Source organism: Cupriavidus respiraculi (genome assembly GCF_914271545.1).
In the GTDB taxonomy this organism is placed as follows: Bacteria; Pseudomonadota; Gammaproteobacteria; order Burkholderiales; family Burkholderiaceae; genus Cupriavidus; species Cupriavidus respiraculi.
This window is the reverse complement of sequence record NZ_CAJZAH010000003.1, coordinates 450,599-504,243: the sequence shown is the minus strand read 5'-3', so window position 1 is coordinate 504,243 and position 53,645 is coordinate 450,599. Positions and strand designations below refer to the sequence as shown.

Below are 53,645 nucleotides of genomic sequence, written 5' to 3'. Positions count from 1 at the left end.
CCTAACCCGCCAGCACATCGAGCCGCACCACGGCGCAACCATGAGCCACGACCCGAAAGCCAACGACAGCACGCCCGCCGCCTCCAACTTCCTGCGCAGCATCATCGACCAGGATCTCGCCGCCGGTTCCTACGCCGGCCGCAAGAACGCGCAGGGCCAGCCGCTGCCGCCGGTCATCACCCGTTTCCCGCCGGAGCCCAACGGCTACCTGCATATCGGCCATGCCAAAAGCATCTGCCTGAACTTCGGCCTGGCGCGCGACTACGGCGGCCGCTGCCACCTGCGCTTCGACGACACCAACCCGGTCAAGGAAGACACCGAATACGTCGATTCCATCATCGACGCGGTGCACTGGCTGGGCTTCCGCTGGGAGGACGAAGGCGGCAACCACCTGTACTACGCCAGCGACTACTTCGACCAGCTCTACGCCTTCGCCGAGAAGCTGATCGAGCGCGGCGTTGCCTATGTCGACAGCCAGAGCGCCGAGCAGATCGCCGCCAATCGCGGCAACTTCGCCGAGGTCGGCAAGCCCTCGCCGTTCCGCGACCGCAGCGTCGAGGAGAACCTGCGGCTGTTCCGCGAGATGCGCGACGGCAAGTACGCCGACGGCGAACACGTGCTGCGCGCCAAGATCGACATGAGCGCGCCCAATATCGTGATGCGCGACCCGGTGCTCTATCGCATCCGCCACGCCCACCATCACCGGACCGGCGACAAGTGGTGCATCTATCCGATGTACGACTTCACCCATTGCATCTCGGACGCGCTGGAGAACATCTCGCACTCGCTGTGCACGCTGGAGTTCGAGAACAACCGCCCGCTGTACGACTGGGTGCTGGCCCAGCTGCGCGATTGCGGCGCGCTCTCCGAGCCGCTGCCGCACCAGTACGAATTCGCCCGCCTGAACCTGACCTACGCCATCACCAGCAAGCGCAAGCTGCTGCAACTGGTCAACGAAGGCCGCGTGGACGGCTGGGACGATCCCCGCATGCCCACCATCGTCGGCGTGCGCCGGCGCGGCTATACCCCCGAATCGATCCAGCTGTTCTGCGACCGCGTCGGCGTGGCCAAGTCCGACAGCTGGATCGACATGAGCACGCTCGAGGGCGCGGTGCGCGACGACCTCGATGCCCGCGCGCCGCGCGGCGTGGCGGTGCTCGATCCGCTCAAGCTGATCCTGGACAACTACCCGGAAGGCCAGAGCGAGGAATGCTCGGCCCCCGTGCACCCCAAGCTGCCCGAGCTGGGCAAGCGCGTGTTTCCGCTGTCGCGCGAGCTGTGGATCGAGCGCGAGGACTTCAACGAAACGCCGCCGAAGGGCTATTTCCGCCTGTTCCCCGGCAACAAGGTGCGGCTGCGCTACGGCTACGTGATCGAATGCACGGGCGTGGACAAGGATGCAGACGGCAACGTGGTGGCCGTGCATGCCAACTACCTGCCCGAGACCAAGAGCGGCACGCCGGGCGCGGACAGCGTCAAGGTCAAGGGCAATATCCACTGGGTCAGCGCGCCGCACGCGCTGGAGGCCGAAGTGCGGCTGTATGACCGGCTGTTCAGCGACCCGCATCCCGACGCGGGCGGAAAGAACTTCCTGGACGCGCTCAATGCCGACTCCAAGAAGGTCGTCACCGCCTACCTGGAGCCGGGCCTGCGCGAGGCACAGCCGGAGGACCGCTTCCAGTTCGAGCGCCACGGCTATTTCGTGGCGGACCGCGTCGATTCGAAGCCCGGCAAGCCGGTCTTCAACCGCATCGTCGGCCTCAAGGACAGCTGGGGCAAGTAAGCCGTCGAACCCGCGCCGCCGGCGCCAACCTGTCCGCGAGGAAAAGCAGCATCCATGCAGTCCATTACCTTTCCGCTCAAGGGCGAGCATATCGCCTTGAATGACCTGCTGAAGCTGACCGGCGTCTGTGAAAGCGGCGGCGCCGGCAAGGCGCTGGTCGCCGCTGGCGAGGTCACCGTCGACGGCGCCCCGGAATCGCGCAAGACCGCCAAGATCCGCGCCGGCCAGGTGGTGCGCCTGCCCGGCGTGGCGATCCGCGTGGTCGCCGCCTGACGCGGCCGCCCGGCGCGCGGCCTTCCCGCAACCGGCGAACGCCCTTCGGCGGCGTTCGCCGCGCCGGCCCCGCTTTCCGGCGGGGCCGGCCACAACGAAAGGACCACATCATGCCGATCGCTTTCTGGTGCGTGCTGCTGGCGGGGCTGCTTCCCGTGGCCACGGTCGCCATCGCCAAGGCCGGCGGCAAGAGCTTCGACAATCACGACCCGCGCGCCTGGCTGGACCGCCAGAGCGGACGGGCGCGCCGCGCCGACCTCGCCCACCGGAATCACTTCGAGGCGTTTCCCTTCTTCGCCGCCGCCGTGCTGACGGCCAGCCATCTGCAAGCGCCGCAGGCCCGTATCGATGAACTGGCCATCCTGTTCGTCGTGATGCGCGTGCTTTATACCGCCTGCTATATCGCCGACCGTGCCACCCTGCGCACCCTCTGCTGGACCATCGGCATGCTCTGCACGATCGGCATCTTCCTGCTGCCCGCGCTGACCGGCTGAGGCATCCGCTGCGACGCCGCAACAGTGCGCGCGGCGCTCGCTACAAACCCGAAATCTTCTGTAGAATCAGCGGTTTGCTTGTTTTCGCGGCCGCCTTCGACGGCCGCTTTTTGGTCGGACGGGAAGACATGATCGGGATTGGGGTTGGGGATGTGGTGGCGGCTTCACTGGCTGCCGCCGGCGCGTGCTTGATATGCAGCATTCCGCTGGATTTCATGCAGCATCTGGTGCGCAATTTCCCCGGATGGGTAGTGCGCACCTACGGGCGCAGCGCCCTGCTCATGTCGCTGCTCACGGTGCTGGTGGTCGGCCGGCTCATCGGCCTGGGCCTGGACGGCCAGATCGGCAGCGCCGCCGGGCAGGCCATGGTCGTGGCCGCCGCCTTCCTCGGTCTGCTGTTCGCCTCCGCGCTGGTCCGCTTCTACTTCAACGAATACCGCAAGCCGCGCTGATACGCCGGCACGCCATGGTTGCATCGCCGCCGCCGCGGCGATGCACCGTCCGCCACGCCGGCGAGCGGCGTATGATGCGGCCTTTCCCTGCGGCCCGCCTGCGCGCGAGCCAACCTCCATGGCACTGAAATCCACCATCTACAAGGTCGAGCTGTCGGTATCCGACATGGACCGGCACTACTACGGCAACCACGCGCTGACCATCGCCAAGCACCCGTCCGAGAACGACGCGCGCATGATGATCCGCGTGCTCGCCTTCGCCGCCGAGGCCAGCGAGGCGCTCACCTTTACCCGCGGGCTCGATGAGCCGGACGAGCCTGACCTGTGGGAAAAGACGCTCACCGACGAGATCGCCCACTGGATCGACCTGGGCCAACCGGACGAGACGCGCCTGAAGCGCGCCGCCGCCCGCGCCGGCCGCGTCACGGTATTCACGTACCAGGCGGCGAGCGCCCGTGAATGGTGGAAAGGCATGGCGGGCAAGGCCGGCAAGCTGCGCAACGTCACGGTGTACAACGTGCCCGGCGACGCGGTCGACGCCCTTGCCGGCATGGCGCAGCGCGCCATGCGCCTGTCGGTGACGATCCAGGATGGCGAGATCTGGGTCAGCGACGATGAGCGCAATGTCCAGCTCACGCTGGACGCATGGCAGCGGGGGCAGGCGGGGTCGGGCTACTGACCGGGTCCTCCTTTCTCCCGCCATCGGGCGAAGGGCCGGGGGACGACGGTGACCGCGCGATCGGCGCGATGGACCGTGGGCGATGAAGCCCCCGCACCCTTTTCCAGTACACTGCCGGCTCCGGCCGCGCCCCTCCTGTTTCGCGGCCCGGCTCATCAGCGCAAGGATATTTCCATGAACACCACTCCCTCTGGCCTGCAGTACGAAGACACCGTCACCGGTTCGGGCGACGAAGCCACGGCAGGCAAGCATGTGACCGTGCACTACACCGGCTGGCTGTACGAGAATGGCCAGGCCGGCCGCAAGTTCGACTCGAGCAAGGATCGCAACGACCCGTTCGTGTTCCCGCTCGGCGCCGGCCATGTGATTCGCGGCTGGGACGAAGGCGTGCAGGGCATGAAGGTCGGCGGTACCCGCCGCCTGGTGATTCCGGCGGACCTTGGCTACGGCGCGCGCGGCGCCGGCGGCGTGATTCCGCCGAATGCGACCCTGCTGTTCGAAGTGGAGCTGCTGGGGGTCTGAAGGCAGCTGTCCGGGCCCTGGAAGCCGCGAACGTCCAGGGGCTCTGAACAGGCGCTCACCCTCATCCCCGGCCCTTCTCCCGCTGGCGGGAGAAGGGCGGCACTGCTCCGGGGTACTAGAAGTTGATGGACGCGTTGCCCACGTCGACGCGCACGCGTTCCCGGCCCAGCAGATGGGCGGCATGCCGGGCATACTGACGAGCCCATGCCTCGTCCCCGACGAAGCGCTGTTCTCCCGAGAACTTGGCCACGTTGAGGATCTTGTCGATGACCAGCACCTTGCCCACCGGGCTCGACGCCTGGCAGTCCAGTTCCGCATATTCCCGATCGAACCACGCCCACGCGGCATCGTCGCCGATGTCCGCCAGATCCGCGTCGCCGACGGTATAGGCGTATTCCTTGCCGTTGCCAAAGGCGACCGTGAGGGTGCGAGCCATAGTGTTTTCTCCTGGTTGAGCTCCCATTGTAAGGACATGGCGTTGCCGGCGGCCGACACCCGGCGGCCCGTGATGCGATTTCCCATGCCGGGCGCGCCGGCATCGGCAACGAGCCGACGCCTTTGGATTATCCTTGCGCCATGGCGATCACCCGACAAGACCTCGAATCCGACCGTCTTCGCGCTTCGTTGTGCAGCACGCCGGTGGCTTCCTCGCTGCTTCCCGAAGAAGCGCTCGAACAGTCCATGCGCAGCACGCTGGGCAGCAAGCCCGCGGATGCGGACCTGGGCGGCGATGTCTGGCTGTTCGGCTACGGCTCGCTGATCTGGAACCCGATGGTGGTCCACACCGACCGCCAGCTGGCCACCGTGCACGGCTATCACCGGGGCTTCTACCTGTACTCCCGCATCAACCGCGGCACCTGGGAAAAGCCCGGGCTGGTGCTGGGGCTGGACCGCGGCGGCTCCTGCCAGGGCATCGTCTTTCGCATTCCAGGGCATCTGATCGAGCAGGAATTCCGCATGCTGTGGCGGCGGGAGATGATGACCGGCGCCTACCATCCGCGCTGGCTGCGGGTAAAGCTCGGCGGGAGCCACGCGCCGCAGCGCGCGCTGGCCTTCGTGATGAACCGCGCCCACGAGGCCTATGCCGGGCGGCTGCCGGACCAGCGGGTGGTGGATTGCCTGCGCGATGCCTGCGGCCTGTACGGTCCGGCGCGCGAGTACCTGCAGCAGACGCTGCTCGGACTGGCGACCAACGGCGTCGACGATCCCTACCTGGGACGGCTGTGGCGCCAGCTGCAGCAGGACGACGGCGGCGCGACGACGGCCGCGCCCGGCGTCCCCGAGACCGCCTGAGTCCCGGGGCAACGCGCACCATGTCCGCCGACCGCCCGATGCCAGCCAGCCGGTCAATCCCGACGCCCGATACGCGCAACCCATCATGACCCGCCGCGCCGCCCGCCCCCGCCCTCTGCTCGTGGCCGAAGTGCTGGGGCTCGGCGGCCTGCTGATGGGCGGCGCCCTGCTCGCCGGGCCGGGCGGCGCGTCTCTCGCGGCGCGCCCCGCCGGCACGGTGCCCGCGCCGCGCTCCATGCCTTCCCCACCCTCGCCCGCCGCCGGCGCCGCCACCACCCCCCGCCAGCACGACATCAGCGCGCTGGACCGCAATCTGATCACGGCGGCCTCGATGGGCGATCTCGAACTGGTGCGGCGCCTGCTCACCGCGGGCGCCTCGCCGCGGTCGGTGGACGAGCGCGGGCGCAGCGCCCTGCTCGCGGCGGTCTACCAGCGCCACGGCGATGTCGCCGCGGCCCTGGTCCACGCCGGCGCGGACGTCAATCACAAGGATCGGGACGCCAACAGCGCCTTCCTGCTGGCCGCGGCCACCGGGCAACTGAGCGTGGTGCGCGTGGCGATCGACCGCGGCGGAGCCGACCTGCGCAGCACCGACCGCTATCGCGGCACCGCGCTGACGGCGGCCTGCCAGCATGGCGACCGGGAGATGGTAAAGCTGCTGCTGCGCGCCGGCGTTCCCGTGGATCACGTCAACGCGCTAGGCTGGACCCCGCTGCTCGAAGCCATCGTGCTGGGCGACGGCAGCGCGCGCTACGAGGAGGTGGTGCAGTTGCTGATCGATGCCGGCGCCGACGCGAACCTGGCCGACCACGACGGCGTCACGCCCACGCGCCATGCGCGCGAGCGCGGCTACAAGACCATGGTCAAGACGCTGATGCGGGCGCGCGGCCACTGAGCCGCGGCGTCCCGTGCGAGTTGTGGGCTATACCTCGATCTTGCTGGCCGCGTTGCGGGCGTTCTCGCTTTCCTGCAGATGGCGCCACATCACCTTGCCGGTGCCCGACTTGGGCAGCGCATCGACGAACTCGACCACGCGCGGATACTTGTAGGCGGCCATGTTGTCCTTGGCCCAGGCCACGATGTCCTCGGGCGTGGTCTTGCCCCGCGCATGCGCCTTGAGCACGACCACGGCCTTGACCGTCTCGCCGCGGTAGGCGTCGCGCGTGCCGATGATGCAGGCCTCCTGCACGTCGGGATGCTTGTACAGCAGGTTTTCCACCTCGGCCGGCCAGACCTTGAAGCCCGAGGCATTGATCATCCGCTTGAGGCGATCGGTGATGAAGTAGTAGCCCTCCTCGTCCATGCGGCCCAGGTCGCCGGTGCGGAAGAAGGTCTTGCCCTCGAACTCGATAAAGGCCTCGGCGGTGGCCTCCGGCTTGCCCCAGTAGCCCTTGAACACCTGCGGGCCGCTGACAATGATTTCCCCCACCTCGTTCGGCGGCAGCTCCTTCAGCGTGACAGGGTCGATCACGCGCGCATCGGTATTGAAGGTCGGCACCCCCAGGCATTGCAGCTTGGGGCGGTCGTAGGGGTTGCTGTGCGTCGGCGCCATGGTTTCGGACAACCCGTAGCCTTCGAGGTAGCCCAGGCCGAACTGCTCGCGCAGGCGCTCGGCGATGGCCTGCGGCATGGCCGCGCCGCCGCCGCCGATATAGCGCAGGCTGGACAGATCGAATTCAGCCAGATTGGGGCTGGCGAGGAAATCGATCACCATGGTCGGGATATTGGTCCAGTGCGTGACGTTGTAGCGAGAAATCAGCCGGCCGGCGACTTCGCGGTCCCAGCGCGGCAGCATCACCACGGTGGCGCCGCTGTAGATGGGACCGTTCATGCCGTACTGCATGCCGGTCACGTGGAACAGCGGCAGCACCGACAGGATCACCGATTCCGCGCCGCTGCCCGACCACGTGCCGCCGCCCACCACGTTGTGCATCACCGAGCGGTGGGTATGGATGCACCCCTTGGGAAAGCCCGTCGTGCCGGAGGTGTACGGCATCACCGCCATGTCGTCGGGGCCGGCGGTGTGCGGGCCCGGCGCGTGGTTGGCGGCCATCGCGTCCGCCCATGCCGTGGCGCCGGCGGGCAGGGGATGGGTGGCGGTCAGCCAGGCAGGGGGCGCGTCTTCGGGATGCTCGTAGCTGGGCGGCAGCGCGTCGGCATACTGCGTGACCAGCACGTGGCGCAGCCGCTGGTCCTCGGGCAGCTCCTGGTTGGACTGCTCGACCGCGCCCGCCAGATCGGCGCTGCAGATGGCCACGCTGGCCCGGGCGTCGGTGATGTAGTGCTTGAACTCCTCGGCCCGGTTCATCGGATTGACCGGCACCACGACCGCATCCGCGCGCAGGATTGCGTAGTAGCTCAGGATGAACTGCGGGCAGTTCTGCATGTAGAGCAGCACGCGGTCGCCCTTGGCCACGCCGGCCTCCCGCTGCAGCCAGCCCGCCAGCGCCGTGGCCTGGGCCTCCAGGTCGCGGAACGTGATGGCATTGCCGAAGTAGCGGATCGCCGCCTTGTCCGCATAGCGCCGCGCCGAGACCTCCAGGTTGAACCACAGCGAGGTTTCCGGCAGGACGATCTCGGTCGGAAGGCGCTTGGGCCAGAACTGCATGTGCGGGCGCGCGGACTGTGGTGTCGGCATGAAGGTCTCCTCGGCGGTCTTTGCGACCTGGTCTCTGAAAGGTGAAAGGGCCAATATAACTGAACGACCGTTCTATTTGAAGGCCGGAACAACCCCAAAAGCGCCAGCAAGCGGCTGCCGCGCCGCGAAAGCCGGCCCGGGCCATCGGGCTACTTGTTTTGCGGCGCTCACGCCCCAAGGTAGACGGGAGAACATGCGCAAGGCACGGCGGCACCGCGCGCTTTGCGCCGGACCCATCCACAAGCGAGGCAAGAGATGACCGATGTAACGCTGCAGAATTTCGAGGCCGACGTCGTCGAGATGTCGCGCAAGATTCCCGTGCTGGTCGACTTCTGGGCGCCGTGGTGCGGACCCTGCCGCACGTTGGGCCCCATGCTGGAGAAGCTGGAAGCCGAGGCCGGCGGCAAGTGGAAGCTGGCCAAGGTCAACGTCGACGAGCACCAGCAACTGGCCGCGCACTTCGCGGTGCGCAGCATTCCCCATGTGATCGCCTTCGTCGACGGGCAGCCGGTGGACCAGTTCGTCGGCGTGCTGCCCGAGTCCGGCCTGCGGGAGTTTCTCGCCCGCATCCTGCCAAGCCCGGCCGAGGCCGCGCTGCATCAGGCGCGGGAACGGCTGGCGGCGGGCTCCCGGGACGACGCCCGCGCCGCCTTCCAGGCCGCGCTGGCGCTCGAACCGGGCTTCGATGAAGCGCGCCTGGAATACATCGCCTTCCTGCTCGACGGCAATGCGCTGGACGACGCGCAGGCCCAGTTCGAGATGCTCACGTCCCGGGCGCCCCAGCTGGACGGCCACGCGGCGGTGCAGACCCGGCTCGAAGCGATGCGCAATGTGGGCGATCTGCCGGACGAGGCCACACTGGCCCGGCGCATCGAGGCCGACCCGGCCGACCTGGCCGCGCGCCTGGATCTGGCGAAGCTGCTGGTGGCACGCCGCGACTACGAGCGCGCGCTGGAGCAGTTGATGGAGATCGTTCGGACCGACCGGACCTTCGAGGACGATATCGGCCGCAAGACCATGCTGTCCGTGTTCGATCTGATGGATGCGCCGGAGGCCGTGTCCCGGTGGCGGCGGCAGCTGGCCACGGCGTTGAACTAGCGGTATGGTTTGCGGGTGCCGCGACGATCTGGCGCCGTCACCCTCATCCCCGGCCCTTCTCCCGCTGGCGGGAGAAGGGAGCAACCCGCGCTAGGCCGGGGCTTCGATCAGCGTGAAGCCGTTCTCCCGCATATAGGCCACCATCGGCGCGTCCTTCTGCTTCACGTGCAGGTCGAACCAGCCTGACATCTCGGCCACCAGCCGGCGCCCGGTCTCGAAATCCTTCTCGTCGGCGACCTTGGCGCGCACCGCGTCGGCCACCTTCAGTACCTGCTCGTGTTCGGTCTTGTGGCAATGGCGCGGACCGAAGGCCATCGCTTCCATCCACGCTTCCTCCTGGCCGAAGTGGTAGCGGGTATGGTCGATCCATTCGTCCAGCGCGGCCAGGAAGGCGTCGTCGCCGGCGCGTGCGGCGGCGTCCAGCAACTGCACGAATTCGGCGTGAGTGGCGTCGGTCACGGGCTCGCCGAGGCGCAGGGTATCGGGCAGCGCGCTGCTGTCGGGCAGGTCGGGGTAATTCTGGGCGGTCATCGTCGTCGTGCCGGGATGCGGCTGGGTCAAGCCGCAAGGATACCGAATCGGCGGCGTCCGCGCGCCGGAACCGAGCAAGGTCCACGACGGCGGTATGCTGTCGCTTTTGCGCCGCGCAGGCGCCCAGCAGGCCATCCCATGCCCCGACTGATCTTTTTCTGCGGCCACGCCGGCACCGGCAAGACCACCCTCGCCCATCGCCTGATCGGCCCGCTGATGGAAGCCACCGGCGAACCGTTCTGCCTGCTCGACAAGGACACTCTGTACGGCCGCTACAGCGCGGCAGCCATGGCAGCCCTGACGGGCGACGCCAACGACCGCGACAGCCCGACCTATCTGGAGCATCTGCGCGACCCGGAATACCAGGGGCTGCTGGACACCGCCCGGGAGAATCTCGCACTGGGCATCAGCGTGATCGTGGTTGGGCCGCTGTCGCGCGAGGTGCGCGCGCACCGGCTGCACGATCCGGACTGGCTTGCGGCGCCGGCGGGCACCGAGGTCCGCATCGTGTGGGTCCATCTGCCCGAGGAGGAGGCCCGCGCCCGCATCGTGCGGCGGGGCAATCCGAACGACGCGTACAAGCTCGCGCACTGGGACGCCTACCGCGAGCGCCGCTTCATGCCGTCCGAGGCGGAATATCCCGAGCTGATCTTCTTCGAGAACCTGGCGCCGGGCGAGGACGACACCGGCCGGCTGCTGCGCGCGCTCGCCGCGTAAGGCGCCGTCAGATCGGCGGCTTGCCCGTCGCGATCGCGACGATCGCGGCCGAGGCGGCGACGAAGCCGAACACGGCGGTAACCGCCACCGACGAGCCGAAACCCGCGCAGGCCAGCCCCTGCGGACCCTGCGGGGCGGCCTGCCCCGCGCCGGCCGCGGGTGCCTCGTCCAGGTCGCAGGCCTGCTGGGCCGGCTCCGGATAGCGCAGCGGCTCGTCCGAATACACCGCGGCGATGCCCCACTTGCGGCGCAGGTCGCGCGGGAAGCCGTGCTTGGTGCGCATGTTCTGCCGCACCTTGGCCAGCAGCGGGTCCTGCACGGTGCGCGTGATATCGACGATGCGAACGCGTGTGGGATCGATCTGGCCGCCCGCGCCGCCGCAGGTGACGATGGGCACGCCCTGGCGATGGGCCCAGACCAGCATCGCGGTCTTGACCTTGGCTGCATCGATGCAATCGATGACGTAGTCGTGTCCTGCCAGCAGCGCCTCGACGTTGTCCACGGTCACGAAATCGTCGATCTGGCGCACCTCGCAGCGCGGATTGATCTGCACCATCCGCTCGGCCATGGCCTCGACCTTGGCGCGTCCGTAGGCATCGCCCAGCGCATGGATCTGCCGGTTGGTGTTGGACACGGCGACATGGTCCAGGTCTACCAGCGTGATCCGCCCGACCGCGTTGCGCGCCAGCGCCTCCGCCACCCAACTGCCCACGCCGCCCACGCCCACCACGCAGATGCTGGCCGCCTCCAGCCGGGCGAGTCCGTCCGCGCCATAGAGCCGGGCAACGCCGCCGAAGCGGCGGTGGTAGTCGTCGTCCTCCGGGCCCTCGTGCGGCAGCGCGGCGGGCAACTCCTCCAGCGTGGCGGCGGACTCGGCGGCTCCGGCGGGAGAAGAGGACAACGGCGACGGCGGGAAGGACGGTTCCGGGCTTCGGTTCGACATATCGGGATGGGCTGTGCGGGCGGCTCCTGCGCGGCCTTGCGGGCTCGTGGCGTGTCAGCCGCGCCCCGACAGGATTGCCGGGCGCGCAACTATACAATGGACTGAAGCCGGGTTCGTTCGCGGCATTGTCTCGCAGACCGCACGATATTGTCTGCGCCGACCGGAGTCGATTCATGTCCCTGGGCCGCAAGGCTGTTCTCTGGAGTGTGCTCACACCGCTGGTATTGATCGCGGTGCTGGTCGTGATCGTGCTGACGTTCGACTGGAACCGCCTCAAGCCCTGGTTGAACCAGAAGGTCAGCGACGCCATCGGACGCCCCTTCGCCGTCAACGGCGACCTGATCCTGACCTGGCGTCGCGCCCAGGGCGAAACCGGGTGGCGCGGCTGGGTGCCCTGGCCGCGGCTGTCGGCGCGCGACATCACCGTCGGCAATCCCGACTGGGCCCAGCAGCCGAACTTCGCCACCGCGCGCGAGCTGATCTTCGTGCTGCGCCCCCTGCCCCTGCTGCGCCGCGAGATCTCGCTGCCCTCCATTACCGTCGACGGCCCCGCCGTCGCGCTCGAGCGGCTGGCCGACAAGCGCAACAACTGGACCTTCGATACCCGCGACGACGAGGAAAAGGAGCCGTCGCGCTGGAGCCTGGACGTGGGGCGCGTGGTGCTCACGCGCGGCAACCTCTCGCTGGCGGACGCGGCCGAGAAGATCCAGCTGCGCGCCGACCTGGACACCATCGGAGACGCCGCGCTCTACGACAAGGAGCGCGACGGCGCGCTGACGCCGACGCCCGGCAGCGCACCGCAGGCCAGCGCCGCCGCCCCCGCCAGCGCCCCGGCGACGGCGCGCAACGGCAAGCCCAACTACGGCATCCGCTGGCGCGCCACGGGCAGCTACAACGAGGCCACCATCAACGCCACCGGCAAGACCGGCACCGTGCTGAGCCTGCGCGATACCGACGAGCCCTTTCCGCTGCAGGCCGACGTGCGGGTCGGCGCCACCCGCGCGACGATCGAGGGCACGCTGACCAACCCCGCCAAGCTGGCTGCGCTCGATGTGCAGCTGCAGTTGTCCGGCGACAGCATGGCCAAGCTCTATCCGCTCACCGGCCTGGTGCTGCCCGACACCCCGCCCTACGAGACCCGCGGGCGGCTGACAGCCAACCTGCAGAAGGGCGCCTCCGAATACCGCTATCACGGCTTTACCGGCCGGGTCGGCGGCAGCGACCTCGGCGGCTCGCTGACCTACCGCCAGCGCGAACCGCGCCCGCTGCTCAGCGGCGAACTGGTCTCCAGGCAGCTGCGCTTCGAGGACCTGGCCCCGCTCATCGGCGCCGATGCCAAGCCCGGCAAACCCGCCAAGGACAGCACGGTCAAGCAGCCGACCAACAAGGCGCTGCCAGTGGCACGTTTCCGCACCGAGCGCTGGGACAGCATCGACGCCGACGTCAAGTTCTCCGGCAAGCGCATCATCCGCGACGCCGACCTGCCGATCACCGACCTGGTCACGCATATCAAGCTCACCGACGGCGTGCTGCTGCTGGACCCGCTGAACTTCGGCATCGCCGGCGGCAACCTGGTCTCCACGCTCCGCCTGGACGGCAAGCGCGAACCGATGGGCGCGAACATCGACATGACCGCGCGCCGCATGAAGCTCAAGCAGCTGTTCCCGGAAGTGGAGTCGATGCGCGCCAGCGTCGGCGAGGTCAACGGCGCGGCGAAGCTGACCGCCACCGGCAACTCGGTGGCGGCCCTGCTCGGCAGCTCCAATGGCGAGGCCAAGCTGCTGGTGGAGAACGGCACCATCAGCAAGTTCCTGCTGGAGGCGATGGGCCTGAACGTGGGCAGCGTGGTGGTCGCCAAGCTGTTCGGCGACAAGCCCGTGCAGATCAACTGCGGCGTGGCCGACTTCGCGGTGGCCGACGGCGTGGCGCGCGCCCGCACCTTCGTGATCGACACGGAAGACGCCGTGATCACCGCCGAGGGCGCGGTCGACTTCGGCAACGAACGCCTCGCGCTCAAGATCAATCCCGATGCCAAGGGCCTGCGCATCTTCTCGCTGCGCTCGCCGCTGTATGTGGGCGGCACCATGAAGGATCCGCGCGTGAGCCCCGACATCGCGATCCTGGCCGCGCGCGCCGGCGGCGCGGTGGCGCTGGCGCTGGCGGCGCCGGTGGCGACCGCGGTGCTGCCGCTGATCAACCTGACCAATACCGAGGACAGCCAGTGCGGCAAGCTGCTGGCCGATGCCAAGAAGCGCCCTACCGCCCCGCCGCCCGGCAAGACCTATCGCGATCCCAAGGCCGGGCAATCCGCGGCCGGACAGCAGAAAGGCCCGAACCCTGCGCCGGCCGGCAGCAAGCCGGAGCAGGCCACGACGCCGTCGCCCTCCACGTCCCCGGCCCCGGCACGCCAGGGCGGCCCGTCGCGTCCGGCCAACGATCCGGGCATGTACCAGGGCGGTTGAGTGACGCGCTGGGCGGCTGCCCGCCCCGCGCACCGCTCCCGTCGCTCGCGGCCGACGCCTTTGCGCAACACTCCGTAGCCGATATGCCTCCGTGGCGATTTAATCGTTGTAGATCGCCCACGGCAGTCGCATAATTAAACGGCTGTTTACATCAATACGAAGAAACAACAAGAACGAGCGGGCATGCCGGTTTTCCGGCACAGCGCGCTTTTCGAGGCATGGCCGGCCCGCCCGGCCGCCTCCATCTTCTCTTTCCGTATCCGCACCGCATGACAACGATTCCTGCCACCGTCGCGCCGATCAGCTGGCTGATCGCGCTCACGGTGTGCAACCACGTGGCGTACAACGCCAGCCGCGTGGTGGTATCGCTGTTCGCCATTTCCCTGAAAGCCTCCACGCTGACGCTGGGCCTGCTGATGTCGCTCTACGCGGTATTGCCCATGCTGCTGGCGATCAAGTCGGGGCGCTATATCGACCGCATCGGGCCACGCAAGCCGATGACCGCCGGCTCGCTGATGGTGGTGGGCGGCACGCTGCTGCCTGCCATCTGGCCGGACATCGGCGCCCTGTACGTATCGTGCGCGCTGATCGGCGTAGGCTTCATGCTGGTCCAGGTGGCCATGCAACTGCTGATCGGCCAGGTCTCGACCAACGAGACGCGGCTGCGCAACTACACCTTCCACGCGCTGGGGCTGTCGGTGTCGGGCACGCTCGGGCCGGTGGCGATGGGCTATGTCATCGAGCATGGCGGCTACGCGCCGGCCTTCCTGTCGCTGGTGGCCGTCGCCATGGTCGGCCAGATCGGCCTGCAGCTGATCCGCAAGCGCCTGCCCGCGCAGGGCGGCAATGCGGCGCGCATCGCCATCGACGACGGCAGCCGCCGCTCGGCGCTGGACCTGTTCCAGTATCCCGAGCTGCGCGCGGTCTTCGTGGCCAGCGCCGTGCTGTCGGCCGCGTGGGACCTGCATGCCTTCCTGATCCCGATCCAGGGCACGCGCGTGGGGCTGTCGCCCTCGGCCATCGGCTGGGTGCTCGGCTCGTTCGCCATCGCCACCTTCGCCATCCGCGTCGCCATGCCGATGGTGTCGCGCCGGCTGTCCGAATGGAAGGTGATCCGCGCCGCGCTGATCGTGGGCGGCGCCGCCTACCTGGTCTACCCGTTCGTCGCCCAGTTCTGGCTGATGTGCTGCCTTGCCTTCGTGCTGGGTCTGGCGCTGGGCAGCGCGCAGCCGAACGTCATGAACATCCTGCACACGGCGTCGCCGAGCGGGCGCGCCGGCGAGGCGCTGGGCCTGCGCTCGGCCGTGCTCAATACCAGCCAGGTGGTGTGGCCGCTGACCTTCGGCGTGGTCGGCACCGCGCTGGGCATGCTGCCGATCTTTCTGTCGATGGCCGGCGCCATGGGGATGGCCGGCTATTATTCGCGCGGACAAACCCGCAAGCTGGGCCCGCCGGGCTGACGCGGCGCGCCCGCGATATCCCGATATGGGCGCGGGGCCTTGCGCTGGCGCAAGGCCGGCATGCGGCCCTTTCGCTATACTCCAGGCAGCTTCGGGCCGCCTGTCATCGCCAATCACGGCCGGTCAAGGCCAATCGCGCCGGCCCGCTCCCACCGATTCGCCATGAACCAACTCGCAGACCTTCGCCGCAGCTATGTCCTCGGTTCCCTGAACGAGGCCGACGTGGCGGCCGACCCCATCACGCAATTCGAACGCTGGTTCGACGAAGCCCTGAACGCCAAGCTGCCCGAGCCCAACGCCATGACGCTGGCCACCGTGGACGCGGCGGGCCAGCCCTCGGCCCGCATCGTGCTGCTCAAGGGCATCGACGCGAGCGGCTTCACGTTCTTTACGAACTACGAGAGCCGCAAGGGCGCGGATATCGCCGCCAATCCGCGCGCCGCGCTGCTGTTCCATTGGGTCCAGCTCGAACGCCAGGCGCGCATCGAAGGGGTCGTGGAAAAGGTCAGCGACGCCGAGAGCGATGCCTACTATGCCTCGCGTCCGCTGGGCTCGCGCCTGGGCGCCTGGGCATCCGAACAGAGCCGCGAAGTCGCGAACCGGGCCGTGCTGGAGCAGCGCGAGGCGCAGTTTCGCGAGAAGTTCGGCGAGGCGCCCCCGCGGCCCGCGCACTGGGGCGGCTACCGCGTGGTGCCGACCTGGATCGAATTCTGGCAGGGGCGCCCCTCGCGCCTGCACGACCGCATCGGTTACCGCCGCGAGGCGGACGGCAACTGGCGCATCGTGCGGCTGTCGCCCTGAGCCGCCCCGAACGATTTGACCCGAACGCCGGCGCCCCTGGGCCGGCGCGACCGCGCAACGCCGCGGTTTGACGTAAAGTAAAACGCGACCCGCATCCGCGGCGACGCGCCCGGGCAGGTGCCGCCTGCCACTGCTGTCAGTTCGAGAAGTATGCCGCCATCATCAGGAGGGAAGCCGCATGTTTTTCAAGCAAGCACTCGACACGCAACTGGACCGCTGGATCGCCGACCTGCGGAACCACGCCGACCTGCCCGTCAAACTGCGGCTGTGGAACGGCAATGAATACCCCCTGGGACGCTTCGAGCAACCCGCCGTCACGCTGACGGTGCGCGAGGCCGGGGCCCTGCCCCTGCTGCTCACGCCCAGCCTGGACAATCTGGGCGAGGCCTATGTCCAGGAAAAGATCGACCTGGAGGGCAAGCTTCCCGACATCATCAACGTCGCCTACGGGCTCTCCGGCACCGCGCGCCGGATGGCCGACGGCGCGCTGGCCAGGGTCGCCCGGCACTTCGCACACACCAAGCAGGACGACAAGGCGTCGATCGAATATCACTACGACGTCTCCAACGACTTCTACAAGCTCTGGCTCGACGAGAACATGGTGTATTCGTGCGCCTACTTCGAAGAAGGCAACGAAGACCTCGCCACCGCGCAGCTCAAGAAGATCGACCACATCCTGACCAAGATCCGGCTGCAGCCGGGCCAGACGCTGCTCGATATCGGCTGCGGCTGGGGCGCGCTGGTGATCCGGGCCGCCAGCAAGTTCGGCGCCCGCTGCGTCGGCATCACGCTGTCGCAGAACCAGTTCGACCTGGCCACCGAGCGCGTCAAGGCCGCCGGACTGGCCGACCGCATCGAGATCCGGCTGCAGGACTACCGCGACGTGTCCGGCACCTTCGACCGCATCACCAGCGTCGGCATGTTCGAGCATGTGGGCAAGGACAACCTGCCGGGTTACTTCCGCCGCATGCAGGAGCTGCTGTCCGAGGACGGCTACGCGATGAACCACGGCATCACCCAGCCCGATCCCGACAGCGGCATCGAGCCGATGGACGGCGCCCAGTTCATGGACCGCTATGTCTTCCCGCAGGGCGAGCTGCCGCATATCGGGCTGGTGCTGACCACGCTGCAGAAGGGCGGCCTGGAGGCGCTGGACGTGGAACTGCTGCGGCGCCACTACGCGCAGACCCTCACCCACTGGGCGGACAACTTCGAGGCGCGGGGCGACACCATCCGCGCCATGGTGGGCGAGAAGAAATACCGCATCTGGCGCGTCTACCTGGCCGGCTGCGCGCACGCGTTCGATACGGGAAAGATGTCGATCTACCAGGTGACCTGCCGCAAGGCGGGGCTGCCTTCGGCCACCATGCCGTGGTCGCGGCGCTATCTGTACGACCGGCCGGACGGCCACCAATTCGGCGCGCGTTGACCGACGACCTGTTCGCCGACCTTGCCGACAGCACGCCGCCCCAGCACGGGGCGGCGGCTCCCGCACCAGCGCCCATGGCGGACGCCAGCGCCCCGCGGCGCGGCAAGGCCGTCCAGCCGGTGCCACCCGATGCGGAACTGGCCGCGCTCGGCGCGCGGCTGCCGGCCAACCTGTTTCTCGGCACCTCGACATGGTCCTACAGCGGCTGGAACGGCATCGTCTACGACGGCGTCTATAGCGACAGCCTGCTCTCGCGCAAGGGCCTCGCGGCCTATGCCCGGCATCCGCTGCTGCGCTCGGCCGGCGTGGACCGCGGCTTCTACGCCCCCATTCCGCTGGCGGACTATCTGTCCTATGCGGGCCAGGTGCCGGGGGATTTCCGCTTTCTGGTCAAGGCACCGGCCAGCGTGTGCGATGGATGGCTGCGCAATCCGAGCGGCGCGGGCCGCCTCGTCAATCCGGCCTTCCTCGATGCGCAGATCGCCGCGCGTGACCTGATCGAGCCCGCCACCGCGGGCCTCGGCGCCAAATGCGGCCCCCTGCTGTTCCAGCTTTCGCCGCTCGGCACGCTGGCGCACGACAGCGCCGGCTTTCTCGCCCGGCTCGACGCCTTTCTGGCCGCGCTGCCGCCGCTGGACCCGGTCCTCGCGCCGCATGCCTGCTATGCCGTGGAACTGCGCGACCCAGACCTGCTGACGCCGCGCCTGATCAAGCTGCTGCGGGCGCGCGGCGTGCGCTTCTGCGCCGCGGCCCGCGAGCGCATGCCGCCGCTGGAACGACTCAAGCCAGCGCTGGCTTTACTGGACGAGGACACCCCCGGTCCGCTGGTGCTGCGGTGGATGCTGGGCGGGGGTCTGAGCTACGAGCAGGCGGAGGCGGCCTACGCCCCGTTCGACCGGCTCGTCGACGAAGATCCTCACACGCGCGGCGTGATCGCCGATCTGGTGGTGCATGCCTTGCGCGCGGGACAGCCCGCCTATGTGATCGTCAGCAACAAGGCCGAGGGCTCGGCCCCTCTGAGCTGCGTGCGGCTGGCCCGGGAGATCGCCGAGCGCCTGGACGCCTGAGGCGGCGGCATCTCCCGTTGCCGCCTCAGCGTGTCAGCGCACCAGCCGGTGCGCGAACTTTTCCCTGAACTTCGCCAGCTTGGGCGAGATCACGAAGGCGCAATAGCCCTGGTTGGGATGCTGCCGATAGTAGTTCTGGTGGTAGGCCTCGGCCGGCCAGTACGTCTGCTCCGGCTCGATGCGCGTCACCAGCGGCGCGTCGTACAGCCGCTGCTCGGTCAGCTCGCGCATCAGCGCCTCGGCGGTCTCGCGCTGCGCCGGCGAGTGCGGGAAGATCGCAGAGCGGTACTGCGTGCCGACGTCGTTGCCCTGGCGATTGAGCGTGGTGGGATCGTGCGTGGCGAAGAAGATCTCGAGGATCTCGCGGTAGCTGATCACCGCCGGATCGAAGGTCACGCGCACCACCTCCGCGTGGCCGGTCTCGCCGCTGCAGACCTGCTCGTACGTGGGATCGTCCACCTGGCCGCCGGTATAGCCGGACTCCACTTCCAGCACGCCCTGCACCTGCTGGAAAACCGCCTCGGTGCACCAGAAGCAACCGCCCCCAAGGGTGGCGACTTCGGTGCCTTCACGTCCTTGTTCCATACGATTTCTCCACAAGACTGCGACCATGGTCCGCACAGCATACGCGCGGACGGCGTCCGTCGCAGCGCTGTCGCGGGCAGACCACCGACATGGATGCGCGTGCGCCGTTTTGCAAGGGCGCATTGGCCGCCCTGCCCCTCAGCGTTCGCCCTGCCGCGCCTCCAGCATGGTGCGCAATTGCGGCTTCATGACCTTGCCCAGCGCGCTCTTGGGCAGCGCGTCGACCAGCACCACGTCCCTGGGCAGCTTGAAGCGGGCGATGCGCAGCGCCATGGTCTCGCGCAGCCGCGGCGCCGACAGCGCCGCCGGGTCCGCGCACGGCGCGGGCACGATGACGGCCACCGGCACCTCGCCCCAGCGCGGGTCCGGCAAACCCACCACGGCGCATTCCAGCACGCCGGGCAGCGCGATCAGCACGTTCTCGATCTCTGCCGGGTAGATGTTCTCGCCGCCCGAGATGATCATGTCCTTGGAGCGCCCGACCACTTCGACACAGCCTTCGGCATCGCGGCGCGCCAGATCGCCGGAGCGGAACCAGCCTTGCGCGAACGACGGATGGTCCGGCTGGCGCCAGTATCCCGTCATCACGTTGGCCCCCCGCACCCAGATTTCACCGACCTCGCCGTCGGCCACGTCGGCGCCCTCCCGCACCAGCCGCACTTCGGCCTCGGGCTGCGGCCAGCCGGCATGGCCGGGACGCGCCATGGCCTCCGGCAGCCGCAGCACCACCGATACCGGGCCGGTCTCGGTCGCGCCATAGACCTGGCCCAGCGGCACGCCGCGGGCGTGGAAGGCCGAGATATACGACAGTGGAATGGTGGACGAGCCGGCCATCACGCCGCGCAGCGACGACAGGTCGGCATCCGGCCAGCGTGGGTGCTCGAGCACCGCGCGCAGGGTGGCTGGCACCATCAGCGACAGCGAGGGACGGTCCCGCTCCACGCTATCGAACCAGGCCTCGGGCGAGAAGCGCTCGTGCAGCGTGACGCGGGCCCCGGCCAGCAGGGCCGGCACCGTCTGGATGCACAGCCCGCCCACATGGAACAGCGGCAGCACCGACAGCACGTGGTCGGCCGGGTCCATGTCGTGCGCCCACCAGCTCGCGCGCGCATTGGCCAGCAGGCCGGCCTGGCTGTGCATGGCGCCCTTGGGCTCGCCGGTGGTGCCGCTGGTGTAGACCAGCAGCAGCGGCGCGTCGTCAGGCACCGGCGCAAAGGCGCGGTCGGCGGGCGCGGGACTGTCGATCAGGCGGTCGATATGGGCGTGGCCTACCGCCGGAGAGGGTGACGGGGACGAGGAAGTCGACGGCGTGTCGGCTTGCAGGGCTTGCGCCAGGGCCTGCGCAGCCGCCTCGTGCGCGTCGTCGTGGAAGATCGCCCGCAGGCCGGCGTGGGCCGCGATGCCGCGCAGCTCGGGCACGGCCAGCCGGTGGTTCAGCGGCACGAACACGGCGCCCAGCCGCGCGCAGGCGAACAGCATCGCCAGTTGCAGGTCGTGGTTCAGGCAGAGCGTGGCGACACGGTCGCCGGCCCGCACGCCCCAGGTCGCCGCCAGATGCGCCGAGACGCGTTCGATGCGGCTCCACAGCTTGCCGTAGCCGAAGGTGCGGCCCGCGTAGTGCAACGCCGGCCGCAGCGGCGCGGTGCAGGCCAGCGCGTGCAGCGGACGCAGCAGCGCGCCTACGCTCTGCGCATCGACGTGGGGTCGGCCGCCCGCGCCGTCGCCGAGGCCACCGTGGCTGGTGCAGGACGCGCTCATTCGTCGCGCTCGCCGGCTTCGTACAGCGTCTCGCGGCCCATGCGATCCAGGATCAGCTCGGCAGTCCAGGGCAGCATCAGCGCGCCGCAGCGGGAATCGCGGTACAGCCGCTCCAGCGGCAGGTCCTTGAGCATCGACTGGCCGCCGCAGGTGCGGATGGCAAGGCGCGCGATATCGTTGGCGCCCTCCATCACGCTGTAGTGCGCCGCGTACAGGCGCAGCCGCTCGTCCTTGGAGGGATTGGGCTTCGCCTCGTGAATGACCCGCCAGAAGAGCGAGCGCATGGATTCGAGCTGGATGCGCATCTGCGCCACCGCGATCTGCTTGGTCGGATACATCCGCCGCTTGACCGGCGGCTGCCCCGGCACTTCGCCGCGCAGGTACTGCACGGTGAAATCGTACGCGGCTTGGGCCACGCCGAGGTAGGTGGGCGAGAGCGTGAAGAACATCGCCGGCCAGGTCTGCGCGGCCTTGTAGTAGACCCCGCGTGGCATCAGCTGCTCATGGTCCGCCACGAACACGTCCTTGAGCAGCAGCGTGCGCGAGACCGTGCCGCGCATGCCCATCGGATCCCACTCCCCCGTTACCGTCAGGCCCTCTGCCGTGCCCGGCACGGCGATATAGAGCGTGTCGCGCATGTCCGGATGCTGGTCGCCGCGGTCCTCGGTGCAGAGGATGCCGTAGTAGTCGGCCGCTCCGGACAGCGAGGCGAAGATCTTGCGGCCATTGAGCACCCAGCCCCCGTCGACCTTGCGCGCGGTGGTGCCGAAGGGGGCCTTGCCCGCTGCCGCGGCCGAGCCTTCCGAGAACGGCTGGGCGTAGACCGCGCCCTGGTTCACCACGCGGTCGAAATGCAGTTCGCGCCGGGCCTCGTGCTCCGTGCGCTGCTCCGGCGTCATCGCGATCCCGTCGGCCAACATGCCGGTCCACATGGTCGAGCAGATATGCATGTTGTACGTGAGCGCGGTGGCGCCGCAGAAACGCCCGATCTCGGCGCCGACCATGCAGTAGGTGGCGAAGTCCGCGCCCTCGCCGCCGAAGGCACCCGGCACGCACAGTGCCAGCAGGCCCGCCTCGCGCAGGTCGTCGTAGTTGGCGAACGGGAAGCTCGCCTCGCGGTCCCACTTCGCGGCGCGCGCCGCGAAGCGCTCGCGGCCAAGCGTGTTGGCCAGGCGCAGCAGCCGCTGCTGGCTTTCCGTGAAGTCGGCCTGGCCGACGGCGGGTACGAAATCAAGGGGCATGGTGGCGTCCTTGGAAGGAGGAATGTCCGGCGGTCCGACACGGCCGCCGGGTGTGGTGAACGGTGGCTAGGCGGCGGGCGATAGAGGAAAACGCCGCCGCAGGAAGCCGAGCATGGCGTCGTTGAACGCCACCGGCCGCTCCATGCAGGCCAGGTGGCCGACATCGGGCAGGCACTGGTATTCGGCCCCGGGAATGCGCTCGGCCATGCGCTGCATCACCGCGGGCGCGGCATTGGCATCGTGCTCGCCGGCCAGCGCGAGCACCGGTACGGCGATGCGTGGCAGCTCGTCGCGCCGGTTGAATTGCACCAGCGCATGCAGCGCGGCGCGGTAGGTGGCGGGCGGCACCGCCGCCATCACCGACGTGGCGAAGGCCACCGCGTCGGCATCCGCGTTGGGCGCGACCATGCCGCGTACCAGTCCCGCGGCCATCTCGGCCATCGTCTTGCCGGCGTCCAGCGGCGCGGTGCGGGCCGCGATAAAGCCCTGCTGCCACTGGCCATCGGCCTTGCCGAAGGCCGGCGAGGTGCCCGACAGCAGCATGCCGGCTATCGCCTGCGGCGCGCGGGCATAGGCCTCCTGCGCGACCATGCCGCCCATGCTGTGGCCGACCAGCACCACGCGGCGGCCGGCGGCGTGCTCGGCCTCGAGCACGGGCACCAGGGCTTCGGCCAGCCCGGCGAAGTCGTAGGGCGCGATCATCGCGCTGTCGCCATAGCCGGGCATGTCCCAGGCCACCGCGCGGTAGCCGGCCGCCGCCAGCGCGTCGAGCTGGGCCGGCCAGCCGGCCTTGCCGCCGCCGATGCCGTGCAGCAGCACCACGGCGACCGGGCCATCGCCAGCGGCGAGCGTGGCGATGCCGTTCGGATGGCGTACCGTGGTGGCGGCCGCCGATGGGAGGATCATGTTCATGACCGTGCCTCCACCAGCACGCCCGCCTCCACCTCGGCGGCGCCGTCCAGCGTCACGGTGCAGTTGCGCAGCGGCAGGTCGAAGTGGCCCAGCGTATGCCGTCCGGCCACCTCGTTGGCCCCCGTCGAATAGAGGAAGTTGCCCGCGAAGGCGCGCAGCTCGGTGCCGTTGCAGTCGCGCTTGTCGTAGAAGGTCATCGCGTCCCAGCGCGCCCGCGGATTCATGCCCCAGCCCACGTGCGAGACCGCGTAGGCATCGCGGTTGCCTTCCCGGTCCGCCCACGCCGCGTAGTAGCCGCGCATCATGTCCGCGTCCATCCCGTGCCCTTCGATGCCGACGATATAGTCGTCCTCGATATGGCAGACGATGGTGTCGCGCAGATAGGTCTTGAAGGTCAGGTTGACGTCCCCGGGCGCGAGCACCAGCGTGCCGTTGACCTGCCGCGCCGCCGGAAAGGCCAGGCACAGGCCGCCGGGCCAGTGGGCCACCTGCCCCGGCTTGTTGCAGTAGCCCCAGACGCCGCCCACGCGCGCTTGCTCCAAGCCAATACGCAGCTCGGTGCCGGCGCTCGAATGCACGCGCATCTCGGCCGCGCCGCGCAGCCGCTTCATCGCGGCGCGCACGGACGCCTCCAGCGCAGGGTCCGGCACGCAGCGTTCCAGGATCTCGGGATGTTCGTTGCTGACCATCAGCAGGCGGGGCACGACGCCGTCGGCGCCCTGCAGGATGCGCGGCAGTTCGCGCGCGTGCAACAGGCCCTCGACGGTGCAGTCCAGCACCAGGTGGCAGCGCGCCAGCGCGGCCACCACGGGGGCCAGTTCCTGCAGCGCATCGCTGGCGCCGGTCGAGCGCACGGGCGCGGGCGCGGACAGCGCGGGACTCGGCACGCGGATGCGGACCGGCGTGGCGCCGAGCGCCTGCACGGCCAGTTCGGCCAATTCCACGTTGACCGGGCGGGATTGCGACTCCGTTACAATCCCCACCACTTCGTTGCGCGCCAGGCCGCACAGCTGCAACGTGCGCTGGAAGGCCGCAAGCCAGCGGTGTTCGATTTGCTCGATGAGCATCTTGTCTCCTCCCGGGGCGATCGCGGCCACGTGCCCGCGGCCTTGCCCGGCGTCAGGCCGTCTACCGGCGCGCTTCCGATTCCGCTTGTGATTCTGGTGTGTGGCGGAAATAATATATGAAATTTCATGGATCCTAGCGATCCCCGCGCTATGGGAATGCTCGACGCAAACCACCCTGGCCATGGCCAGGCCGCCGCTCCGGACTTCGATGCCCTGCACTTCCGGCGCACCCTGTCCCAGTTCGCCACCGGCGTGACCGTGATCACCACCCGCGCGGTCGGGCCCACCGCGGAGGACGCACCGTTCGTCGGCATCACCGCGAGCTCCTTCAATTCCGTGTCGCTGGACCCGCCCCTGGTGCTATGGAGCATGGCCACCCGCGCCAACAGCCTGCCGATGTTCCGCGACGGTTCGCACTACATCGTCAATGTCCTGGCGGCCACGCAACTGGACCTGTGCCAGCGCTTCGCGACGCTCAAGGGCGACCGCTTCGCCGGCGTGGACTACCACCTCTCCGCCACCGGGCTGCCCGTGCTGGCCAATGCGCTGGCGTGGTTCGAATGCCATAACCGCAGCCGCTACGACGAGGGCGACCACGTGATCTTCGTCGGAGAAGTCGAGCGCTGCGGCATCCATGACAATGGCGGGCCGCCGCTGGTGTTCCAGGACGGCCAGTTCACCACCACCTGCCCGCTGGGCAAATGAGCGCGCGGCGCGGCTCCGCTGCGGCGACGCGCGCGGGTGCCTCGCAGCCGCTCACTTTTGTCGACGGGTACCTGCCCTATCTGCTGGCGCGCGCCAGCCATCTGGTGTCGGGCGAATTCCATCGCCAGGTCGAGGCCGCGGGCCTGTCCGTGCCGGAATGGCGCGTGCTCGCCACGCTGGCCGACCGCGCCGACTGCACCGTCGGCGCCCTGGCCGACATCACGCTGACCAAGCAACCCACGCTGACCAAGCTGATCGACCGCATGGCCGCGGCCGGCCTCGTGGAGCGCCGCCGCGACGGCGCCGCCGACCGCCGGCATGCGCTGGTCTCCATCACCGGCGCGGGCCGCGCCCGCGCGCTCCCGCTGATGGCGCTGGCCGCCGAACACGAGCGCGAGGTGCTGGCGGTGTTCGGCGCCGCCGAAGGCGATCATCTGAAGGACGTGCTGCGGCGCCTGATCGCACTGCACGGCCCGGGCTAGGGCGCCGTCCCGTCCTTGATCAGCCCGAGCGGCGAGCCGCCCGTCTTGATCTTCTGCAGCACGATGTTCGAGCGGATATCCATCACGCCCGGGGTGCGGTACAGCCGGTTGACGATGAAATCCGAGTAGTGCTTCAGGTTGCGGGCCTGCACGCGCAGGATGTAGTTGCTGTCGCCGGTGATGATGTACGCCGTCATCACCTCCGGCCATGACTGCACGGCGGCATTGAAGCTGTCGTGCCAGCCCTCCACATCGTGCCGCATCGACACCTGCACGATGGCCTCGATCTCCAGCCCCAGCGCCTCGGCATCGAACCACGCCCGATAGCCGCCGATGATGCCGCTCTCCTCCAGCAGGCGCACGCGCCGCAGGCAGGCCGACGGCGATAGCGCCACGCGCTCGGCGAGGTCCTGGTTGCTGATGCGGCCGTTGTCCTGCAAGCAGCCGAGAATGCGCAAGTCGATGGGGTCTAGTGTCATGTTGAAGAATATTTCGCGATTACGCACTCAGCTGCAATGTTATGCGAAATATCACGCGTGCGGCGCCGCGATTCGCAAGCCTCTTGCCCCGCTTTTTTACTATCATGCGAGGGCGGACCGCGTCGGTCCGCAACGTTATCGCATCGCCGTTCGACCGCCCCGCTCCATGACCTCCACCGCCCGCCGACTCTGGGATATCACCCCGCCAGTCTCGCCGCAGACCCCCGTCTGGCCCGGCGACACCGCCTTCCGGCACGAGCCGGCGTGGCAGATGGACGAGCACTGCCCGGTCAACGTCGGGCGCATCACGCTGTCCCCGCATACCGGCGCGCACGCCGATGCGCCGCTGCACTACGCGGCCGATGGCGCGCCCATCGGCGACGTCGCGCTGGAACCCTACCTCGGGCCCTGCCGCGTGATCCATTGCATCGGCGCGGCGCCCGCCGTGCAGCCTGCACAGATTGCCCATGCGCTCGACGGCGTGCCGCCGCGCGTGTTGCTGCGTACCTACGCGAAGGCGCCGACGGGGCACTGGGATCCGTCGTTCTGCGCGGTGGCGGCCGACACCATCGCCCTGCTGGCCAGCCACGGCGTGCGGCTGATCGGCATCGACACGCCGTCGCTGGACCCGCAGGAATCCAAGACCATGGACGCGCACCGCGCCGTGCGCGCGCATGGCATGGCGATCCTGGAAGGCATCGTCCTGGACGACGTGCCCGCGGACGACTACGAGCTGATCGCGCTGCCGCTCAAATTCGCCGGGCTCGACGCGAGCCCGGTGCGCGCGGTGCTGCGCAGCCTGACCTGAACCACCGGGCGCGGCCATACCGTGCGCCTGCCATCCATGCCCAACCCCGTTTTCCGCTCATGACCGACTCCACCCGCGAGCACTACGTATCGCTCGACCACCAGGACCCGCTGCGCGAACTGCGCGCGCATTTCGCGCTGCCCGACGGCGTGATCTATCTCGATGGCAACTCGCTGGGCGCCCGCCCCCGCGCGGCCGCGGCACGCGCGGCCGCCGTGGTGCAGGAAGAATGGGGCACCGGGCTGATCCGCAGCTGGAATACCGCGGGCTGGTTCGAGCTGCCGCGCCGGCTCGGCAACCGGCTGGCGCCGCTGATCGGCGCGGGCACCGACGAGGTCGTGGTCACCGATACCACCTCGATCAACCTGTTCAAGGTGCTGGCCGCCGCGCTGCGCGTGCAGGCCGCGCGCGACCCGCGCCGCAAGGTCATCGTCTCGGAGGCCAGCAATTTCCCGACCGACCTGTATATCGCCCAGGGCCTGGCCGATCTGCTGCAGCAGGGCTACACGGTGCGCCTGGTGGACGCGCCCACGGAGATCGACGCCGCGGTGCGCGAGGACACCGCCGTGCTGATGCTGACGCACGTCAACTACAAGACCGGCGAGATGCTGGACATGGCCTCGTACTCCGAACTGGCGCATGCGCGCGGCGCGCTCGCGGTCTGGGACCTGGCCCACTCGGCCGGCGCGGTGCCCGTGGCGCTGAACGCTGCCGGCGCCGACTATGCGGTCGGCTGTACCTATAAATACCTGAACGGCGGCCCCGGCTCGCCGGCCTTCCTGTGGGTCGCGCCCGCGCTGCGCGACGCGTTCTGGCAGCCGCTGTCGGGCTGGTGGGGCCACGCCGCGCCGTTCGCGATGGAGCCGCAATACCGGCCGCAGAACGGCATCGCGCGCTATCTGTGCGGCACGCAGCCGATCACCTCGCTGGCGATGGTCGAGTGCGGGCTGGATGTGTTCGCGCACACCGATATGCAGGCCCTGCGCGCCAAGTCGCTGCAACTGACCGATGCGTTCATCGCGCTGGTGGAGGCCCGCTGCGGCCATCATCCGCTCGCGCTGGTCACGCCGCGCGAACACGCGCGCCGCGGCAGCCAGGTCAGCTTCACGCACCCGCAAGGGTATGCGGTGATGCAGGCGTTGATCGAGCGCGGCGTGATCGGCGACTATCGCGAGCCGGGCATCATCCGCTTCGGCTTCACGCCGCTGTACACCAGCTTCGCCGAGGTGTGGGACGCGGTGGAAGTCCTGCGCGATGTGCTCGACAGCGGCAGCCACGAGGCCGCGCGCTTCCAGACGCGCGGCGCGGTGACCTGAGGAGACGGCGATGAACCGCAATGACGCCACGAAGATGGGCAACGATATCGCCGGGCCGGATGACGCCGCCCAGGGCTGTCCCATGTCCGGCGCACGCAAGGCACAGGACTGGCATGGCGCGCAGATGGATTTCGCCCGCGACATGAGCTATGGCGACTACCTGCACCTGGATGAGATCCTCGACGCCCAGCATCCGCTGTCGCCGGACCACAACGAGATGCTTTTCATCGTCCAGCACCAGACCACCGAGCTGTGGATGAAGCTGATGCTGCACGAGCTGCGCGCCGCGCGCGAGAGCGTGAAGCAGGACCAGTTGCCGCCCGCGTTCAAGATGCTCACGCGGGTGTCGCGCATCATGGACCAGCTGGTGCAGGCGTGGAACGTACTGGCCACGATGACGCCGCCCGAGTATTCGGCGATGCGGCCCTACCTCGGCATGTCGTCGGGCTTCCAGTCCTACCAGTACCGCGAGATCGAATTCATCCTCGGCAACAAGAACGCCGCCATGCTGCGCCCGCATTCCCACCGCCCCGAGCATCTGGCGCTGGTGCAGCAGGCGCTCGCCACGCCGTCGCTGTACGACGAGTCGATCCGCCTGATGGCGCGCCGCGGCTTTGCCGTCGATGCCGCCTGCGTCGAGCGCGACTGGAGCCAGCCGGCCGGCTACAACGCCAGCGTCGAGGCGGCGTGGCTCCAGGTCTATCGCGATCCGCGGGCGCACTGGGAGCTGTACGAGCTGGGCGAAAAACTCGTGGACCTGGAGGATGCCTTCCGCCAATGGCGCTTCCGCCATGTCACCACGGTCGAGCGCGTGATCGGCTTCAAGCGCGGCACCGGCGGCACCGAGGGCGTCAGCTATCTGCGCAGGATGCTGGACGTGGTGCTGTTCCCGGAGCTGTGGAAGCTGCGCACGGACCTGTAGGCTCGGCCGGCCACCCGGGGCCGGCTACCTTGCGCCCGGGTCGGACAGCCGCGCCGCCAGCGCCCGCAGCGCGGGCGCCAGCTTGTCGTGGAAGACCGACTCCTCCAGCGTCCCGTACGAGGTGCTGCAACTGAGCATGTGCACCTCCTTCTCGCCCACCGGCCGGAACGCCACCGCGCACGCGTGAATGGCCGGATGCCAGTCGCGGAACGAACCGGCATAGCCGCGTTCCGCCGCTTCGGCCACGGCCGCGCGCGCGGCTTCCTCCTGGGCCTTCCATTGCTCCGGATAGGCTTGCGCGAACTCCGCGTACATGCGCTCGCGCCGGGCCGTCGGGAGCGCTGCGAGGTAGGCCCGCCCCATCGAACTCGATACCAGCGACAGCCGCGAGCCCACCCCCAGGCCCAGCATCACGCCGGCATCGTTGCGGATCGACTCCAGATAGATCACCTCCATGCGCTCGCGCTTGCCCAGCGACACCGAGACCCCGTAGGCCTGCGCGAAGGCGAGCATATGCGGCCGCGCCAGCGTGACGACATCCGAGGCCGACAGGTAGGCGAAGCCCAGCGCCAGCACGCCCGCGTCGAGCGCGTATTTGCCGAGGCTCTCGTCGTAGCGCAGATAGCCCAGTTGCACCAGCGTGCCGGCCAGCCGGCTGACGGTCGCCTTGGGAAATCCCGTGCGGCGCACGAAGTCCTGGTTGCCGAGCATGGCCTCCCCGGTGCGGAAGCAGCGCAGCAGTTCCAGCCCCCGCGCGAGCGCGGTGACGAAGTTCGGATCGCTGTCGCGCGCCGCGCGTTCCGGCGCGTCCGCCGGGGCCGCGGCGGTGGTGTTCGGGGTCGGCAAGTTTGCGCTCCTGGGCGGCTGGTGGGATGTCCGCTTCGCCCCGGCGATGCAGGGTTCCCCCTGTTGCCGGACGAAGGCTTTGCGCTATACTAGCCCATCGGAACAAGGTTCCGCAATGCGGAACTATCCAGATGCCGGAAAGCGCGCCCCGCCGCGCCTCCCCAGAATATCGGGACGGACCATGGCCGACGCCTCGTCCCGCCTCGCCGCTCACGCTCTACCGAAGGAGACCTCCATGGCTGCCAACGCCGAATTCCACTGGGCCGACCCGCTGTTGCTCGATCAGCAGCTCACCGCCGACGAACGCATGGTGCGCGACGCCGCCGCGGCGTACTGCCAGGACAAGCTGATGCCCCGCGTGCTCGAGTCGTTCCGCCACGAGACGACCGATGCATCGATCTTCCGCGAAATGGGCGAACTGGGCCTGCTCGGGCCGACCATTCCCGAGCAGTACGGCGGCCCCGGCCTGAACTACGTGGCCTACGGACTGATCGCGCGCGAGGTCGAGCGCGTCGATTCCGGCTATCGCTCGATGATGAGCGTCCAGTCGTCGCTGGTGATGGTGCCGATCTACGAGTTCGGCAGCGACGCGCAGAAGGAAAAGTACCTGCCCAAGCTGGCCACCGGCGAATGGATCGGCTGCTTCGGCCTGACCGAGCCGAACCATGGCTCCGACCCGGGCTCGATGGTCACCCGCGCGAAGAAGGTCGACGGCGGCTACGAGCTGTCCGGCGCCAAGATGTGGATCACCAATTCGCCGATCGCCGACGTCTTCGTGGTGTGGGCCAAGCTGATGGGCGAGGACGGCAAGGAAGCCATCCGCGGCTTCATCCTGGAGAAAGGCTGGAAGGGCCTGACCGCCCCGGCCATCCACGGCAAGGTGGGCCTGCGCACCTCCGTCACCGGCGAGATCGTGATGGACCAGGTGTTCGTGCCGGAGGAAAACCTGATGCCGGGCGTGTCCGGCCTGAAGGGTCCGTTCACCTGCCTGAACTCCGCGCGCTACGGCATCGCCTGGGGCGCGCTCGGCGCGGCCGAGTTCTGCTGGCACGCGGCCCGCCAGTACACGCTGGACCGCAAGCAGTTCGGCCGCCCGCTGGCCGCCAACCAGCTGATCCAGAAGAAGCTGGCCGACATGCAGACCGAGATCACGCTGGGCCTGCAAGGCTGCCTGCGCCTGGGCCGCATGAAGGACGAAGGCACCGCCGCGGTCGAGATCACCTCGATCATGAAGCGCAATTCGTGCGGCAAGTCGCTCGACATCGCCCGCGTCGCGCGCGACATGCTCGGCGGCAACGGCATCTCGGACGAGTTCGGCGTGATCCGCCACGTGGTGAACCTGGAGGTGGTCAACACCTACGAGGGCACGCACGACATCCACGCGCTGATCCTCGGCCGCGCCCAGACCGGCATCCAGGCCTTCTTCTGAGCGCGCCATGAAAAAGGCCCGGCGGCAAGCCGGGCCAAACACACTACCAAGGAGACGACGGGCGAGCCCGTCGTTGACAACACCGGTACGCCGGCCCGCTTACTTGTCGGGCTGGGGCGTCATCCGCAAGTAAGGCCGCACGGCCTTGTAGCCCTTCGGAAACTTCTGCTTGATCACCTCTTCGTCCTTCAGCGACGGCACGATCACCACATCGTCGCCCTGCTGCCAGTTGCCCGGCGTGGCCACGCTGTGGTTGTCGGTCAGTTGCAGGGAGTCGATCACGCGCAGGATCTCGTTGAAATTGCGCCCCGTGCTGGCGGGGTACGTAATGATCAGGCGCACCTTCTTCTTCGGATCGATGACGAACAGCGAACGCACTGTCAGCGTCTCGTTGGCGTTCGGATGGATCATGTCGTAGAGTTGGGACACCTTGCGGTCGCCGTCGGCCAGGATCGGGAAATTGACGGTGGCGTTCTGCGTCTCGTTGATGTCCTTGATCCATTCCTTGTGCGATTCGACCGGGTCGACCGACAAGGCGATGGCCTTGACCCCGCGCTTGGCGAACTCGTCCTTGAGCTTCGCGGTCAGCCCCAGCTCCGTGGTGCAGACCGGCGTGAAGTCGGCCGGATGCGAAAACAGGACGCCCCAGCTGTCGCCGAGCCATTCGTGGAAACGGATACGGCCTTCGCTCGAATCCTGCTCGAAGTCGGGCGCGATATCCCCCAGACGTAGTGCCATGATTTGCCTCCTGTTCGGTTGAATGAAACCAGTCTATTCCGATTGCGACGGAACCCAAACAACTATAAAGTCACTACAAAATCACTCGAAGTCATTAGGACCGCTCGCCGGCAGCCTTCCTTCACCGACGTGCCCTGCATCGCCGGCCGGTTGTCTTGCGAGATTCCCACGTTCGAGCGTCGCCGGATGCCGAGGCCAGGGCTTCAGCTTTTGCGCGACAGCGCCGATGTCCTACAAGCCTTGTAGGACTCCGCGTCTTGAAACCTTTGCGCCTCCCCGCATATCCTACTCAGGAATGCACTCAAACGTGGTACGGACTGCGAGGAAGGCAAAATGGAACAATCTGAAACCACCGCCCGCAACCAGGAGAAACTGATGAGCGATGTCAAAACCGTCCTGACCGACGCCGAAGAACTGTTGAAGCAGGCCGCTTCGACCACCGGCGAAAAGGCAGCAGAATTGCGCGAGCGCGGCATGGGCCTGCTGAAACAGGCCAAGGAAAAAGCGCAGGACCTGCAGGACGCGGTCGTCACGAAGAGCAAGGCGGCAGCCCGCGCCACGGACGACTATGTGCACGACCACCCCTGGCGCGCCGTCGGTGTGGCGGCCGGCGCCGGCTTGTTGATCGGCCTGCTGCTCAATCGCAAGTAATGGCAACCGCCTGGACCTTCGGCACCGGCCGATGCGTCCAGGAACGGCGATCCCGGGGGCTTTGCCCCGCCGGACGCCAGTCGGATCTGCATGGGGAGCGCCCGGGGGCGCTCCCACCCTCTGCGAAGTCCCGGCCCGCCGCCCGTAGTGCGCCGGAGAGCCTCACAGCATCCATCTCACGAGCCGGAACCGCATGATCGAATCCACCTCCCCCAAGTTGTTCGAGTCGCTACGCAACCTCGGCGGCTCGATCCTGGCCATGGTGCAGACGCGCCTGGAACTGGCCACCGTGGAACTCGCCGAGGAGCGGGTTCGCCTGATGAAGATCGCGCTGTACGGCCTGTTCGGCCTGCTGCTGTTCGGTCTGGCGCTGATCACGCTCACACTGCTGCTGATCATCGTGTTCTGGGATTCGTACCGGCTTCATGCGCTGGTCGCCATCGCGGCGGTCTACATCGTTGGTGGCGTCATCTGTCTGCTGGTCGCGCGCAACCTCGTGAAGAGCGCAACGCCGCTGTTCGAGGCTACGCTGGCCGAGCTGGAGAAGGATCGGGAGAGCCTGCGCAAATGAATTCCACCGACACCCCGCGCGATACCAGCGCCAGCCTCAACGCCCCGCCGACCGCCGCCACTGACCTGCCCCGTTCGGTTCGCCTCACGCGCGAGACCCATCTCCCCCTCGACGTCCGCAAGGAATTGCTGATCACGCGTGCCGCGCTGGAACGCTACGACTGCACCCAGGCGCTGCACGACGTCAAGGACGGCGCGCGCCGCATCACCCGCCTCGGTACCTGGCTGCCCCGCTTCCTGTGGGCGCCCCGCATGGACAGGCCGCAATCCTGGTTCAAGCTGCTCGGTCTTGCCAAGAGCTATCCGGTGCTGAGCTCCGGCCTGTCGCTGGCCTTGCCCCTGCTGCGCCGCACGCCGGTCCTGCGCTGGTCGTGGAAGCTGTCGAAGGTCGGCATCGCCGCCGGCGCCGGATACTGGCTCTACAGCACCTGGCGCGCCGCGAAGCGTGACCGCCATGACGTGCCGGTACCGCGCAGCGCGGCGGCGACCGTCGGCCCCGATCCTCGCATCACCACGCCGGTGGCGCCGGTCCAGCCGGATACCGGTTTCCGCGACCCGCTGGTACGATAAGCGCCCCGCCGCCATCAAGGACGGGACCGGCTTGCCGGTCCTCGCGGCACTCCGGTCGCGCCGCGGCGGCATGACACACGGATCCCTATGTACCAGAAGGCGTTCTATATCCTCCTCGCGGTGGTCACCCTCGCGTTCTTCTGGGTGCTGCGGCCATTTTTCGGCGCGGTGTTCTGGGGCACGATCCTCGCCATCCTCTTCACCCCCCTGAATAACCGGATCAAGCGGCAGCTGCGCGGCCGGGCCAACTCGGCCTCACTGATCACGCTGGTGCTGTGCCTGCTGATCGTGGTGCTGCCGCTGACGGTGGTGACCGGTTCGCTGGTCAACGAAGGCAGCATCGTCGTCCAGCAGATCCGTTCGGGCGAAATCCACTTCGGCGCGTATTTCGAGCAGGCCGTGCGTGCCCTGCCCGCTCCGATCAGCGCCGCGCTATCGCGGCTGGGCCTGGCCGACATGGCTGCCGTGCAGGGCAAACTGGCCAGCGCGGCCGGCGAGGCGAGCCAGTATCTCGCGACCCAGGCGCTCAGCATCGGACAGAACACCGCCCAGTTCGTGATCAGCTTCGCGATCATGCTGTACCTGCTGTTCTTCCTGCTGCGCGACGGCGCGACCATCTCGCGCCATATCCGGCAGGCCATCCCGCTGAGCGAGGAACACAAGCAGCATCTGCTGCGCAAGTTCACCGCGGTGATCCGCGCCACCGTGAAGGGCAATATCGTGGTGGCCATCGTCCAGGGCGCGCTGGGCGGCCTGATGTTCTGGGCGCTGGGCATCCAGGGCGCGGTGCTGTGGGGTTTCGTGATGGCCTTCCTGTCCCTGCTGCCCGCGGTGGGCGCGGGGCTCATCTGGGGGCCGGTGGCGATCTACTACCTGCTGATCGGCGTGACATGGAAGGCCGTCGCCGTGATCGCCTTCGGCGCGCTGGTGATCGGCGCGGTGGACAACGTGCTGCGCCCGATCCTCGTCGGCAAGGACACCAAGCTGCCCGACTGGGTGGTGCTGATCTCCACGCTGGGCGGCATGGCGCTGTTCGGCTTGAACGGCTTCGTGATCGGACCGCTGATCGCCGCGCTGTTCATTGCCAGCTGGGACCTGTCCGCATCGATGCGCGGCTCGGCGCCGGCGGTGCAGCCGAGCAATGGCGGCGCGACCGCGGACCATCCGGCCCGCGTTCCGCTGCCACGCGACAAGCCGGACGGCGGCGCCTGAATCCGCCGCCGCGGGGATCCACCCCCGCGGGCGACCCGCTTACGAGGCGCCGACCGGCCGCAATTCACCCTGCCACAGCTCGGCCCGCACATCGAGCTCGAAGTCGCCCTGCGTGGCCTTGGCGTAGAGATTGTCGCGGATGACCTGGCCGATCGCGACGCGGCACAGCGGTTCGACGCCCATCGCCGCCACCGAAGGCAGGTCGGCCTCGTTGGCCCGCACGCTGAAGGAGCGGCGGCCATCGCCGACGAAGCTGGTGAAGCGCACCGTTCTCGGGTGGTCCGCGTCGATGAAGCCGACGGTCACATGGTACGCAATGCCCTTGCCCGCGCCGGGCAAGGTGCAGAGAAAGCTCGAATCGACACAACGCTGAGTCATCCTGTTGTTCTTCCCGTTGGCAACTGGCTATTCGTTTTCGCGGCACGTTTTCGCGGCACGTATCCACTGCGTGTCCCGGCCCGCGCCCCGGCCACGGCGCAAGCCCGCGTTGATGTTCCGTTTCGGCCTCAAGCCACCGACAGATCGTCCACCACGAGCACGATCACGCCGTCTGCTCCGCTGCGCTCGCCCAGCAGGCCCAGGCGGCCGCGCAGCACGCGGTCCAGCGCGCGCTGCTGCTGGCACAGCGTCGACCGGTCGCAGGCCGACCAGTGCCGCAGGATATGGGCGGAAAACTGGATTTCCAGCGTCCGCGCCGCCCAGGCCCGGCTGTCGCCATCGGGAATCTGCCAGTTGGCCCGCACGCTGCAAGGGCCGGACGACCATGCCCGAATGTCCTGGCCGGTCAACTCGGCAAGCAACGGCTTTACAAAAGCGGTCAGGTCGAACATGGGCAGCCCTTGGTAATCACTGCCGCCACGTGGTGGGTGCACCCGAGGGCAGTGTGGCGCGGCGACCGTTGCATCGAACCTGCGTACGACACCCGAGCCCGCCGCGGGGCGCTCGGGAAGACGATCTGTTACAGCGATGAGACGGACTGACCCGATACCGTGCCGTTGATGATGTCCTCGGCGAACTTGAGCACGTTGCGTCGTGCCGCGCCGACGTTGTCCCAGGCCGGCACATCGAGTCGGAAGACCTGCGCCTGCGCGCCACGGGGATCGCCTCCCTCGCGGCAGATGATCACCGCGGCGTCATAGGAGCGGTCCGGCCGGCGATCCGGCCATTGCCGGGCGGCGTGGTGCGCGAAAACCAGTGGATAAAGATCGAAGCCCTTGTAGCTGGCGGTGGGCATGTTGTCCATACGGGGCTCCAGGCTTGATCGAACCTCACTGTACCCCGAAACCACATTCGCGTAGGAGCTTTTATTTGCCGCCCGGCGGCGGCCCGGCCGCGGGGTCGCGGGGCTGTGTCAGGGTCAGCAGCATGTCCGCATACCAGGCCGAATTCAGCCCCAGCGCCTCGTCCTGCGCGGCGTCCCGCGTGCCGACGTCCCAGCGCGAGGAATGCACGCCGAGCAGCACCCAAGGCAGGCCACCGCGACTGTCCTGGTTCGCCTCGCTGCGCATTACCACCGGTGCCCCGCTGGTGCCGCGATGCGTGCGCGCATCGGTCAGGAAGACACCCTGCCCCTGGAAGCGCATGCCGAACGAGGAAGCGATCACCGCGTGCCGCGCCACCGGCAGGTGATGCAGCAAGTCATGGAACCCGAGGGGAAAACCGACGATCAACAGCGGCGTGCCGACGCCCACGCGGTCCGCGGCACTGGCCAGATGCGCCGCGGTAAACGCGCGATAGATCATGCCGGCCGGCAACGCCGCACGATCGAGCTCCAGCACCGCGATATCCACGCTGCCGCCCCCATCGGTGCCCTCCCGCCATGCGCTGATGCCGTCGGGATAGAGCGGAATCGAAAACGTGGTGGACTGCGCCATGTTTTCGGCTTCGGTATGCAGTTCGATCTCGATGCGGTTGGGACGATGATTGGTGCCCTCGTCCAGCACGACATGGCGATTGGTGACGAGAAACAGCGCGCCGTCCGCGCGCTCGAAGAAGAAGCCGCTGGCGGTGGTCAGCGGCCGTTGCAGATCGAAGGTGCCGATCCGCACGGTGGACAGCAGGATGGATTCGATGGGCGCGGTCGGGCCGGACATGGCGTCGGTGGGAAGCGGGCGGTGCGGGTAACCATAGCACAGGGATACCGTTGGCCGCGTGCGCCCGGCACCGCGTTGGCGCGCCGCAAATGCAAGAAGGGCCCGAGGCTTGCGCCACGGGCCCTTCGACAAACTGGTGGGTCGTGCGTGACTCGAACACGCGACCAACGGATTAAAAGTCCGCTGCTCTACCGACTGAGCTAACGACCCAAAAAAACTGAAGCCGCGATTATAGGCAGGCCCCTCTTGGAGTGTCAACCTGCCGTGCAGGCCGCGGCACTCACACCATCCGGTCCAGACGCCACATCTGGTAGCGGAACGCGGCGACCGCGCCGGCGAGGATGCCGGCCAGCGCGATAAAGGATCCGACCGCCAGCGTGGAGACGCCCGACAGGCCCTGGCCCACCGTGCAGCCCAGCGCGGTCACACCGCCCGCGCCCATCAGGATGCCGCCGACCATGTGGTTGGCCACATCCTCGGCGTTGCCGAAGCCTTCCCAGCGGAAGGTACGGCTCGCCAGCGCATACGCGGCGGCGCCGGCAATCACGCCAATCACGCTGACGATGCCGATGGTCAGCACCTTGCTCTTGTCGCTGAACATCATCAGCCAGTCCAGCGTATAGGCGTACGGCGCGACGAAGCTCAGGCTTTCCATGCGGCCGCTGTTGGTGGCGACGAATACTTCCTCCAGCGTCTGCGGGTCCTCGGCGACGAAGCCCAGGTGACCGGACACGTACCACATCGCCACGATGATCAGGCCCACGGCGATGCCGCCGAGCAGGTTGTCGAACGTGCGGAAGCCCTTGGCCGCCAGCGCCCACAGCGTCAGCGCGCCGCCCACGGCAAGCCCCAGGCCCAGCTGCAGCGTGCCGCGCGCGATGCCGCTGCCGTTGGCGATCAGCGACGGCAGGTCCTGCGAGGTGGGCAGGGTCACGGCCACCGCGTCCACCGTGCCGACGCGCACCACCCCGAACAGGCCGCGCAGCGTCATGTAGGCGGACAGGCCCAGGAAAACGAACACCACCACGGACTTCAGGTTGCCGGCGCCGATGCGCACCAGCGTCTTGCTGCCGCAGCCCGACGCCAGCACCATGCCGAAGCCGAACAGCGCGCCGCCGACCAAGGCCGACAGCCAGGTCAGCCTGCTTGCCGCATAGATGGTGCGCACCGGATCGATCAAGCCGGCCCAGGCGAGCACGCCGGTGCCCATCATCGCGATGCCGATGGCGAGCACCCACATGCGCATGCGGCTCCAGTCGCCCATGTTGACGATATCGGACACCGCGCCCATGGTGCAGAAGTGCGTGCGTTGCAGCACCGCCCCGAACAGGAAGGTGAGCACGAAGGTACTGGCCAGAACGGTGCGCGTGATGGCGGAAACATCGATGTCGGGCATGGCGGTCAGGCGTTGCGGGAAGCGTTCTCGGGGTGTTGCTGGTAGCGCGTGGGGTCGGGCACGCCCGCGGCCTCGAAGCCGGCACGGCGGATGCGGCAGGAATCGCAGACGGCGCAGGCGCGTCCTTCGTCGTCGGCCTGGTAGCACGACACCGTCATGCCGTAGTCGACGCCCAGCTTCACGCCGGCCTGGATGATCTGCGCCTTGGTCATGTCGATGATCGGCGCATGCACCCGGATACGCTCGCCTTCGACGCCCGCCTTGGTGGCAAGGTTGGCGAGCGCTTCGTAGGCAGCCACGTATTCGGGGCGGCAATCGGGATAGCCGGAATAGTCGACCGCGTTGGCGCCGAAGAACAGGTCGCGGCCGCCCACGGCCTCGGCCCAGCCGAGCGCGAGCGACAGCATGATGGTGTTGCGGGCCGGCACATAGGTGATCGGGATGCCGGTGTCGGCGCCTTCCGTCGGCACCTCCAGCGTGTCGTCGGTCAGCGCGGAGCCACCGAAGCGGCGCAGGTCGAGGTCGACGATCTCGTGGCGGCGGGCGCCCAGCGCCTGGGCCACGCGCCGGGCGGCCTCGAGCTCGGACGAGTGGCGCTGGCCGTAGCGCATCGACAGCGCATAGGTCTCGAAGCCCTGGGCGTTGGCCATGGCGAGGACGGTGGCGGAGTCCAGACCGCCGGAGAGCAGGACGATGGCGCGAGGTTTCATCGGGATGGGGGTGGAGCCAGGCTCCGGTATGGGGCGCGCCGAAGCGTGCCGGCGGCGTTCAACCCGCCATTCTAACGCGGCTGGCGAACGAAGGCTCGGCAATGGAATTCGGCGCGCCAATGGAAAAGGCCCGCTTCCGCGGGCCTTCCTCACGACGTCGCCGCACGCGGCGGGCGGCGGGCGGACGCTTACTTCAGCGTCTTGAGCCGGTTGCTGGCCGCCTGCGCCCCTTCCGTGCCGGGATACTTCGCGACCACCTGCTCCAGCGTCTTGCGCGCCGCCACCTTCTGGTTCGATTCCAGCTGGTTGTTGGCGATGGCGATCATGGCATCCGGCACCTTGGCGTGGGTCGGATAGGCCTGGACCATGTTCTGCAGGACGGTGATGGAGCCCTTGTAGTCGCGCTGGGCATACAGCGAATTGCCCAGCCAGTATTGCGCCAGCGGCAGATACGGACTCTGCGGGTACTTGCGGATGAAGTTCTGGAAGGCCCCGCCCGCGCCCTTGAAGTCGCCGGCCTGGAACTGCTTGAGAGCAGCGTCGTAGTCCGGCTTCTCCGAGGGCTGGGCGAGCCCTTCCTGACCTTCCACCGTGACCTGTTGCGGCTCGAATTTCTTCAGGCGCGCATCCAGGTCCGCGTAGTAGTCCTTCTGCTGCCGCTGCAGCGTGGCGACTTCGTTCTGCAACACCTCGTTCTGGCCGCGCAGCCGCGCCACTTCCTGGCGCAGGCCCTCCAGCTGGTTCTGCATGTCCAGCTGGGTGCGGCTGCCCTGCTCGATCCGCTGCGACGCGGTGGCCTGGAAGCCATTGAACTGCTCGCGCAGCGTGATGATGGCGCGCCGCGCCTCCTCATCGTCGAAAACGCCCGCCTGTGCCTGCGACACGGGCGACAGGACCGCGCCGCAGACGGCGGCAAGACACAACAAGGTAGGGAGGCGTGCTTTCATGGATCGACCGTCGGCAGATTAGTACGTGATGTCGGCGCGGCGGTTTTCCGCCCACGAGGCTTCGTCATGGCCGGTTGCCTTGGGCTTTTCCTTGCCCAGACTCACGGCTTCCATCTGGCTTTCCGCCACGCCCATCGAGGACAGCGAGCGGCGCACGGCTTCGGCGCGCTTCTGGCCCAGGGCCAGGTTGTATTCGCTGGTGCCGCGCTCGTCGGTATTGCCCTGGATCAGGATGCGGCGGCCCTTGTTGGCTTGGAGGTACTTGGCGTGCTCCGACAGCATGCCCTGATAGTCCGACTTCACGATGTAGCTGTCGAAGTCGAAATACACGCTGCGCTTGGCCAGCGGGCTGTTCGGGTCGTTCAGCGGATCGCGCGAGACGTCCACCGGCGCCACGGCGCGCGGGTCGGTCGTCTTGGCGCCACCGGCACCGGCGCCAGCGCCGGCGGTGTCGTCCAGCTTCACGCCGGAGCTGCAGGCACCCAGCGCCAGCAGCGCGGCGAGGGCAAGGGACTTGGTCATCATTTGGGACATGGCGAGACTCTCCTGTTGCTATGGTTCTGTTATTGCATAAAGGGTCCCCAGGACGGCTCGCGAACCTCGCCGGACTGGAGCGACAACACCTGCTTGGTGCGACCGTCGGTGGACACCGCCGCCAGTACCGAGCGGCCTCCCACGCGGGTTGCGTAAAGAATGTACTTGCCATTGGCGGCGAAGCTGGGCGCCTCGTCGTTGGCGGTGTCGGTCAGCGACGTCACGTCGCCGGTCGACAGGTCCATCAGCTGCAGCTTGAAGCCGCCGCCGCGCGAAATATACGCCAGTTGCTTGCCGTCCGGAGACAGGCGCGGGCTGACGTTGTAGCTGCCCTTGAAGGTCACGCGCTGGGCCCCGCCCGACTCCTCGCCGGCTGCCGGCATCCGGTAGATCTGCGGCGCGCCGCCCCGGTCCGAGGTGAAGTAGATGCTGCGGCCATCGGGCGAGAACTGCGGCTCGGTGTCGATGGCGCTGCTGCGGGTCAGCCGGCGCAGGCCGGAGCCGTCCGCGTTGACCAGGTAGATCTGGGTATTGCCGTCGCGCGACAGCGCCAGGGCCAGGCGCTGGCCGTCCGGCGACCATGCCGGCGCGCTGTTGTTGCCCTTCTGGTTCGACACCAGCGTGCGCTTGCCCGTGGCAAGGTCGTGCACGTAGACCACCGGCTTCTTGGCCTCGAACGATACGTAGGCGACCTTGCTGCCGTCCGGCGACCACTGCGGCGAGATGATCGGCTCGTTGCTGGTGAGCGCCACCTGGGCGTTCTGGCCGTCGGAGTCCGAGATCAGCAGCTGGAAGCGGTTGCCCACGCGCGACACGTACGACAGGCGGGTCGCGAACACGCCGCGCTCGCCGAGGAGCTTCTCGTAGATATAGTCGGCGATCTTGTGGCCGGTCACGCGCAGTTGGGCCGCGCTGACGGTAAAGGCCAGGCCGCCCAGGCTGGTGCCCTTGACGGTGTCGTAGAGGCGGAAGCGCACATCGAACTGGCCCTTGCCGTTCGGCGTCACGCTGCCGGCCACGAAGGCGTCGGCGCCGCGCGACTTCCAGCTGCCCAGGTCCACGTTGGCCGTTTCGGGCACGGTGGCGCCGGCCACGTCGACGTTGCGGAAGCGCCCGCTGCGCTGCAGGTCGCTACGGATGATGGCGGTGATGTTCGTGGGGGCCGAGCCCTCATTCTGGAAATTGGCCACGGCCACCGGGAACTGGCTCGAACCCACGCCCGTGATTTCCACGTTCAGCTGCGCGTGCGCCGCGCCGGCGGTCAGCACCAGGGCGAATGCCAGCCAGGCGGTCAGGACGTGGCGTCCGGCCTGGCGGACAAGGAAGCGTTGGCGGGCGGTTTGCCGCAGGAAGGCCCAAAACGTTCGCATGCTGCTCCTCAGTCGATATCAAGATTCTTGGGGCCCGGCCGGCCGCAGCCGTCCGCGCCAGGCAACCTGTCATGGTATCGGCACGATTCCGGGCCGATGGACGCTGGTTGCAGAATGTTGCAAATCATGGGCCAGCTCAGTCCTTCGGTTTGAAGGTGATGGTGAAGCTGGCCGGCGCCTTGCCGTTCTCGTCGCGCGGCAGCGGATCGGAACGCTCCACGGCGCGCAGCACGGCGTTGTCCCAGGCCGAATTGCCGCTGGACTTGGACAGCCGGGCCGACAGCAGCGAGCCGTCCGGCGCGAGCGACACGGACACCACCGCGGCCGGGTTGCCGGGGACGTCCTCGGTAAAGACGATATTTGGCTTGACGCGCTTGCGCACCCGGTCGGCATAGCCCGGCGAGGCGCGGCCGCCCGAGCCCGCGCCGCTGCCCGCGGCGCTGCCGGATCCGGTGCCGGCGGCCAGCGCCTGCAGGCGCGCCAGTTCGCTCTGGCGCTGCGCATTGGCGGCGGCGTCGCGCTTGGCCTTGGCCTCGGCGTCCGCCTTGGCCTTCGCCTGGGCGGCGGCCTTCTCCTTGGCGTCCGCGGCGGCCTTGGCCTTGGCATCGGCCGTGGCCTTCGCCTTCGCGTCGGCGGCCGCCTTGGCCTCGGCTTCCTTGCGGTCGCGCTCGGCCTCCTGCTTGCGCTGCTGCTCCGCCGCGGCCTTCTTGCGCGCGTCTTCCTTGCGGGCTTCTTCCTTGCGCGCCTCTTCCTTGCGGGCCTGCTCGCGGCGCTGGGCTTCCTCGCGCTCCTCGCGCTCCTTCCGTTCCTTCAGCTCCTGCTCGCGACGCTCGCGTTCGCGCGCCTCGGCCTGGCGCTTCTTCTGCTGCTCCAGCGCAATATCGGCCTCTTCCTCGACCTTCGGCTTGACCGCCGGCGCGGGCGGCGTGGGGTCCGGGCGCACCACCGGCTCCGGCTGCGGCCGGGGCGGCGGCGGCGCGGTCGCCTCGGGAATCTCTTCCCACAGCTCGGCCTCGGCGCCCACCGGCGTGCTGCTCTGCCAGCTCACGCCGTAATACAGCACGATGCCGAGCAGCAGGTGCATGACCAGCGCCAGCAGGAAGGAGCGCAGCGTTCCGCGCTCCTTGACGGGCTGATACGGGTATGCGGCAGCGGCGGTGCTCATCGGGGCAGGAACTTCACGAATGCTTACTTGGACTTGACCATCAGGCCGACGCGGTTCACGCCATCGGCCTTGAGCACCGACATGACGTCGAGCACGGCTTCGTACTTGACCGTGCGGGCGGCGGCGATCACCACGGGCTGGTCGGGATTTTCGTTCTGGCGCTGGTGGACGAAGTCCAGCAGGCCCTGCTGGTCGAGCGTGCGCTCGAACGAGCCGCCCGCCGGATCCTTGCCGCGCGCGGTCAGCTTGCCGTCCTCGTGGACGGTGACGACGATCGGGGGCGCCTTCTGCTGCGGCGTGGCGTTGGCCACGCTGGGCAGGTCGACCACGGCCGGGCTGACGATGGGCGCCGCGACCATGAAGATGACGAGCAGCACCAGCATCACGTCGATATACGGCACGACGTTGATGTCGGCGCTGGCGCGGCGGCGCGAGCCGCCGCGTCGCTGAATGGCTGCCATGGTCTGGTTCTCCTTCGATTTACCTGGGCGATGGGCTGTCGGATGCCGGTGTGGCCGCGCTCAGCGCGTCTGGCGCTGCAGGATGTTCAGGAACTCTTCCATGAAGCTCTCGAAGCGGATCGCCAGGCGATCGATCTCGGTCGCATAGCGGTTATAGGCGATCACGGCGGGAATCGCGGCGAACAGGCCGATGGCCGTGGCCACCAGCGCTTCGGCGATGCCGGGCGCCACCGACGCGAGCGTCGCCTGCTGTACGTTGGACAGGCCGCGGAAGGCGTTCATGATGCCCCACACCGTGCCGAACAGGCCGATGTACGGGCTGACCGAGCCCACCGAGGCGAGAAACGGCAGATGCGATTCGAGCACGTCCATCTCGCGCTGGTAGGCGGCGCGCATGGCGCGGCGCGCGGCGTCGAGCAGCGCGGCCGGTTCGTTGTTGCGCTCGCGGGCCTTCAGGTATTCGCCCATCCCCGATTCGAAGATGCGCTCCAGCGCGCCGGTGCTGTGGCGGTTGTTGACCGCGCTGTGATAGAGGGCCTGCAGGTCGCCGCCCGCCCAGAAGTCACGCTCGAAGCCCTCGGTCTGGGTGCGCGCGGCGCGCAGGGCCAGGTGCTTGCGGAAGATATATGTCCAGGAAAACAGGGACATGATGATCAGCAGGGCCATCACGGCCTGTGCTAGCACGCTGGCGTGCAGCACCAGCGTGATGATCGACATGTCTTGCGTGACGGTCACAGGATTCATCTAGCGGTCTTGATAGTGGCAAGGACGGGGGCGGGGATGGGGGCCGGCCGAAAGGTATTGCGGTCGACGCACCCCACCCGGATGGCGCCGGAAGCGAGCTTATGCTCCCCACGCCACGCTTCCTGGGCGAATTGGACCGAGGCCGGTCCGACCCGTTCAATCCGGGTCCGGATCTCAAGCAGGTCGTCCAGTCGGGCGGGCGCATTGTAGTCCACGGCCGTGCGGCTGACGATAAAGACCACGCCGGTCTGGTCGGCGAGCGCCTGCTGTTCGATGCCGAGCGAGCGCAGCCACTCGGTGCGGGCGCGCTCGAAGAATTTGAGGTAGTTGGCGTAGAACACCACGCCGCCTGCGTCGGTGTCTTCCCAGTACACCCGCAGAGGCCATACGGATTGCGTCATGGCCGCGATTGTAACGGACGGCGGCCGGCGGCCGGTGTAAACCCTTGTCCGACGGCGCAACGTGCCGTTCTCTGACAGACCCCGCACGAATTTGCTGTTTTCGCCGCGCCGCCGGCGGCCGCCCGGTCGGCTTGCGGCGGCCTGCGGCCTCGCGTAAACTGCCGCCAACCATTCCACCTTGCGCGACTGGCGAAGTCAGTGGGTACTACCACGAGGAAGCGCAAGATCTCTGGCTGCAGGGCCCGAAGTCCGGACCCGAATGCCTGCCGCTCGCCTGGGCAGCGAATGGGAAGCAGGGTGCGCCCTGTGCCGGCCATACCGGGCCCCCAGGGTCTCCGGACGCAACCGACACCGGTCGCATTACGCCTTCCCCGCGCGCCCTACCCCTCAGTATTCCGCGACATTCTTCGCTGACACACCGTCGCGACATACCAGTTTCCTCATTCAGACGAGTCCGCCATGTTCGAACGCAGCCGCCATACGATCGACCAGATCGATCCGGAACTCTGGTCCGCCATCCAGAAAGAGAATCAGCGCCAGGAAGACCATATCGAGCTGATCGCCTCCGAGAACTACACCTCGCCGGCCGTGATGGCCGCGCAAGGGTCGCAGCTGACCAACAAGTACGCCGAAGGCTATCCCGGCAAGCGCTACTACGGTGGCTGCGAGTATGTCGACATCGTCGAGCAGCTCGCCATCGACCGCGTCAAGCAGCTGTTCGGCGCGGAAGCCGCCAACGTGCAGCCCAACTCGGGCTCGCAGGCCAACCAGGGCGTGTTCTTCGCCATGCTCAAGCCCGGCGACACCATCATGGGCATGAGCCTGGCCGAAGGCGGCCACCTGACGCACGGCATGGCGCTGAACATGAGCGGCAAGTGGTTCAACGTGGTCAGCTACGGCCTGAACGCGCAGGAAGACATCGACTACGAAGCGCTGGAAGCGCTGGCGCAGGAAAAGAAGCCCAAGCTGATCATCGCCGGCGCCTCCGCCTTCGCGCTGCGCATCGACTTCGAGCGCATCGCCCGCGTCGCCAAGTCCATCGGCGCCTATTTCATGGTGGACATGGCCCACTACGCCGGCCTGATCGCCGCCGGCGTGTACCCGAACCCGGTGCCGCACGCCGACTTCGTCACCACCACCACGCACAAGAGCCTGCGCGGTCCGCGCGGCGGCGTGATCCTGATGAAGGCCGAGCACGAGAAGGCCATCAACTCGGCCATCTTCCCCGGCATCCAGGGCGGCCCGCTGATGCACGTGATCGCCGGCAAGGCGGTGGCTTTCAAGGAAGCGCTGTCGCCCGAGTTCAAGCAGTACCAGGAACAGGTCGTCAAGAACGCCCAGGCGCTGGCAGAGACGCTGATCGCGCGCGGCCTGCGCATCGTGTCGGGCCGCACCGAAAGCCACGTGATGCTGGTGGACCTGCGCGCCAAGAAGATCACCGGCAAGGAAGCGGAGAAGATCCTCGGCGACGCGCATATCACCGTCAACAAGAACGCGATCCCCAACGACCCCGAGAAGCCGTTCGTCACCTCGGGCATCCGCCTGGGTTCGCCGGCCATGACCACGCGCGGCTTCAAGGAAGACGACGCCCGCAAGGTCGGCAACCTGATCGCGGACGTGCTGGAGAACCCGCACGACGAAGCCACCCTCGCCAGCGTGCGCGAGCAGGTCGCGGCCCTGACCAAGCGCTATCCGGTCTACGGCTGATGCAGTAACGCCGCCCGCGCCAGCGGGCGGCGGGCAACCCCGCGAGCCGCGAGCGCCTTCGCCCCACGGCGCACGGGGCTCGCCAACCCGCCCGGCGCGCTGCCGAGAACGACAACAGGAATAGCGCGGCCCGGCACAACAGGAAAGGTGGTCGGAGATGAAATGCCCTTTCTGCGGTCACGCCAACACCCAGGTCCTCGACACCCGCATGTCCGAGGAAGGCGACACCGTCCGCCGCCGCCGGCGCTGCGAGACCTGCGACCGCCGTTTCACCACCTATGAACGCATCGAGCTGTTCTTTCCGGCCATCGTCAAGAAGAACGGCAGCCGCGTGGACTACGCGCGCGCCAAGCTGAAGGACTCCATGCGGCTGGCGCTGCGCAAGCGCCCGGTCTCTGCCGAGGCCATCGACGAAGCCATCGCGCGCATCGAGGAAAAGCTGCTGGCGCTGGGGCAGAAGGAACTGCCGAGCAGCCAGGTCGGCGAGATGGTCATGCGCGAGCTGCGCAAGCTCGACAAGATCGCGTATATCCGCTTCGCGTCCGTCTATCGCAGCTTCGAGGACGTGTCCGAATTCTCCGATGTGCTGGCCGAAGTCTCGGCCAGCGCCACCAAGCGCTGATTCTTCCCCCCCCGTGCACGGGCGTTCCCGCCGCGCAACACTTTGGCCGCCGCGCCGCCCATACCCCCCACCGAAGTAGTAGCCACAAAATACAAAAAGCTGTTAAATCTGCGCTACCTGCGAAATCAACAAAATCGTCAGCAAGGTCATCATCGCCCGTAGAGCGCGAACTTGCTGGAGCGGCAGGACGATAACAAGAGCAAGACTTTCGAACGGGAGTCGTACATGGGTCGGTCAACCCGCCAGCCGGGCTGGGGCGCGTTCGCGCGCGCCCGCTCGCCGTGGCGATACGCCTGCGCGCCGCGCCACCGCGGCCTGCCTGCCGCGCCTGGCGCCAGCGTCCGCGCGCGCGGCGACGCCGCCTTCCCGTCTGCCTTCCCCGCCGGCTTCACGCTGATCGAACTGCTGGTGGCCATCACCATCGTGGCCATCTTCGCCGCCATGGCGGTGCCCAACTTCGGCGGCTTCCTGCGCAATTCCCGCCTCGATGCCGCCGTCACCGCGCTGACCAGCGATTTCGCCGTGGCGCGCTCCGAAGCCGCGCGGCGCAACCGCACGGTGACCGTCTGCCCCACCGCCGACAACGTCAACTGCGCCGACGACTGGACGCTGCCCCGCGTGATCTTCGTCGACACCGACGGCGACAATGCGATCGGCGCGGCCGAAGAGCGCATTCGCAACGGCGATGCGCTGGGCAACCGGGTCGCCGTCGTGGCCGCCAATCTGGCCGGCGACGGCCGCAGCCTGCGCTATCGCTCGTTCGGCAATGCCAATGCGCTGGCGAACTGGCAGGTGTGCGAGGCTGGCTCGACCGCGCCGGGACGTTCGGTCGGCATCGGTGCCAGCGGCCGCCCGAACGTGCGGAACGCGGACTGCGCCTGACGCCATGGCCCGCCCCGCGTCCCTTCCCCCGCGCCATGCCGCGCCCCGCCGCCGGCCCGGCGGCTTTTCGCTGATCGAATCGCTGGTCACCATGGTGATCCTGTCGATCGGCATCCTGGCGCTGGTGGCGCTGCAGACCGCGACGCTGGTCGACAGCCGCATCGCGTCGATGCGCAACGTGGCGACCATGCTGGCATACAACCTCGCGGACCAGATCCGCGGCAACGAACCGGCCGTGACGCAGGGCGCCTACAACCGGCCCGTGGCGCAGACCACGGCGGCCTGCTTCACGGCCGCCGGCTGCACCGTCGCGCAGATGGCCGCGACCAGCTTCCGTGCGTGGCTGGACGACGTCGCCCGCGCGTTGCCAGCCGGCACCGGCACCGTGTGCATCGATTCGACTCCCAACGACGGCGACCCGCCGGTCGGCGCGCCCGCCGGCGACCCCGGCTGCGACAACGTGGCCGGCGCCCCCTATGTCATCAAGATCTGGTGGGCCGAGGGCAACGAGGCCCTGACCCAGCGGTTCGTCACCGCGCTGGTGCCATGAAGCGCGCCTCCCCCGCCACCTTCCGGCAGACTGCCTCGCGCCGCAGCGGGACGGGACGCGGCTTTACGATCGTCGAGCTGATGGTGGGCATGGTCATCGGCATGCTGCTGTTGCTGATCGTGACCTCCATCTACCTCGCGCAGCGGCTGACCTATCGCTCGCAGTCCGACCTGGACGAGATCCAGGAGAACGCCCGCTCCATCGGCCAACTGCTGCAGCGGGAAGCCCGGCAGGCGGGCTTCCGCGACGTGACGGTGCTGAACGACTTCGCCGGCGCCGAGGTGGTCGATGCCACCAACGATGCCGGCGCCAACAGCAGCGACACGCTGATCTTCCGCTACTTCGGTTTCTCGGCGCCGGGCGCCGGCGCCGGAGCGGCCGACGGGACCATCGTGGACTGCGCGGGCAACGTGGTGGACAACGCCACGGCGCAGACCGACACCTTTGCCATCGGCAACGACGCGCTGAACCAGCCCTGGCTGCAATGCAACGGCACGCCGCTGTTCCCGGGCGTCGAGTCCTTCCAGGTGCTGATGGGCGAGGACACGGATGGCGACCTCGCCATCAACCGCTATGTGCGACGAGAGCTGGCGACCATGGCCAACGTACGGGCCCTGCTGGTCTCCGTGGTGATCCGGAGCACCGGCACCACGCATCCCAATCCGGCGAACGCGACCATCAATCACTTCGGCACCGGCTACGCGCCGGCCAACGTGGCGCCCGCCAACGACGCGGGCAGCGTGACGGTGGCGCCCGCCGACGGGCGGCTGCGCAGGCAGTTCACCTACTACATCGCCGTGCGCAACCGGCTGAACTAGCGCCACGAAGGCCGCCCGACCCATGCCCCATATCAAGCCTTCCCGTACGCTGCGCACCGAGCGCCAGGCCGGCATCTCGCTCGTGGTGGTCCTGCTGTTCCTGGTGATACTGACCTTGCTCGGACTGTCGGCCAGCCTGCAAAGCGTCTCGGGCGAGCGCATGGCGCGCAACGCCCGCGACCACAACATCGCACTGCAGGCGGCCGAGGCCGCGCTGCGCGATGCGCGCCGGGACATCACCTCCGTGCGCATGCTCCATGGCCGCACCGGTGCCAGCTCCACCTGCGACGCCGTCGGCTTCCAGGGGTTCTGCCTGCCGCAGGACACCGTGGGCGAGCGCCCGGTGTGGGACCTCTACCTGCAGGACCCGGCGCGCTCCGTCGCGCTCGGCGCCATCACGGGACTGTCCGCCGCGCAGCGCATGCCGCAGGCGCCCGCCGCGGGCGGCGTCTCGCAGCAGCCGCGCTACCTGATCGAGCCGATTGCCGACACCAGCGACGGCAGCCTCAAGGCCGGCGCCACGCAATACGTCTATCGCATCACCGCGATCGGCTTCGGGGCCCTGCCCGATACCACGGTGATCCTTCAGGAAGTCGTGCGCTTCTGAACCGCGCCACCCACCAGCGACCCACGGACCCAACGAGACCATGCGCCTCCCCTTCCGTTCCGCCCGCGCCGTGCAAGCCGGCCTTGCCGCCCTGGCCGCCGCGCTCGCGCTGGTCTCGGTGATCGCGCCGGCCCTGGCCGCGCCTCTGAACCTGGCCACCCGTCCGCTCTATGCCGGCGGCAACGTGCCGCCGCTGGTGATGATCGATCTGTCCAAGGACCATACGCTGCACCAGAAGGCGTACAACGACTACACGGACCTGGACGGCAACGGCTCGCTGGAAATGAGCGAGACCACCTACAACAACGGCTTCGACTACTTCGGCTACTTCGACCACGCCAAGTGCTATCGCTACGACAGCAGCACGCTGCACGCCTTCGTGCCGGCGGCCGCCGCGACGGGACACTACTGCGACGGCACCACGTGGAGCGGCAACTTCCTGAACTGGGCGTCGATGAGCCGCATCGACGAGGTACGCAAGATCCTGTACGGCGGCTACCGCTCGACCGACACGGCCAGCACCACCGTGCTGGAGCGCGCCTTCCTGCCGATGGACGCGCACGCCTGGTCCAAGTACTACAACGGCACCGACATCGCCAGGCTCGTGCCGTTCACCGTGCAGACGACGGGACCGACGCTCACCTCGTCGACCGAGCTGACGCTGCGCGGCGACGTGTTCACCAATGTCCGGCTGTCCGCCGTGGACCAGATCGCCGTCGGCGACCAGCTGCGCTTTACCGCCACCGGCGGCCCGGCGGGCACCACCATGACCGGCTGGGTCTCGCGCGTGGACAGCGGCAACCGCCAGGTCGACGTCGTCGTCTACGGGGACGGCGTCAGCCGGCCGGCGGGCGCGGCCACCCGCTACAGCGCCTGGAGCGTCGTGAACCTGTCGCTCGGTGGCCTGACCATCTGCAACGTCACGCCCAAGGGCTCGACCACCACGTCGCAGGAGAACACCAGCGCGCCGCAGCTGCGCGTGGTCAGCGGCAACTACGCGACCTGGGGCGCCAGCGAGAAATGGCAGTGCAACTGGTACGAGGAGCGCAACAACACGCAGAGCGGCTTCCTGCCGCAGACCAACGGCAAGGACGTCAGCGGCTCGTCCAACGGCAACCGCGCGGCGGTCTCCGGCATCCACGCCTCCGCCGAGAACCCGTCGCAGAGCCGGCGCGGCCTGGGAGAAGGCGAGGCGCGCGGGGTCTACAACGCGCGCGTGCAGGCCTGCGTCGCCGGTCTGATCGGCGAGGAGTCGTGCACGCAGTACGGCAGCGTCTACAAGCCCACCGGCCTGCTGCAGAAGTACGGCGAGAACGGCCAGATGCTGTTCGGGCTGATGACGGGCACCTACGACAAGAACATTTCGGGCGGCGTGCTGCGTCAGAACGTCGTCAATTTCTCGCAGGAGGTCAACAAATCCAATGGCACCTTCACCCATGGCAACACCACCGGCGCGGTCAAGGGCATCGTCTGGAACATCGATCGCCTGCGGCCCTACGGCTACAGCTACGGCGACGGCGGCTACACCAGCGCCGACCAGTGCAACTACCAGCAGACCGCCATCGTGCCCAGCGGGGGCAGCAACGCGCAGGGCCAGCCCGCCAACGAAGGCAACTGCTCCACGTGGGGCAATCCGATTTCGGAGATCTACCTGGAGACGCTGCGCTACTTCGCCGGCCGCGGCGCGACGAGCGCCTTCCAGCCCAGGAGCAACGGCAAGGACAAGGCGCTGGGACTGACGGTGGCGCAATGGGCCAACCCGCTGGACCATGGCACGCCCAAGGCTCCCTACTGCTCGCCGCTCAACGCGCTCGTGTTCAACTCCAGCGTCTCGTCCTACGACGACGATCAGCTCGACGGCTTTGCCAACCTGGGCACCAGCGACAGCAACAGCACGTGGACCGACAAGGTGGGCGCGGGCGAAGCGCTGCACGGCAAGAGCTGGTTCATGGGCGGCGTCAAGGGCAACAGCGCCCTGATCGACAACCTGTGCTCCGGCAAGCAGATCGACCGGTTCAGCGATGTGCTGGGCATCTGCCCGGAGGGCCCCTCGCAGAAGGGCACCTTCCAGATCGCCGGCGCCGCGTATTTCGCCAGGACCAACCGCATCCGCACGCGCGCGGAGGCGGCGGCGCTGGGCGTGCCCGACACCGACGACACCTCGCTCAAGGTCACCACCTACGCGGTGCAGCTGGCCACCACCACGCCGCGCATCAGCGTCAATGTCGGCGGCAAGACGGTCAATATCGTGCCGTCGTACCTGCTCAAGCCGGGCAACGCGGCGGCCAGCACGGGCACGCTGGTGGACTTCAAGGTGATATCGAAGACCGATACCTCGGGCAAGTTCTATATCAACTGGGAAGACTCCGTCGCGGGTGGCGACTACGACCAGGACGTGTGGGGCATCCTGAGCTACACGGTCAACGGCTCGCAGCTGTCGGTCTCCACGCAGGTGGTATCGGCGTCCACCAGCAATGGCCAGGGCTTCGGCTACGTGATTTCGGGCACCACGCGCGACGGTCCGCACTTCCACTCGGGCATCCTCGGCTTCAGCTACACCGATCCGAACGCCATCGCCGTGACCCCGGCCGGCAAGGTCAACACGACCGGCGGCTGCCAGAACTGCCAGGCCGGCGATCCGATGACCACCGCGACCTACACCGTGGCGGGCAACGCGGCCTCGCAGTTCGCCGATCCGCTGCTGTACGCCGCCAAGTGGGGCGGCTTCAAGGACCTGAACGGCAACAACCAGCCCGACCTCGCCGCGGAATGGGACGCGCGCCTGGCCGACGGCACCGGGGGCTCCGACGGCCTGCCCGATACCTACTTCTACGCCAACAACCCGGCCGCGCTCAGCAGCTCGCTGGAGCGAGCGTTCCTGTCGATCCTGCAGACCTCGTCGGCCTCGTCGGTGGCCACCAATTCCTCGTCGCTCAAGACCGGCACCATGACGTACCAGGCGCGCTTCAACGGCGTGGACTGGTCCGGCCAGTTGCTGGCGCATCTGGTCGAGGCCGACGGCACGCCGCGCAATCCCGCCGAATGGGACGCGGGCGAACTGCTGAACCGCATCGCGCCCGGCAGCCGCCAGATCCTGAGCTTCGACAATATCTCGGGCAACGGCATCGCCTTCCGCTGGGACGCGCTGCCCGCCAGCTACAAGGCCCACCTGAACCGCGCTGACTCGCAGGGCAGCCGTCGGCTCGACTATCTGCGCGGCGACCACGGCAACGAAGGCACGGCGGTCAACCGCTTCCGCGTGCGGGCCAAGACGGTGCTCGGCGATATCGTCAACTCCAACCCGCAGTACGTCGGCGCGCCGGCCGCGGGCTGGGTCGACACGGACTACGCGACATTCGCCCGCGATCGCCGCGGCCGCACGCCGATGCTCTACGTCGGCGCCAACGACGGCATGCTGCACGGCTTCGTGGCCGCCGGGCCCGACGCCGGCAAGGAGAAATTCGCCTACGTGCCCTCGGTGGTGTATCCGCAGCTCGCCTACCTGACCGACCAGAGCTACGCGCACGCCTACTACGTCGACGGCACGGCCGTGGTCAACGACGCCAGGATCAACGGCAACTGGACCACGGTGCTGGTGGGCACGCTCGGTGCCGGCGGCGCGGGGGTGTTCGCGCTCGACGTGAGCGATCCCGACCAGGTCACCGAAGGCAATGCCGCCACCAAGGTGCTGTGGGAATTCACCAA

The 53,645-nt window shown here is 68.3% G+C and carries 58 protein-coding genes, 1 tRNA gene and 1 riboswitch (1 of these 60 cut by a window edge); of the genes, 32 read left to right on the top strand and 27 right to left on the bottom strand.

What is annotated here, in order from left to right:
• Positions 1-40: 40 nt before the first annotated feature.
• The 3 genes from LDO27_RS17445 (at position 41) to LDO27_RS17435 (ending at position 2,550) form a co-directional block, all read left to right on the top strand.
• Positions 41-1,783 carry a glutamine--tRNA ligase/YqeY domain fusion protein gene (locus LDO27_RS17445; protein WP_224043005.1) on the top strand — a complete coding sequence of 581 codons (1,743 nt, stop codon included), beginning with the start codon at positions 41-43 and terminating at the stop codon, positions 1,781-1,783.
• 54 nt (positions 1,784-1,837) lie between these two features.
• The gene (locus LDO27_RS17440; RefSeq protein ID WP_224043004.1) at positions 1,838-2,056 is read left to right on the top strand and encodes an RNA-binding S4 domain-containing protein; all 219 of its coding nucleotides are present in this window, start codon (positions 1,838-1,840) and stop codon (positions 2,054-2,056) included.
• Between the two features lie 110 nt (positions 2,057-2,166).
• Positions 2,167-2,550 (top strand): MAPEG family protein, encoded by a 384-nt coding sequence (locus LDO27_RS17435; protein ID WP_222207737.1) that lies wholly within the window; start codon positions 2,167-2,169, stop codon positions 2,548-2,550.
• Between the two features lie 40 nt (positions 2,551-2,590).
• On the opposite strand, the gene LDO27_RS17430 is transcribed toward LDO27_RS17435, so the two are convergent.
• On the bottom strand, positions 2,591-2,767 hold the full coding sequence (locus tag LDO27_RS17430; RefSeq protein ID WP_224043175.1) for a hypothetical protein: 177 nt from the start codon (positions 2,765-2,767) through the stop codon (positions 2,591-2,593).
• Between LDO27_RS17430 and LDO27_RS17425 the strand changes: the two genes are divergently transcribed.
• From LDO27_RS17425 to LDO27_RS17415, 3 genes are all read left to right on the top strand, one after another.
• On the top strand, positions 2,739-3,002 hold the full coding sequence (locus LDO27_RS17425) for a hypothetical protein (protein WP_224043156.1): 264 nt from the start codon (positions 2,739-2,741) through the stop codon (positions 3,000-3,002). The two genes, LDO27_RS17430 and LDO27_RS17425, sit on opposite strands and share 29 nt — an antisense overlap.
• 118 nt (positions 3,003-3,120) lie before the next feature.
• The gene (locus tag LDO27_RS17420) at positions 3,121-3,681 is read left to right on the top strand and encodes a YaeQ family protein (RefSeq protein WP_222207741.1); all 561 of its coding nucleotides are present in this window, start codon (positions 3,121-3,123) and stop codon (positions 3,679-3,681) included.
• 174 nt (positions 3,682-3,855) lie between these two features.
• A complete protein-coding gene (locus tag LDO27_RS17415) occupies positions 3,856-4,203 on the top strand; it encodes an FKBP-type peptidyl-prolyl cis-trans isomerase (protein ID WP_224043003.1) in 348 nt (115 codons plus the stop codon).
• A 115-nt stretch (positions 4,204-4,318) separates the two neighbouring features.
• Here LDO27_RS17415 and LDO27_RS17410 read toward each other — a convergent pair whose 3' ends face one another.
• The gene (locus LDO27_RS17410; protein ID WP_222207745.1) at positions 4,319-4,639 is read right to left on the bottom strand and encodes a hypothetical protein; all 321 of its coding nucleotides are present in this window, start codon (positions 4,637-4,639) and stop codon (positions 4,319-4,321) included.
• A gap of 140 nt (positions 4,640-4,779) precedes the next feature.
• Here LDO27_RS17410 and LDO27_RS17405 point away from each other — a divergent pair, with 140 nt between their 5' ends.
• Together LDO27_RS17405 and LDO27_RS17400 are read left to right on the top strand one after the other, a co-directional pair.
• Positions 4,780-5,496, top strand: a complete 717-nt coding sequence (locus LDO27_RS17405) for a gamma-glutamylcyclotransferase (protein WP_224043002.1) — start codon at positions 4,780-4,782, stop codon at positions 5,494-5,496.
• An 85-nt stretch (positions 5,497-5,581) separates the two neighbouring features.
• On the top strand, positions 5,582-6,391 hold the full coding sequence (locus LDO27_RS17400) for an ankyrin repeat domain-containing protein (protein ID WP_224043000.1): 810 nt from the start codon (positions 5,582-5,584) through the stop codon (positions 6,389-6,391).
• 27 nt (positions 6,392-6,418) lie between these two features.
• On the opposite strand, the gene LDO27_RS17395 is transcribed toward LDO27_RS17400, so the two are convergent.
• A complete protein-coding gene (locus LDO27_RS17395; RefSeq protein WP_222207748.1) occupies positions 6,419-8,134 on the bottom strand; it encodes a long-chain fatty acid--CoA ligase in 1,716 nt (571 codons plus the stop codon).
• 255 nt (positions 8,135-8,389) lie between these two features.
• Between LDO27_RS17395 and trxA the strand changes: the two genes are divergently transcribed.
• Complete coding sequence (gene trxA, locus LDO27_RS17390; protein WP_224042999.1) at positions 8,390-9,232, top strand: thioredoxin; 843 nt, start codon at positions 8,390-8,392, stop codon at positions 9,230-9,232.
• A 90-nt stretch (positions 9,233-9,322) separates the two neighbouring features.
• Here trxA and LDO27_RS17385 read toward each other — a convergent pair whose 3' ends face one another.
• A complete protein-coding gene (locus LDO27_RS17385; protein WP_222207750.1) occupies positions 9,323-9,763 on the bottom strand; it encodes a hemerythrin domain-containing protein in 441 nt (146 codons plus the stop codon).
• A 138-nt stretch (positions 9,764-9,901) separates the two neighbouring features.
• Between LDO27_RS17385 and LDO27_RS17380 the strand changes: the two genes are divergently transcribed.
• A complete protein-coding gene (locus LDO27_RS17380) occupies positions 9,902-10,480 on the top strand; it encodes an AAA family ATPase (RefSeq protein WP_224042998.1) in 579 nt (192 codons plus the stop codon).
• A gap of 7 nt (positions 10,481-10,487) precedes the next feature.
• Here LDO27_RS17380 and LDO27_RS17375 read toward each other — a convergent pair whose 3' ends face one another.
• The gene (locus LDO27_RS17375; protein WP_377747522.1) at positions 10,488-11,339 is read right to left on the bottom strand and encodes a tRNA threonylcarbamoyladenosine dehydratase; all 852 of its coding nucleotides are present in this window, start codon (positions 11,337-11,339) and stop codon (positions 10,488-10,490) included.
• Between the two features lie 257 nt (positions 11,340-11,596).
• Between LDO27_RS17375 and LDO27_RS17370 the strand changes: the two genes are divergently transcribed.
• The 5 genes from LDO27_RS17370 (at position 11,597) to LDO27_RS17350 (ending at position 18,642) form a co-directional block, all read left to right on the top strand.
• Positions 11,597-13,885 carry an AsmA family protein gene (locus LDO27_RS17370; protein WP_224042996.1) on the top strand — a complete coding sequence of 763 codons (2,289 nt, stop codon included), beginning with the start codon at positions 11,597-11,599 and terminating at the stop codon, positions 13,883-13,885.
• A gap of 269 nt (positions 13,886-14,154) precedes the next feature.
• Positions 14,155-15,345, top strand: a complete 1,191-nt coding sequence (locus LDO27_RS17365; protein WP_222207755.1) for an MFS transporter — start codon at positions 14,155-14,157, stop codon at positions 15,343-15,345.
• Between the two features lie 162 nt (positions 15,346-15,507).
• A complete protein-coding gene (pdxH, locus tag LDO27_RS17360) occupies positions 15,508-16,146 on the top strand; it encodes a pyridoxamine 5'-phosphate oxidase (RefSeq protein WP_224042995.1) in 639 nt (212 codons plus the stop codon).
• Between the two features lie 178 nt (positions 16,147-16,324).
• Positions 16,325-17,575, top strand: coding sequence for an SAM-dependent methyltransferase (locus LDO27_RS17355; protein WP_224042994.1), 1,251 nt, complete (start codon positions 16,325-16,327; stop codon positions 17,573-17,575).
• Positions 17,572-18,642, top strand: coding sequence for a DUF72 domain-containing protein (locus LDO27_RS17350; RefSeq protein WP_224042993.1), 1,071 nt, complete (start codon positions 17,572-17,574; stop codon positions 18,640-18,642). Before LDO27_RS17355 ends, LDO27_RS17350 begins: the two co-directional genes overlap by 4 nt.
• Before the next feature lie 33 nt (positions 18,643-18,675).
• Here the strand turns inward: LDO27_RS17350 and msrA are convergent, their stop codons facing one another.
• The 5 genes from msrA to LDO27_RS17325 all read right to left on the bottom strand — a co-directional run bounded on the left by msrA (position 18,676) and on the right by LDO27_RS17325 (position 24,205).
• The gene (gene msrA, locus LDO27_RS17345) at positions 18,676-19,227 is read right to left on the bottom strand and encodes a peptide-methionine (S)-S-oxide reductase MsrA (protein ID WP_222207759.1); all 552 of its coding nucleotides are present in this window, start codon (positions 19,225-19,227) and stop codon (positions 18,676-18,678) included.
• Between the two features lie 138 nt (positions 19,228-19,365).
• The gene (locus LDO27_RS17340) at positions 19,366-20,985 is read right to left on the bottom strand and encodes a class I adenylate-forming enzyme family protein (protein ID WP_224042992.1); all 1,620 of its coding nucleotides are present in this window, start codon (positions 20,983-20,985) and stop codon (positions 19,366-19,368) included.
• Complete coding sequence (locus LDO27_RS17335; protein ID WP_224042991.1) at positions 20,982-22,226, bottom strand: acyl-CoA dehydrogenase family protein; 1,245 nt, start codon at positions 22,224-22,226, stop codon at positions 20,982-20,984. Before LDO27_RS17335 ends, LDO27_RS17340 begins: the two co-directional genes overlap by 4 nt.
• Positions 22,227-22,292: 66 nt before the next feature.
• On the bottom strand, positions 22,293-23,138 hold the full coding sequence (locus LDO27_RS17330) for an alpha/beta fold hydrolase (RefSeq protein ID WP_224042990.1): 846 nt from the start codon (positions 23,136-23,138) through the stop codon (positions 22,293-22,295).
• Positions 23,135-24,205, bottom strand: a complete 1,071-nt coding sequence (locus LDO27_RS17325; RefSeq protein ID WP_224042989.1) for a peptidase M29 — start codon at positions 24,203-24,205, stop codon at positions 23,135-23,137. The genes LDO27_RS17330 and LDO27_RS17325 overlap by 4 nt, the downstream gene beginning before the upstream one ends.
• Positions 24,206-24,355: 150 nt before the next feature.
• Here LDO27_RS17325 and LDO27_RS17320 point away from each other — a divergent pair, with 150 nt between their 5' ends.
• Both LDO27_RS17320 and LDO27_RS17315 read left to right on the top strand, forming a co-directional pair.
• Positions 24,356-24,910 (top strand): flavin reductase family protein, encoded by a 555-nt coding sequence (locus LDO27_RS17320; RefSeq protein WP_222207766.1) that lies wholly within the window; start codon positions 24,356-24,358, stop codon positions 24,908-24,910.
• Complete coding sequence (locus LDO27_RS17315) at positions 24,907-25,392, top strand: MarR family winged helix-turn-helix transcriptional regulator (RefSeq protein WP_222207768.1); 486 nt, start codon at positions 24,907-24,909, stop codon at positions 25,390-25,392. The genes LDO27_RS17320 and LDO27_RS17315 overlap by 4 nt, the downstream gene beginning before the upstream one ends.
• Here LDO27_RS17315 and LDO27_RS17310 read toward each other — a convergent pair.
• Positions 25,389-25,871 carry an Lrp/AsnC family transcriptional regulator gene (locus tag LDO27_RS17310; RefSeq protein ID WP_224042988.1) on the bottom strand — a complete coding sequence of 161 codons (483 nt, stop codon included), beginning with the start codon at positions 25,869-25,871 and terminating at the stop codon, positions 25,389-25,391. The genes LDO27_RS17315 and LDO27_RS17310 overlap by 4 nt on opposite strands.
• Before the next feature lie 166 nt (positions 25,872-26,037).
• Between LDO27_RS17310 and kynB the strand changes: the two genes are divergently transcribed.
• The 3 genes from kynB to kynA all read left to right on the top strand — a co-directional run bounded on the left by kynB (position 26,038) and on the right by kynA (position 28,917).
• A complete protein-coding gene (gene kynB, locus LDO27_RS17305) occupies positions 26,038-26,679 on the top strand; it encodes an arylformamidase (protein ID WP_224042987.1) in 642 nt (213 codons plus the stop codon).
• A gap of 59 nt (positions 26,680-26,738) precedes the next feature.
• Entirely contained in the window at positions 26,739-27,995 is a 1,257-nt protein-coding gene (gene kynU, locus LDO27_RS17300; RefSeq protein ID WP_224042986.1) for a kynureninase, read from the top strand.
• An 82-nt stretch (positions 27,996-28,077) separates the two neighbouring features.
• Positions 28,078-28,917 carry a tryptophan 2,3-dioxygenase gene (gene kynA / locus LDO27_RS17295; protein ID WP_224043154.1) on the top strand — a complete coding sequence of 280 codons (840 nt, stop codon included), beginning with the start codon at positions 28,078-28,080 and terminating at the stop codon, positions 28,915-28,917.
• 24 nt (positions 28,918-28,941) lie between these two features.
• Here kynA and LDO27_RS17290 read toward each other — a convergent pair whose 3' ends face one another.
• Positions 28,942-29,763, bottom strand: coding sequence for an IclR family transcriptional regulator (locus LDO27_RS17290; RefSeq protein ID WP_222207776.1), 822 nt, complete (start codon positions 29,761-29,763; stop codon positions 28,942-28,944).
• Between the two features lie 235 nt (positions 29,764-29,998).
• Between LDO27_RS17290 and LDO27_RS17285 the strand changes: the two genes are divergently transcribed.
• Positions 29,999-31,192 (top strand): acyl-CoA dehydrogenase, encoded by a 1,194-nt coding sequence (locus tag LDO27_RS17285; RefSeq protein ID WP_222207778.1) that lies wholly within the window; start codon positions 29,999-30,001, stop codon positions 31,190-31,192.
• Between the two features lie 99 nt (positions 31,193-31,291).
• Here LDO27_RS17285 and LDO27_RS17280 read toward each other — a convergent pair whose 3' ends face one another.
• Positions 31,292-31,930 (bottom strand): peroxiredoxin, encoded by a 639-nt coding sequence (locus tag LDO27_RS17280; protein ID WP_224042985.1) that lies wholly within the window; start codon positions 31,928-31,930, stop codon positions 31,292-31,294.
• 333 nt (positions 31,931-32,263) lie between these two features.
• Between LDO27_RS17280 and LDO27_RS17275 the strand changes: the two genes are divergently transcribed.
• The 4 genes from LDO27_RS17275 (at position 32,264) to LDO27_RS17260 (ending at position 34,933) form a co-directional block, all read left to right on the top strand.
• Entirely contained in the window at positions 32,264-32,581 is a 318-nt protein-coding gene (locus LDO27_RS17275; RefSeq protein ID WP_322790821.1) for a DUF883 family protein, read from the top strand.
• Between the two features lie 193 nt (positions 32,582-32,774).
• Positions 32,775-33,152 (top strand): phage holin family protein, encoded by a 378-nt coding sequence (locus LDO27_RS17270; protein WP_222207781.1) that lies wholly within the window; start codon positions 32,775-32,777, stop codon positions 33,150-33,152.
• Complete coding sequence (locus LDO27_RS17265) at positions 33,149-33,721, top strand: DUF3318 domain-containing protein (protein ID WP_222207783.1); 573 nt, start codon at positions 33,149-33,151, stop codon at positions 33,719-33,721. The genes LDO27_RS17270 and LDO27_RS17265 overlap by 4 nt, the downstream gene beginning before the upstream one ends.
• Positions 33,722-33,808: 87 nt before the next feature.
• Positions 33,809-34,933 (top strand): AI-2E family transporter, encoded by a 1,125-nt coding sequence (locus LDO27_RS17260; protein ID WP_224042984.1) that lies wholly within the window; start codon positions 33,809-33,811, stop codon positions 34,931-34,933.
• Positions 34,934-34,972: 39 nt separating this feature from the next.
• On the opposite strand, the gene LDO27_RS17255 is transcribed toward LDO27_RS17260, so the two are convergent.
• From LDO27_RS17255 to ybgC, 14 genes are all read right to left on the bottom strand, one after another.
• Positions 34,973-35,311: a hypothetical protein gene (locus tag LDO27_RS17255; RefSeq protein ID WP_222207787.1), complete on the bottom strand. Its 339-nt coding sequence runs from the start codon at positions 35,309-35,311 to the stop codon at positions 34,973-34,975.
• Positions 35,312-35,439: 128 nt separating this feature from the next.
• The gene (locus LDO27_RS17250) at positions 35,440-35,763 is read right to left on the bottom strand and encodes a hypothetical protein (protein WP_224042983.1); all 324 of its coding nucleotides are present in this window, start codon (positions 35,761-35,763) and stop codon (positions 35,440-35,442) included.
• Positions 35,764-35,891: 128 nt separating this feature from the next.
• Entirely contained in the window at positions 35,892-36,176 is a 285-nt protein-coding gene (locus tag LDO27_RS17245) for a hypothetical protein (protein WP_222207791.1), read from the bottom strand.
• A 61-nt stretch (positions 36,177-36,237) separates the two neighbouring features.
• Entirely contained in the window at positions 36,238-37,026 is a 789-nt protein-coding gene (locus LDO27_RS17240; protein WP_224042982.1) for a S1 family peptidase, read from the bottom strand.
• A gap of 134 nt (positions 37,027-37,160) precedes the next feature.
• A tRNA-Lys gene (locus LDO27_RS17235) sits at positions 37,161-37,236 on the bottom strand.
• A gap of 70 nt (positions 37,237-37,306) precedes the next feature.
• Positions 37,307-38,422, bottom strand: a complete 1,116-nt coding sequence (locus LDO27_RS17230; protein ID WP_224042981.1) for a YeeE/YedE family protein — start codon at positions 38,420-38,422, stop codon at positions 37,307-37,309.
• Positions 38,423-38,427: 5 nt separating this feature from the next.
• On the bottom strand, positions 38,428-39,132 hold the full coding sequence (gene queC, locus LDO27_RS17225) for a 7-cyano-7-deazaguanine synthase QueC (protein ID WP_224042980.1): 705 nt from the start codon (positions 39,130-39,132) through the stop codon (positions 38,428-38,430).
• Positions 39,133-39,320: 188 nt separating this feature from the next.
• Entirely contained in the window at positions 39,321-40,079 is a 759-nt protein-coding gene (ybgF, locus tag LDO27_RS17220; RefSeq protein WP_222207799.1) for a tol-pal system protein YbgF, read from the bottom strand.
• A gap of 18 nt (positions 40,080-40,097) precedes the next feature.
• Entirely contained in the window at positions 40,098-40,613 is a 516-nt protein-coding gene (pal, locus tag LDO27_RS17215; RefSeq protein ID WP_224042978.1) for a peptidoglycan-associated lipoprotein Pal, read from the bottom strand.
• Positions 40,614-40,642: 29 nt separating this feature from the next.
• On the bottom strand, positions 40,643-41,983 hold the full coding sequence (gene tolB / locus LDO27_RS17210) for a Tol-Pal system beta propeller repeat protein TolB (RefSeq protein WP_224042976.1): 1,341 nt from the start codon (positions 41,981-41,983) through the stop codon (positions 40,643-40,645).
• A 136-nt stretch (positions 41,984-42,119) separates the two neighbouring features.
• Positions 42,120-43,148 carry a cell envelope integrity protein TolA gene (gene tolA, locus LDO27_RS17205; RefSeq protein WP_224042974.1) on the bottom strand — a complete coding sequence of 343 codons (1,029 nt, stop codon included), beginning with the start codon at positions 43,146-43,148 and terminating at the stop codon, positions 42,120-42,122.
• Between the two features lie 23 nt (positions 43,149-43,171).
• A complete protein-coding gene (gene tolR, locus LDO27_RS17200) occupies positions 43,172-43,609 on the bottom strand; it encodes a protein TolR (protein ID WP_222207805.1) in 438 nt (145 codons plus the stop codon).
• A gap of 60 nt (positions 43,610-43,669) precedes the next feature.
• Entirely contained in the window at positions 43,670-44,353 is a 684-nt protein-coding gene (gene tolQ, locus LDO27_RS17195) for a protein TolQ (protein WP_222207807.1), read from the bottom strand.
• On the bottom strand, positions 44,350-44,754 hold the full coding sequence (ybgC, locus tag LDO27_RS17190) for a tol-pal system-associated acyl-CoA thioesterase (protein ID WP_222207809.1): 405 nt from the start codon (positions 44,752-44,754) through the stop codon (positions 44,350-44,352). The genes tolQ and ybgC overlap by 4 nt, the downstream gene beginning before the upstream one ends.
• 172 nt (positions 44,755-44,926) lie before the next feature.
• Positions 44,927-45,041: riboswitch (ZMP/ZTP riboswitch) on the top strand.
• Between the two features lie 172 nt (positions 45,042-45,213).
• On the opposite strand from ybgC, the gene glyA reads away from it, so the two are divergent.
• The 7 genes from glyA to LDO27_RS17155 form a co-directional block, all read left to right on the top strand.
• Positions 45,214-46,461 carry a serine hydroxymethyltransferase gene (gene glyA, locus LDO27_RS17185; RefSeq protein WP_222207811.1) on the top strand — a complete coding sequence of 416 codons (1,248 nt, stop codon included), beginning with the start codon at positions 45,214-45,216 and terminating at the stop codon, positions 46,459-46,461.
• Positions 46,462-46,618: 157 nt separating this feature from the next.
• Entirely contained in the window at positions 46,619-47,083 is a 465-nt protein-coding gene (gene nrdR, locus LDO27_RS17180; RefSeq protein WP_222207813.1) for a transcriptional regulator NrdR, read from the top strand.
• Between the two features lie 225 nt (positions 47,084-47,308).
• Positions 47,309-47,965 carry a GspH/FimT family pseudopilin gene (locus tag LDO27_RS17175; protein ID WP_224042973.1) on the top strand — a complete coding sequence of 219 codons (657 nt, stop codon included), beginning with the start codon at positions 47,309-47,311 and terminating at the stop codon, positions 47,963-47,965.
• 4 nt (positions 47,966-47,969) lie between these two features.
• Positions 47,970-48,515 (top strand): type IV pilus modification protein PilV, encoded by a 546-nt coding sequence (gene pilV, locus LDO27_RS17170; protein WP_224042971.1) that lies wholly within the window; start codon positions 47,970-47,972, stop codon positions 48,513-48,515.
• Entirely contained in the window at positions 48,512-49,333 is an 822-nt protein-coding gene (locus tag LDO27_RS17165; protein WP_224042970.1) for a PilW family protein, read from the top strand. Before pilV ends, LDO27_RS17165 begins: the two co-directional genes overlap by 4 nt.
• Before the next feature lie 22 nt (positions 49,334-49,355).
• Positions 49,356-49,940 carry a pilus assembly PilX family protein gene (locus LDO27_RS17160; protein WP_224042968.1) on the top strand — a complete coding sequence of 195 codons (585 nt, stop codon included), beginning with the start codon at positions 49,356-49,358 and terminating at the stop codon, positions 49,938-49,940.
• Positions 49,941-49,980: 40 nt separating this feature from the next.
• On the top strand, positions 49,981-53,645 hold the 5' portion of the coding sequence (locus LDO27_RS17155; protein ID WP_224042967.1) for a pilus assembly protein. It continues 1,138 nt past the right edge of the window; only the first 3,665 of its 4,803 coding nucleotides appear in the window; it begins with the start codon at positions 49,981-49,983; its stop codon lies beyond the right edge, outside the window.

Bases quoted from the DNA above. Each gene is read 5' to 3' on its own strand.
- LDO27_RS17445 (WP_224043005.1), top strand. From the start codon at position 41: ATGAGCCACGACCCGAAAGCCAACGACAGCACGCCCGCCGCCTCCAAC.
- LDO27_RS17440 (WP_224043004.1), top strand. From the start codon at position 1,838: ATGCAGTCCATTACCTTTCCGCTCAAGGGCGAGCATATCGCCTTGAAT.
- LDO27_RS17435 (WP_222207737.1), top strand. From the start codon at position 2,167: ATGCCGATCGCTTTCTGGTGCGTGCTGCTGGCGGGGCTGCTTCCCGTG.
- LDO27_RS17430 (WP_224043175.1), bottom strand. From the start codon at position 2,767: ATGAAATCCAGCGGAATGCTGCATATCAAGCACGCGCCGGCGGCAGCC.
- LDO27_RS17420 (WP_222207741.1), top strand. From the start codon at position 3,121: ATGGCACTGAAATCCACCATCTACAAGGTCGAGCTGTCGGTATCCGAC.
- LDO27_RS17415 (WP_224043003.1), top strand. From the start codon at position 3,856: ATGAACACCACTCCCTCTGGCCTGCAGTACGAAGACACCGTCACCGGT.
- LDO27_RS17410 (WP_222207745.1), bottom strand. From the start codon at position 4,639: ATGGCTCGCACCCTCACGGTCGCCTTTGGCAACGGCAAGGAATACGCC.
- LDO27_RS17405 (WP_224043002.1), top strand. From the start codon at position 4,780: ATGGCGATCACCCGACAAGACCTCGAATCCGACCGTCTTCGCGCTTCG.
- LDO27_RS17400 (WP_224043000.1), top strand. From the start codon at position 5,582: ATGACCCGCCGCGCCGCCCGCCCCCGCCCTCTGCTCGTGGCCGAAGTG.
- LDO27_RS17395 (WP_222207748.1), bottom strand. From the start codon at position 8,134: ATGCCGACACCACAGTCCGCGCGCCCGCACATGCAGTTCTGGCCCAAG.
- trxA (WP_224042999.1), top strand. From the start codon at position 8,390: ATGACCGATGTAACGCTGCAGAATTTCGAGGCCGACGTCGTCGAGATG.
- LDO27_RS17385 (WP_222207750.1), bottom strand. From the start codon at position 9,763: ATGACCGCCCAGAATTACCCCGACCTGCCCGACAGCAGCGCGCTGCCC.
- LDO27_RS17380 (WP_224042998.1), top strand. From the start codon at position 9,902: ATGCCCCGACTGATCTTTTTCTGCGGCCACGCCGGCACCGGCAAGACC.
- LDO27_RS17370 (WP_224042996.1), top strand. From the start codon at position 11,597: ATGTCCCTGGGCCGCAAGGCTGTTCTCTGGAGTGTGCTCACACCGCTG.
- LDO27_RS17365 (WP_222207755.1), top strand. From the start codon at position 14,155: ATGACAACGATTCCTGCCACCGTCGCGCCGATCAGCTGGCTGATCGCG.
- pdxH (WP_224042995.1), top strand. From the start codon at position 15,508: ATGAACCAACTCGCAGACCTTCGCCGCAGCTATGTCCTCGGTTCCCTG.
- LDO27_RS17355 (WP_224042994.1), top strand. From the start codon at position 16,325: ATGTTTTTCAAGCAAGCACTCGACACGCAACTGGACCGCTGGATCGCC.
- msrA (WP_222207759.1), bottom strand. From the start codon at position 19,227: ATGGAACAAGGACGTGAAGGCACCGAAGTCGCCACCCTTGGGGGCGGT.
- LDO27_RS17340 (WP_224042992.1), bottom strand. From the start codon at position 20,985: ATGAGCGCGTCCTGCACCAGCCACGGTGGCCTCGGCGACGGCGCGGGC.
- LDO27_RS17335 (WP_224042991.1), bottom strand. From the start codon at position 22,226: ATGCCCCTTGATTTCGTACCCGCCGTCGGCCAGGCCGACTTCACGGAA.
- LDO27_RS17330 (WP_224042990.1), bottom strand. From the start codon at position 23,138: ATGAACATGATCCTCCCATCGGCGGCCGCCACCACGGTACGCCATCCG.
- LDO27_RS17325 (WP_224042989.1), bottom strand. From the start codon at position 24,205: ATGCTCATCGAGCAAATCGAACACCGCTGGCTTGCGGCCTTCCAGCGC.
- LDO27_RS17320 (WP_222207766.1), top strand. From the start codon at position 24,356: ATGGGAATGCTCGACGCAAACCACCCTGGCCATGGCCAGGCCGCCGCT.
- LDO27_RS17315 (WP_222207768.1), top strand. From the start codon at position 24,907: ATGAGCGCGCGGCGCGGCTCCGCTGCGGCGACGCGCGCGGGTGCCTCG.
- LDO27_RS17310 (WP_224042988.1), bottom strand. From the start codon at position 25,871: ATGACACTAGACCCCATCGACTTGCGCATTCTCGGCTGCTTGCAGGAC.
- kynB (WP_224042987.1), top strand. From the start codon at position 26,038: ATGACCTCCACCGCCCGCCGACTCTGGGATATCACCCCGCCAGTCTCG.
- kynU (WP_224042986.1), top strand. From the start codon at position 26,739: ATGACCGACTCCACCCGCGAGCACTACGTATCGCTCGACCACCAGGAC.
- kynA (WP_224043154.1), top strand. From the start codon at position 28,078: ATGTCCGGCGCACGCAAGGCACAGGACTGGCATGGCGCGCAGATGGAT.
- LDO27_RS17285 (WP_222207778.1), top strand. From the start codon at position 29,999: ATGGCTGCCAACGCCGAATTCCACTGGGCCGACCCGCTGTTGCTCGAT.
- LDO27_RS17280 (WP_224042985.1), bottom strand. From the start codon at position 31,930: ATGGCACTACGTCTGGGGGATATCGCGCCCGACTTCGAGCAGGATTCG.
- LDO27_RS17275 (WP_322790821.1), top strand. From the start codon at position 32,264: ATGGAACAATCTGAAACCACCGCCCGCAACCAGGAGAAACTGATGAGC.
- LDO27_RS17270 (WP_222207781.1), top strand. From the start codon at position 32,775: ATGATCGAATCCACCTCCCCCAAGTTGTTCGAGTCGCTACGCAACCTC.
- LDO27_RS17265 (WP_222207783.1), top strand. From the start codon at position 33,149: ATGAATTCCACCGACACCCCGCGCGATACCAGCGCCAGCCTCAACGCC.
- LDO27_RS17260 (WP_224042984.1), top strand. From the start codon at position 33,809: ATGTACCAGAAGGCGTTCTATATCCTCCTCGCGGTGGTCACCCTCGCG.
- LDO27_RS17255 (WP_222207787.1), bottom strand. From the start codon at position 35,311: ATGACTCAGCGTTGTGTCGATTCGAGCTTTCTCTGCACCTTGCCCGGC.
- LDO27_RS17250 (WP_224042983.1), bottom strand. From the start codon at position 35,763: ATGTTCGACCTGACCGCTTTTGTAAAGCCGTTGCTTGCCGAGTTGACC.
- LDO27_RS17245 (WP_222207791.1), bottom strand. From the start codon at position 36,176: ATGGACAACATGCCCACCGCCAGCTACAAGGGCTTCGATCTTTATCCA.
- LDO27_RS17240 (WP_224042982.1), bottom strand. From the start codon at position 37,026: ATGTCCGGCCCGACCGCGCCCATCGAATCCATCCTGCTGTCCACCGTG.
- LDO27_RS17230 (WP_224042981.1), bottom strand. From the start codon at position 38,422: ATGCCCGACATCGATGTTTCCGCCATCACGCGCACCGTTCTGGCCAGT.
- queC (WP_224042980.1), bottom strand. From the start codon at position 39,132: ATGAAACCTCGCGCCATCGTCCTGCTCTCCGGCGGTCTGGACTCCGCC.
- ybgF (WP_222207799.1), bottom strand. From the start codon at position 40,079: ATGAAAGCACGCCTCCCTACCTTGTTGTGTCTTGCCGCCGTCTGCGGC.
- pal (WP_224042978.1), bottom strand. From the start codon at position 40,613: ATGTCCCAAATGATGACCAAGTCCCTTGCCCTCGCCGCGCTGCTGGCG.
- tolB (WP_224042976.1), bottom strand. From the start codon at position 41,983: ATGCGAACGTTTTGGGCCTTCCTGCGGCAAACCGCCCGCCAACGCTTC.
- tolA (WP_224042974.1), bottom strand. From the start codon at position 43,148: ATGAGCACCGCCGCTGCCGCATACCCGTATCAGCCCGTCAAGGAGCGC.
- tolR (WP_222207805.1), bottom strand. From the start codon at position 43,609: ATGGCAGCCATTCAGCGACGCGGCGGCTCGCGCCGCCGCGCCAGCGCC.
- tolQ (WP_222207807.1), bottom strand. From the start codon at position 44,353: ATGAATCCTGTGACCGTCACGCAAGACATGTCGATCATCACGCTGGTG.
- ybgC (WP_222207809.1), bottom strand. From the start codon at position 44,754: ATGACGCAATCCGTATGGCCTCTGCGGGTGTACTGGGAAGACACCGAC.
- glyA (WP_222207811.1), top strand. From the start codon at position 45,214: ATGTTCGAACGCAGCCGCCATACGATCGACCAGATCGATCCGGAACTC.
- nrdR (WP_222207813.1), top strand. From the start codon at position 46,619: ATGAAATGCCCTTTCTGCGGTCACGCCAACACCCAGGTCCTCGACACC.
- LDO27_RS17175 (WP_224042973.1), top strand. From the start codon at position 47,309: ATGGGTCGGTCAACCCGCCAGCCGGGCTGGGGCGCGTTCGCGCGCGCC.
- pilV (WP_224042971.1), top strand. From the start codon at position 47,970: ATGGCCCGCCCCGCGTCCCTTCCCCCGCGCCATGCCGCGCCCCGCCGC.
- LDO27_RS17165 (WP_224042970.1), top strand. From the start codon at position 48,512: ATGAAGCGCGCCTCCCCCGCCACCTTCCGGCAGACTGCCTCGCGCCGC.
- LDO27_RS17160 (WP_224042968.1), top strand. From the start codon at position 49,356: ATGCCCCATATCAAGCCTTCCCGTACGCTGCGCACCGAGCGCCAGGCC.